This window comes from Rhizobium sp. BK456 (assembly GCF_014194045.1).
Classification (GTDB): Bacteria; Pseudomonadota; Alphaproteobacteria; order Rhizobiales; family Rhizobiaceae; genus Rhizobium; species Rhizobium redzepovicii.
Map to the genome: position 1 here is coordinate 111,070 of NZ_JACIAO010000003.1, position 57,671 is coordinate 168,740.

At 61.4% G+C, this 57,671-nt stretch carries 50 protein-coding genes and 1 pseudogene (2 of these 51 only partly in view); 24 read left to right on the top strand and 27 right to left on the bottom strand.

The features are described from left to right. Nucleotides 1-1,624, bottom strand: the 5' portion of a protein-coding gene (locus FHX03_RS10150; protein WP_183853509.1) for an alpha-amylase family glycosyl hydrolase. The gene continues 749 nt to the left of window position 1, outside the view; the window shows 1,624 of its 2,373 coding nt (coding positions 1-1,624); the start codon lies at nt 1,622-1,624; its stop codon lies beyond the left edge, outside the window. A gap of 333 nt (nt 1,625-1,957) precedes the next feature. On the opposite strand from FHX03_RS10150, the pseudogene FHX03_RS10155 reads away from it, so the two are divergent. Continuing rightward, a pseudogene (locus FHX03_RS10155) lies at nt 1,958-2,305 on the top strand (calcium-binding protein); the annotation flags it as partial. 127 nt (nt 2,306-2,432) lie between these two features. After that, complete coding sequence (locus tag FHX03_RS10160) at nt 2,433-2,735, top strand: hypothetical protein (RefSeq protein ID WP_183853511.1); 303 nt, start codon at nt 2,433-2,435, stop codon at nt 2,733-2,735. Here the strand turns inward: FHX03_RS10160 and FHX03_RS10165 are convergent. Continuing rightward, a complete protein-coding gene (locus FHX03_RS10165) occupies nt 2,732-4,834 on the bottom strand; it encodes an ATP-binding protein (RefSeq protein WP_097628895.1) in 2,103 nt (700 codons plus the stop codon). The two genes, FHX03_RS10160 and FHX03_RS10165, sit on opposite strands and share 4 nt — an antisense overlap. Next, nucleotides 4,831-5,571 carry a response regulator transcription factor gene (locus tag FHX03_RS10170; RefSeq protein WP_041683629.1) on the bottom strand — a complete coding sequence of 247 codons (741 nt, stop codon included), beginning with the start codon at nt 5,569-5,571 and terminating at the stop codon, nt 4,831-4,833. The genes FHX03_RS10165 and FHX03_RS10170 overlap by 4 nt, the downstream gene beginning before the upstream one ends. A gap of 235 nt (nt 5,572-5,806) precedes the next feature. Between FHX03_RS10170 and FHX03_RS10175 the strand changes: the two genes are divergently transcribed. From FHX03_RS10175 to FHX03_RS10220, 10 genes are all read left to right on the top strand, one after another. Beyond that, nucleotides 5,807-6,799, top strand: coding sequence for an ABC transporter substrate-binding protein (locus tag FHX03_RS10175; RefSeq protein WP_183853937.1), 993 nt, complete (start codon nt 5,807-5,809; stop codon nt 6,797-6,799). Nucleotides 6,800-6,916: 117 nt separating this feature from the next. After that, a complete protein-coding gene (locus FHX03_RS10180) occupies nt 6,917-7,942 on the top strand; it encodes an ABC transporter substrate-binding protein (protein ID WP_097628897.1) in 1,026 nt (341 codons plus the stop codon). A gap of 86 nt (nt 7,943-8,028) precedes the next feature. Continuing rightward, nucleotides 8,029-10,260, top strand: coding sequence for an ABC transporter permease (locus FHX03_RS10185; RefSeq protein ID WP_183853513.1), 2,232 nt, complete (start codon nt 8,029-8,031; stop codon nt 10,258-10,260). Then, nucleotides 10,257-11,318 (top strand): ABC transporter ATP-binding protein, encoded by a 1,062-nt coding sequence (locus tag FHX03_RS10190; RefSeq protein WP_183853515.1) that lies wholly within the window; start codon nt 10,257-10,259, stop codon nt 11,316-11,318. Before FHX03_RS10185 ends, FHX03_RS10190 begins: the two co-directional genes overlap by 4 nt. A gap of 31 nt (nt 11,319-11,349) precedes the next feature. After that, a complete protein-coding gene (locus FHX03_RS10195) occupies nt 11,350-12,171 on the top strand; it encodes an inositol monophosphatase family protein (protein ID WP_183853939.1) in 822 nt (273 codons plus the stop codon). Nucleotides 12,172-12,301: 130 nt separating this feature from the next. Further along, complete coding sequence (locus FHX03_RS10200) at nt 12,302-12,835, top strand: NUDIX hydrolase (RefSeq protein WP_183853940.1); 534 nt, start codon at nt 12,302-12,304, stop codon at nt 12,833-12,835. A gap of 59 nt (nt 12,836-12,894) precedes the next feature. Beyond that, complete coding sequence (locus tag FHX03_RS10205) at nt 12,895-13,401, top strand: winged helix-turn-helix transcriptional regulator (protein ID WP_183853517.1); 507 nt, start codon at nt 12,895-12,897, stop codon at nt 13,399-13,401. Nucleotides 13,402-13,414: 13 nt separating this feature from the next. After that, nucleotides 13,415-14,680 carry a beta-ketoacyl-ACP synthase II gene (gene fabF / locus FHX03_RS10210; RefSeq protein ID WP_183853519.1) on the top strand — a complete coding sequence of 422 codons (1,266 nt, stop codon included), beginning with the start codon at nt 13,415-13,417 and terminating at the stop codon, nt 14,678-14,680. 80 nt (nt 14,681-14,760) lie between these two features. Beyond that, a complete protein-coding gene (locus tag FHX03_RS10215; RefSeq protein ID WP_183853521.1) occupies nt 14,761-15,189 on the top strand; it encodes a DUF4864 domain-containing protein in 429 nt (142 codons plus the stop codon). A 106-nt stretch (nt 15,190-15,295) separates the two neighbouring features. Beyond that, complete coding sequence (locus FHX03_RS10220) at nt 15,296-16,378, top strand: acyltransferase family protein (protein ID WP_183853523.1); 1,083 nt, start codon at nt 15,296-15,298, stop codon at nt 16,376-16,378. A gap of 2 nt (nt 16,379-16,380) precedes the next feature. Here the strand turns inward: FHX03_RS10220 and tgt are convergent, their stop codons facing one another. The 5 genes from tgt to coaD all read right to left on the bottom strand — a co-directional run bounded on the left by tgt (nt 16,381) and on the right by coaD (nt 20,333). Next, entirely contained in the window at nt 16,381-17,511 is a 1,131-nt protein-coding gene (gene tgt, locus FHX03_RS10225; RefSeq protein WP_183853524.1) for a tRNA guanosine(34) transglycosylase Tgt, read from the bottom strand. Then, nucleotides 17,508-18,593, bottom strand: a complete 1,086-nt coding sequence (queA, locus tag FHX03_RS10230; RefSeq protein WP_097628906.1) for a tRNA preQ1(34) S-adenosylmethionine ribosyltransferase-isomerase QueA — start codon at nt 18,591-18,593, stop codon at nt 17,508-17,510. Before queA ends, tgt begins: the two co-directional genes overlap by 4 nt. A gap of 76 nt (nt 18,594-18,669) precedes the next feature. Continuing rightward, nucleotides 18,670-19,179 carry a peptidylprolyl isomerase gene (locus tag FHX03_RS10235; protein ID WP_003573154.1) on the bottom strand — a complete coding sequence of 170 codons (510 nt, stop codon included), beginning with the start codon at nt 19,177-19,179 and terminating at the stop codon, nt 18,670-18,672. Nucleotides 19,180-19,207: 28 nt separating this feature from the next. Then, nucleotides 19,208-19,780 (bottom strand): peptidylprolyl isomerase, encoded by a 573-nt coding sequence (locus FHX03_RS10240; RefSeq protein WP_183853526.1) that lies wholly within the window; start codon nt 19,778-19,780, stop codon nt 19,208-19,210. A 58-nt stretch (nt 19,781-19,838) separates the two neighbouring features. Continuing rightward, nucleotides 19,839-20,333, bottom strand: coding sequence for a pantetheine-phosphate adenylyltransferase (gene coaD, locus FHX03_RS10245; RefSeq protein WP_097628908.1), 495 nt, complete (start codon nt 20,331-20,333; stop codon nt 19,839-19,841). Between the two features lie 90 nt (nt 20,334-20,423). On the opposite strand from coaD, the gene FHX03_RS10250 reads away from it, so the two are divergent. Continuing rightward, nucleotides 20,424-20,702, top strand: coding sequence for a hypothetical protein (locus FHX03_RS10250; RefSeq protein WP_097628909.1), 279 nt, complete (start codon nt 20,424-20,426; stop codon nt 20,700-20,702). A 142-nt stretch (nt 20,703-20,844) separates the two neighbouring features. Then, nucleotides 20,845-21,000, top strand: coding sequence for a hypothetical protein (locus FHX03_RS10255; RefSeq protein WP_003539654.1), 156 nt, complete (start codon nt 20,845-20,847; stop codon nt 20,998-21,000). 335 nt (nt 21,001-21,335) lie between these two features. Here FHX03_RS10255 and gyrA read toward each other — a convergent pair whose 3' ends face one another. Then, nucleotides 21,336-24,158, bottom strand: coding sequence for a DNA gyrase subunit A (gyrA, locus tag FHX03_RS10260; RefSeq protein WP_183853528.1), 2,823 nt, complete (start codon nt 24,156-24,158; stop codon nt 21,336-21,338). Nucleotides 24,159-24,407: 249 nt separating this feature from the next. Here gyrA and FHX03_RS10265 point away from each other — a divergent pair, with 249 nt between their 5' ends. After that, nucleotides 24,408-25,055 carry a MarC family protein gene (locus FHX03_RS10265; RefSeq protein ID WP_097628911.1) on the top strand — a complete coding sequence of 216 codons (648 nt, stop codon included), beginning with the start codon at nt 24,408-24,410 and terminating at the stop codon, nt 25,053-25,055. 84 nt (nt 25,056-25,139) lie between these two features. Here FHX03_RS10265 and FHX03_RS10270 read toward each other — a convergent pair whose 3' ends face one another. Beyond that, nucleotides 25,140-25,646: a single-stranded DNA-binding protein gene (locus FHX03_RS10270; RefSeq protein WP_003586486.1), complete on the bottom strand. Its 507-nt coding sequence runs from the start codon at nt 25,644-25,646 to the stop codon at nt 25,140-25,142. 283 nt (nt 25,647-25,929) lie between these two features. Between FHX03_RS10270 and uvrA the strand changes: the two genes are divergently transcribed. From uvrA to FHX03_RS10285, 3 genes are read left to right on the top strand one after another with little or no spacing between them, the layout of a single operon-like run. After that, nucleotides 25,930-28,851 (top strand): excinuclease ABC subunit UvrA, encoded by a 2,922-nt coding sequence (uvrA, locus tag FHX03_RS10275; protein WP_097628912.1) that lies wholly within the window; start codon nt 25,930-25,932, stop codon nt 28,849-28,851. Then, nucleotides 28,848-29,309 (top strand): GNAT family N-acetyltransferase, encoded by a 462-nt coding sequence (locus FHX03_RS10280; RefSeq protein WP_183853530.1) that lies wholly within the window; start codon nt 28,848-28,850, stop codon nt 29,307-29,309. Before uvrA ends, FHX03_RS10280 begins: the two co-directional genes overlap by 4 nt. A 24-nt stretch (nt 29,310-29,333) precedes the next feature. Then, on the top strand, nt 29,334-30,140 hold the full coding sequence (locus FHX03_RS10285) for a DUF72 domain-containing protein (protein ID WP_183853531.1): 807 nt from the start codon (nt 29,334-29,336) through the stop codon (nt 30,138-30,140). Between the two features lie 38 nt (nt 30,141-30,178). Here FHX03_RS10285 and FHX03_RS10290 read toward each other — a convergent pair whose 3' ends face one another. Continuing rightward, complete coding sequence (locus tag FHX03_RS10290; protein ID WP_183853533.1) at nt 30,179-31,651, bottom strand: NAD(P)H-hydrate dehydratase; 1,473 nt, start codon at nt 31,649-31,651, stop codon at nt 30,179-30,181. Nucleotides 31,652-31,994: 343 nt separating this feature from the next. Here FHX03_RS10290 and FHX03_RS10295 point away from each other — a divergent pair, with 343 nt between their 5' ends. The 3 genes from FHX03_RS10295 to hspQ all read left to right on the top strand — a co-directional run bounded on the left by FHX03_RS10295 (nt 31,995) and on the right by hspQ (nt 34,310). Continuing rightward, a complete protein-coding gene (locus FHX03_RS10295; RefSeq protein ID WP_003539626.1) occupies nt 31,995-32,333 on the top strand; it encodes a P-II family nitrogen regulator in 339 nt (112 codons plus the stop codon). Between the two features lie 79 nt (nt 32,334-32,412). Further along, on the top strand, nt 32,413-33,822 hold the full coding sequence (glnA, locus tag FHX03_RS10300; RefSeq protein ID WP_183853535.1) for a type I glutamate--ammonia ligase: 1,410 nt from the start codon (nt 32,413-32,415) through the stop codon (nt 33,820-33,822). A 158-nt stretch (nt 33,823-33,980) separates the two neighbouring features. Then, the gene (gene hspQ / locus FHX03_RS10305; protein WP_003539613.1) at nt 33,981-34,310 is read left to right on the top strand and encodes a heat shock protein HspQ; all 330 of its coding nucleotides are present in this window, start codon (nt 33,981-33,983) and stop codon (nt 34,308-34,310) included. A gap of 114 nt (nt 34,311-34,424) precedes the next feature. Here the strand turns inward: hspQ and FHX03_RS10310 are convergent, their stop codons facing one another. Continuing rightward, on the bottom strand, nt 34,425-35,090 hold the full coding sequence (locus tag FHX03_RS10310; RefSeq protein WP_097628916.1) for an invasion associated locus B family protein: 666 nt from the start codon (nt 35,088-35,090) through the stop codon (nt 34,425-34,427). Between the two features lie 283 nt (nt 35,091-35,373). On the opposite strand from FHX03_RS10310, the gene FHX03_RS10315 reads away from it, so the two are divergent. Together FHX03_RS10315 and FHX03_RS10320 are read left to right on the top strand one after the other, a co-directional pair. Further along, on the top strand, nt 35,374-37,176 hold the full coding sequence (locus tag FHX03_RS10315) for an extracellular solute-binding protein (RefSeq protein WP_097628944.1): 1,803 nt from the start codon (nt 35,374-35,376) through the stop codon (nt 37,174-37,176). A 64-nt stretch (nt 37,177-37,240) separates the two neighbouring features. Then, on the top strand, nt 37,241-37,912 hold the full coding sequence (locus FHX03_RS10320; RefSeq protein ID WP_097628917.1) for a DsbA family oxidoreductase: 672 nt from the start codon (nt 37,241-37,243) through the stop codon (nt 37,910-37,912). A gap of 29 nt (nt 37,913-37,941) precedes the next feature. Here the strand turns inward: FHX03_RS10320 and FHX03_RS10325 are convergent, their stop codons facing one another. Genes FHX03_RS10325 through FHX03_RS10335 form a run of 3 tightly spaced genes read right to left on the bottom strand, consistent with a single transcriptional unit; the run spans nt 37,942 to nt 42,231 of the window. Then, on the bottom strand, nt 37,942-38,409 hold the full coding sequence (locus FHX03_RS10325; protein ID WP_097628918.1) for an OsmC family protein: 468 nt from the start codon (nt 38,407-38,409) through the stop codon (nt 37,942-37,944). A 16-nt stretch (nt 38,410-38,425) separates the two neighbouring features. After that, entirely contained in the window at nt 38,426-41,929 is a 3,504-nt protein-coding gene (gene mfd, locus FHX03_RS10330; RefSeq protein WP_183853537.1) for a transcription-repair coupling factor, read from the bottom strand. Further along, nucleotides 41,926-42,231, bottom strand: a complete 306-nt coding sequence (locus FHX03_RS10335; protein ID WP_049735505.1) for a succinate dehydrogenase assembly factor 2 — start codon at nt 42,229-42,231, stop codon at nt 41,926-41,928. The genes mfd and FHX03_RS10335 overlap by 4 nt, the downstream gene beginning before the upstream one ends. 92 nt (nt 42,232-42,323) lie before the next feature. On the opposite strand from FHX03_RS10335, the gene recG reads away from it, so the two are divergent. Then, nucleotides 42,324-44,429, top strand: coding sequence for an ATP-dependent DNA helicase RecG (gene recG, locus FHX03_RS10340; protein ID WP_183853539.1), 2,106 nt, complete (start codon nt 42,324-42,326; stop codon nt 44,427-44,429). Between the two features lie 80 nt (nt 44,430-44,509). On the opposite strand, the gene FHX03_RS10345 is transcribed toward recG, so the two are convergent. The 12 genes from FHX03_RS10345 to FHX03_RS10400 form a co-directional block, all read right to left on the bottom strand. Then, entirely contained in the window at nt 44,510-45,217 is a 708-nt protein-coding gene (locus FHX03_RS10345) for a DUF502 domain-containing protein (RefSeq protein WP_097628922.1), read from the bottom strand. A 134-nt stretch (nt 45,218-45,351) separates the two neighbouring features. Further along, entirely contained in the window at nt 45,352-47,178 is a 1,827-nt protein-coding gene (gene glmS, locus FHX03_RS10350; protein ID WP_183853541.1) for a glutamine--fructose-6-phosphate transaminase (isomerizing), read from the bottom strand. A gap of 110 nt (nt 47,179-47,288) precedes the next feature. After that, nucleotides 47,289-48,650 (bottom strand): bifunctional UDP-N-acetylglucosamine diphosphorylase/glucosamine-1-phosphate N-acetyltransferase GlmU, encoded by a 1,362-nt coding sequence (glmU, locus tag FHX03_RS10355; protein WP_183853543.1) that lies wholly within the window; start codon nt 48,648-48,650, stop codon nt 47,289-47,291. Nucleotides 48,651-48,815: 165 nt separating this feature from the next. Beyond that, the gene (locus FHX03_RS10360; RefSeq protein ID WP_097628925.1) at nt 48,816-49,601 is read right to left on the bottom strand and encodes a FadR/GntR family transcriptional regulator; all 786 of its coding nucleotides are present in this window, start codon (nt 49,599-49,601) and stop codon (nt 48,816-48,818) included. A 15-nt stretch (nt 49,602-49,616) separates the two neighbouring features. Beyond that, complete coding sequence (gene yjfF / locus FHX03_RS10365; RefSeq protein ID WP_097628926.1) at nt 49,617-50,585, bottom strand: galactofuranose ABC transporter, permease protein YjfF; 969 nt, start codon at nt 50,583-50,585, stop codon at nt 49,617-49,619. Beyond that, nucleotides 50,582-51,595 (bottom strand): ABC transporter permease, encoded by a 1,014-nt coding sequence (locus tag FHX03_RS10370; protein ID WP_183853545.1) that lies wholly within the window; start codon nt 51,593-51,595, stop codon nt 50,582-50,584. The genes yjfF and FHX03_RS10370 overlap by 4 nt, the downstream gene beginning before the upstream one ends. Next, nucleotides 51,592-53,115, bottom strand: a complete 1,524-nt coding sequence (gene ytfR, locus FHX03_RS10375; protein WP_183777703.1) for a galactofuranose ABC transporter, ATP-binding protein YtfR — start codon at nt 53,113-53,115, stop codon at nt 51,592-51,594. Before ytfR ends, FHX03_RS10370 begins: the two co-directional genes overlap by 4 nt. A 186-nt stretch (nt 53,116-53,301) precedes the next feature. After that, nucleotides 53,302-54,264: a galactofuranose ABC transporter, galactofuranose-binding protein YtfQ gene (gene ytfQ / locus FHX03_RS10380; protein ID WP_183853547.1), complete on the bottom strand. Its 963-nt coding sequence runs from the start codon at nt 54,262-54,264 to the stop codon at nt 53,302-53,304. Nucleotides 54,265-54,406: 142 nt separating this feature from the next. Then, nucleotides 54,407-55,483 carry a BMP family ABC transporter substrate-binding protein gene (locus FHX03_RS10385; protein WP_183853550.1) on the bottom strand — a complete coding sequence of 359 codons (1,077 nt, stop codon included), beginning with the start codon at nt 55,481-55,483 and terminating at the stop codon, nt 54,407-54,409. Nucleotides 55,484-55,536: 53 nt separating this feature from the next. Further along, nucleotides 55,537-56,457 (bottom strand): ABC transporter permease, encoded by a 921-nt coding sequence (locus tag FHX03_RS10390; protein WP_183853552.1) that lies wholly within the window; start codon nt 56,455-56,457, stop codon nt 55,537-55,539. Further along, nucleotides 56,454-57,536 carry an ABC transporter permease gene (locus tag FHX03_RS10395; RefSeq protein ID WP_183853554.1) on the bottom strand — a complete coding sequence of 361 codons (1,083 nt, stop codon included), beginning with the start codon at nt 57,534-57,536 and terminating at the stop codon, nt 56,454-56,456. The genes FHX03_RS10390 and FHX03_RS10395 overlap by 4 nt, the downstream gene beginning before the upstream one ends. A gap of 11 nt (nt 57,537-57,547) precedes the next feature. After that, nucleotides 57,548-57,671, bottom strand: the 3' portion of a protein-coding gene (locus FHX03_RS10400; protein ID WP_183853556.1) for an ABC transporter ATP-binding protein. Its footprint extends 1,445 nt past the window's final position; 124 of the gene's 1,569 nt are visible here — the last part of the coding sequence; the start codon falls outside the window, past its right edge; its stop codon occupies nt 57,548-57,550.

The following is a 57,671-nucleotide window of genomic DNA, read 5'->3' on the forward strand; positions in this document are numbered from 1 at the left end:
GGTTGTGATGAAAATCGCCGTACCAGGTGGCGTCGAAACCGAGCCCATCGCCGGTCAGGCTCGGCTCCGTCATTGCCGACCAGTCCGAATAATCCTCGGCTGTCAGGAAAAGTTGCGGCTTGATCAGCCGCATCGTGCGGGTCCACTGCTTCAGGAATTTGGCGCCGAAGGCGGCTGCCCGATCGGCGCGCCGGCCGTCGGCATGCAGCACTGGATATTGATGGATCGAACTGGTCTGATCGAGCCGGAAGCCATCGATATGGCAGACGGAGACGAGAAATGCCGCACTCGAGATGAAAAGCTGCCGAACCGCCTCCTCGTCGAAGGCAGGCGCCCATCCCGTGGAGATGTTGTCGATATAGCCGCCCGCGGGATTGGCGTAGTCGCCTGGGCGTCCCTCATACCAGTAGTAGATATTGCGGGTGGGATCGTTGGAATCATAGGCCCATTGCGCCCGCTCGCCATCCGGATCGAAGTGGTTGTAACAGACATCCAGAATGACGGCGATGCCCTGCTGGTGGCAGGCCTTGACGAATAACTTCAGCCGGTCGGTGCCGCCGGCGCCCTGATCGGCGGCAAAGAAATGCGAGGTGCCGTAACCCCAATTGGCCCGCGCCTCGAATTCGGCGATCGGCAACAGTTCGACGGCGTTGACGCCGAGCGCGGAAAGATGCGCAACGAAGGCGATCGCATCATCGAGCGTTCCCGGCGCGGGTTTGCCGAAACCGAGCGCGCCGACATGCAATTCATAGATCACCAGATCCTCGAGCCGGTCCGGAAGTTTGCGGCCGGCCACGAATTCGTCAGCCCAGAAAGCCTGCGCGGCAAGCTCCTGCCCGGACGGCAGCACCACCCGCTTCGGGTCGCAGACGACCGAGCAGCTCTGCGGTCCGTCCAAACCAGCCGGCGATCCATGATAAGGCGCACCATCCGGATCGAAATCTCCCGCCCCGATCTGCATCAGCGACCAGATGTCGGTCCGGTAGGCGAGCGATCCGTCGTCCTTGGTGATGCGATACATATAGGGCGTGCCGACCATGCCGTCGAAATCCGAAAGGCGGTGATCGTCGCCGGTTTCAACGGTCCAGAACCCGTCGACAGTCCTTCGCATGCTGATGGTCCCGAGCGCTCCGGTGCCGTCGTCGGCGACGTAGCCGATGGCGGGATCGGCGAGCACCAGCAAGACTTCCCGGGCGTTCGGCGCCCAGACCGAGAAACGAATGCGGTCGGCACCGTTGCGCCTTTCAATCCGGTTCGCCCCCAGACGGCCGATCCATGTCAGATAATAGATCTGCGGCTCCATGCCCGGCTGGAGTTCGAAGGAACATTCCCGACGCGACGAGGCCTCGTCGTCCAATTCGGCGGCGATAGCCCATAGATCCGCCACGCCCGGCCGGTCAAGCTCGATACCCCAGCGAAAATTCGTGCCGATCTCGCCATCGGGAAAGGAAACCCTGGCGACAAAGACATCATAGCCATCTTCGTCCTCGGAGCGCTGCATGGGAACCGATGTCCAGTCGGCCGAGGGGCGGCCGTGCCGGTCCCAACCGCCGCGGAGGCGGACATTGTCGAACGCCATCGACAGCAGACCGCTGCGAAACCGGAAATGAACATTGACGGTCATCGGAACCTCCAGATGCTTCGGATTTTCCCCGGCTCTGCTGATGCGGCCGTCTCACCCAGGCATGATCTGCCCCCCGACCGGAAAAATGCAAGCAAAGATTGACGGTCGCGTTACACAAATTGCGGCCCGATACGGGCCACATTCAAGACAACAAATCATGGTTAACAAGCGGCAATGCACGGCCCTCCGCGTGTATTAAAACGAATTGGCGACGGAAAATGGGGATATTTTCTCATGGCCGATTGCATTGCAAATCGGGAGAAAGCTATGGCCCAATCCGATAGAATAAACGATATTATTCGCTCCTTCGGAATTGATACTCATATCGACAGCAAAGCCGGTGAGGACAGGCTGACCGGCGGCAGCGGAGGCGATAACTTCGTCTTCGATGTGAAGCCCGACAATATGAGCGTCGAGAAGATCCGGGATTTCTTCTCCGCGGCTGAAGACAAGCTGCTGCTCGACCATTCGATTTTCGCCGCGCTCAGCCTGTCCGCATTTTCGGATGAGAATTTCGTTCACGGCAAGAAAGCGCTCGAGGCGGATGACAAGCTGATCTACGATCAGGCGAGCGGCGTTCTATCTTTTGACGCGGATGGGAGTGCCGCGGGCGCGGCAATGCATGTCGCGGAGCTCGACAATTCCGCTGAGCTTCACTTCAAAGATTTCCTGCTGATCTGACCGGGTCAGGCCCGTCGCTGTTCTGCGGCAGCTGCCACACCACACTGCGTTTCCAGGCTACTCTTGCCGGCATGACATTCCCGGCCACATTCCTCCGTTGACGCCACTTGCAGCACTGGAGAAGTTCTTGCCCTGGATCGCCTACATCGTCCATTTCATCGCCGCCGCCCTTTTGACCAACGGTATCCCGCATTTCGTCAACGGCGTCAGCGGCAGGCCGTTCCGCATCCCGTTCGCACCGCGGAGCCAACGTAGTTCGCCGACGGCGAATGTCGTCTGGGGCTGGGCGAATTTCCTCGTCGCCTTCCTGCTGTTTGCCAATATCGGGCCGCTCTATATCGGCACGCCGGGCGATACGATCTTCGTGGCGGCCGGCATGCTCGTCACCGGCATCCTGCTCGCCCGGATTTTCGGCGGCGATGTGAACTAGCGCAAACCTGTGGGGAAGCTCAGCTTGACGGTCGTTCCGTGCCCGGGAGAGGAATAGATGGATGCCTCTCCGCCGCTCTGACGGACGAAGCCATAAACCATGGCCAGGCCAAGCCCTGCTCCACCATCTCCGCCTCGTGTGGTGAAATAAGGCTCGAAAGCTTTGTCTACGACCTCTGGGCTCATGCCGATGCCGCTGTCGGTCACCGAGATCAGCAAGGTGTCTCCGTTTGCCGTTGCACCGATAATGATGACGCCTCCTGTCGGCATCGCTGCCGAAGCGTTGAGACAGAGGTTCAGAACGGACTGCTCCAAAAGGGCCGCGTCGAGCGATACGACCGGCAGGCCGGTATCCAGGTCCAGCTTGATATGGCACTTTGCGCCGACAGCGATCTCCAGGATATCGGCCATTCCGCGAAGGAGGCTGGCGACATCCACCGCGCTTGGATAGAACGGCTGCTGGCTGCCGATCGACAGCATGCTGCCGGCCAGCGAACGTCCTCTCTCGGCAGCCTTGCGAATCCGCGCAATGTTGCGTTTCTGCCGATCGTTGAAGCCGGTTTCACGCTCGAGAAGGCCGAGGCTGCCGGTGATGATGCCGATCATGTTGCCGACTTCGTGGCTCACCTGATGCGTCATGCGCATGATGCCGTCCAGTCGCTGAACCTTTGCCGCTTCCGCTTCCTGTCGATCCATCAGCGTGACGTCGCGTGCCAGAAGAACGATGCCGCCCTCCGGCTGTCGTGACATGGAGATCTCGATCACCCGCTGGTCGCCGGTGCGATGGCGGACGACTGCGCGTTCCGACAGAGTGCCGCGCTCCGGATCGGAGGGCAGCAGGGCGAGATCGATCTCCGGCACCGGCTCGACAAACCGGCGCAGCGGCAATTTGCGCGCGGAACCCGAATGGCCGAACAGTTCGATGATCCGCCTGTTCATGGTGATCGGTCGCCCGATCCTGTCGAAAAGCGCAATCCCCTCGTTCATATTGCGAAAGGTTGAACGGATGGTGCGAGCGGCGGCTTCTGCGGTGCGTCTCAAGCGAGACACGCGATCCACGCTGTCCTTGAAAGCTCGGAAGGCGTCCAGCAGACGCACAAGCTCGGTTTCATTTCCACGATAGGCTGGCGGACCCACTTCGTTTTCACCCTTGGCGAGCGCATTCATGCCATTCGACAGCGCCACGATGCCCCGTGATACGCGCATGACCGACCGGATGGAGAATATGGCCATGACGAGCACGAGCAGGAAAGCCAAGGCCACGGTGGCCAGGAGCCGGCTCAAGGCATCGGAGGTCGAAAGCAGATCGTCGTTCAGCTGGCGTGCAACTGCATCGCTTTGCGTCTCCGTTGCATGGGAGAGGTCGCGGGAGACGGCATGCAGCTTTGCGACCGCCGCCCGGATCGCGAACATATTCAAAAGGTATCGTGTTTGAGCTTCGAACACGCGCTCATACGGCTGCAGCTCGGCAGGCGAAATTCTCAAATCGGGCTCGGTTTTCCCCTGCGCGGCCGTCGTATCCGCCACGTATCGTCTGCGAAGTTCACCGAGCTGGAAAAGACTGTCGGAGGTGGAAGCCGCTTGCACGATTCCATTCACTTGACGGCGCAACTCGTGATCGACGATGCCTTTGCCGGTCGCCACCTCCCCCAGCGCCGCGGCAGCTTCAGCTTTGTGATTCTGTGCAGCGTCGGCATCCCTGGCAAGCACAAGCGTCTGTGTCCTGATAAGATCGAGAAGCTCAACCATCCTCGGACTCGCAAAGCCGCGGGCAGCCTGGTCTGCTCCGTGGGGCGCGGCCGTCTTCAGCAGGCTGTCGACCTGCAGCACGACAGCGCGGCTCTCGCTTGCCACCCGGTATGGCGAGGTCGAGTTCATCAGGAAGGGCGCGCTCGACACCAGATCGGAGACTTGCCGGGAAACGAGCGAGGCCTTGGCGAGGCTCGTGAAGGCCTGCAGGCCGTAAGCTGCCATCTCGTCACGGGCGCGCTGCAGCCCGTAGATCGCGATCGCCGACAGGCTGAACACCAGGAAGCAGATAAACGCAATCGCGAACGGCAAGCGAAAGGCAATCGACGACAGAAAGGAGCGGCTGATCACGCGGACGGCTCGCCGTCGCCGGTGTGCAGGACATAGCCCTTTCCGCGTCGTGTCTTGATATGGCGCGGGAGGTCGGGATTGCGTTCGATTTTCCGCCGGAGCCGCAGAACCAGAACGTCGACGTTGCGGTCGATGTAGCGATCGCTTTCCGAGCCAAGCCGATCGAGGATCTGCGCCCGGCTCACCGGCTGATTGGGGGTCTGCGCAAGGATTTCAAGCAGGGCGAATTCGGCCGTCGTCAGCGTTTTGCTGCGGTCGGCGAGGCAGACGGCTTGCCGGCCCATCAGGTCGATGGCCCAATCGCCAAGCAGCAGAGAGGGACGTTCGTGCTCCCGCTCACTCTCCTTTTCCTGTTTCAGTGAGGGCACGGTTCGCCGTAAGACAGCTTTGATGCGGGCCGTCAGTTCGATCGGTTCGAACGGCTTGACGACATAGTCATCCGCAGCAGTTTCCAGGCCGAGAACACGATCGGCGGCACTGCCGGCTGCCGTCACCATGACGATACCGATATTGGCCTCCGACCGCAGTTTTTGGGCGAAAGCCCGGCCGGATGTCCGCGGCAGGTTATGGTCGACCAGCACCAGATGCATCTGCTCTCGTGCCAGAATATCGGTCGCCTCCTCGGCGGATCCCGCGCAGGTCGGAATCCACCCCTCGGCCTCGACGAGATCGGAGATAAGTTCCGCCATATCCGGATCGTCCTCGACGATCAGAATTCGAACCTTCTGATTCAGCACCGCTTGATCCTCCCGGCGCCATCATAGGCATGCCGCCGCCAATGTTCAAAGACACTCTGATGATGGGGTTTGTCACATTTGTAATGAATGTAACGTCGCTCCGCCCGGCGATGAAAAATCGGTAACCATTCTTCGATTGCGGTGACGCGAAGATCTGACATGCTGCCTGTGGAGATTGGAACGGGAGGTTCCAAGGGAGGCTTGCGTGAGAATATTGACCGCTTTTGCTGCGGGCATGGCTTTCTGGCTGTGCGGCGCAAACCACGGCATGAGCGAGGCGCGATTGAACGTCCTGTGCGGCGTCGACGAAGCCTGGTGCATGACCATGGAAAAAGCGTTCGAAACCCGCGCGGGTATCGATATCTCGATGGTTCGCAAGAGCACCGGCGACATACTCGATCAGATCCGTACCGAAAAATCAAATCCGACTGTGGATGTCTGGTGGGGTGGAACCGGTGATGCCCATCTGCAGGCTGCCTCAGAGGATCTGCTCGATCGATACCAGCCCGACCATGAACATGATATGCTGCCTTGGGCGCAGAACTTTTTTGCTATGTCCGGCTCACGGTCGGCCGCCATATATGCGGGGGCTTTGGGTTTCGCCTACAATTCCGATCTCCTCGCAGCGCTGAAGCTTCCGGCCCCGACCTGCTGGCAGGACCTGACGAAAGAGGCCTATCGCGGCCATATCCAGTCCGGCAATCCGAATTCCTCCGGAACCGCTTTCACAATGCTGGCCACACTCGTGCAGCTCCTCGGCGAAGAGGAGGCGTTCCGGTACATGGCCGCGCTCAACCGCAATATCGTCGAGTATACCCGGTCCGGCGCGGCGCCGGTAAAGGCTGCCGCCCGGGGCGAAATCCTGATCGGCATCTCCTTCATGCATGACGCGGTCACCCTGAAGGAAGCAGGCGCCCCCCTTGTCATCGTCGCCCCCTGCGAAGGGACGGGTTACGAGATTGGTGCGGTCAGCATCGTCAAGGGCAGCCGCAATGCCAGAGCCGCCCAAGCCTTCGTCGATTTCGCCCTCAGTCCCGAAGGCCAGGCGACAGGAGCCGCCGCCGGCCAGAACCAGGTTCCGTCGAACGCCAAAGCGGCTTTGCCGCCGGCCGCCCCCGACATCACCATGATCAAGATGGTGGATTATGACTTTGCAACATTCGGCTTGTCCGACGAGCGAAGTCGGCTGTTGACCCGTTTCGACACCGAGATTTCTCCGACCCAATAGGCCGGCATCCGACCGCCATCCGACATTTGGCACACGGTGCGATCGACGCGCCGCGACGGGCAGCGCGTGTGCCGCTGACCCAACACCCTCTCAGACGCAAGCAACAGGAGGATACCCATGCGACTGACAGTTCTTTCCACGCTTCTCTTTGCCGGAACGGCGCTGGCTGCCGGTTCGGTCCAGGCCGCTGGCGAGCTCAACCTCATCTGCTCGGCCGATGTCGTCATCTGCGAACAGATGCAGGGCGACTTTGAAAAGGCTCACGACATTAAGGTGAATATGGTGCGCCTGTCCTCGGGCGAGACCTATGCCAAGATACGCGCCGAGGCTCGCAATCCGAAGACCGACATCTGGTGGGCTGGCACGGGTGATCCGCATGTTCAGGCAGCATCGGAAAACCTGACACTGGAGTACAAGTCGCCGATGCTCGACCAGCTGCAGGATTGGGCCAAAAAGCAGGCGGAGAGCACCGGCTTCAAGACGGTCGGCGTCTATGCCGGTGCGCTCGGCTGGGGTTACAACACCGAGATCTTCAAGACCAAGGGTTATAAAGAACCCCGTTGCTGGGCCGATCTCCTGGCGCCGGAATTGAAGGGCGAAATCCAGATCGCCAATCCGAACTCGTCGGGCACGGCCTATACAGCTCTCGCTTCACTGGTGCAGATCATGGGCGAAGACCAGGCCATCGACTATCTGAAAAAGCTGAACGCCAACGTCTCGCAATACACCAAGTCCGGATCGGCTCCGGTCAAGGCTGCGGCGCGGGGCGAAACGGCGCTTGGTATCGTGTTCATGCATGATGCCGTCGCCCAGACCGCCGAAGGCTTTCCGGTCAAGTCGGTCGCGCCATGCGAGGGCACCGGCTATGAAATCGGCTCCATGTCGATCATCAAAGGCGCCCGCAATCTCGACAATGCCAAGGTCTGGTACGACTGGGCGCTGCAGCCCGAAGTTCAGTCGCGCATGAAGGATGCCAAGTCCTTCCAGCTGCCGTCGAACAAATCGGCGGAGGTGCCGAAGGAAGCGCCGAAGTTCGAAGACATCAAGCTGATCGACTACGACTTCAAGACCTATGGCGATCCGGCAAAGCGCAAGGCCCTGCTTGAGCGCTGGGACCGGGAAGTCGGCGCCATTGCCAACTGAAGATCGATGAATGACGTGGCATCCCGGACGAATCCGGGATGCCGCTCCATTCTCCCATTTCATCAACGTGAAATAAGAGGTATGCCATGAGACGTGGCAATCGCCGATTGGACATCGTCCTTGGCCTGGGAGCGGCTGCCCTGATCCTGGTCCCGTGGTATCGCATCGAGGGCGGCTTCTTCGGATTCAAATGGCTGTCTGTATTCCCGTTCTCCGCCGATACGGCGCCAGGCCTGCTACAAATCCTGCAGCATGGAAGAAGTTGGCTTGCCGGCGTTGTCCTGCTCTTTCTGCTCGGCTGTTTGGCGCGTCTGGTGGGCAATCCGATGCGGCGCGGAACCCTGCTCGCCTGGATCGGCGCCGTCGGCCTCGTCTTCCTGTCTCTGCAGGGACTGGCAATCGGCTTTTCCGGCTGGACCTGGGCAATCAGTGAAAACCTGTTCGGCATGTTGTCCGAAGGACAGCCTTCGATGGGTGCCGGCGCGGTCCTCCTGGCGCTCGTCTTCGTTCTCCTCTTTGCCTTCGGACTGGCCGAACGCGGAGTGATGAAGGGAGACGCCTTCATCGTCGGCTCGATTTCCATCCTTGCATTCCTGGTCACCGTCTTCGTTTTCTACCCGATCGGCAGCATGTTCATCGCTTCGGTGCAGGATTTCGATGGTTCCTTCAATCCGGATGGTCTTATACGCAACATCCAGGACCCCGGCATTTGGAGCCTGGCCTGCATAGCGGGCGAAGAACGTTGCGGTGTTGCCTGGCGCACACTCCTTCTCGCCCTCATGACAGCTTCCTGCTCGACCCTGCTCGGCCTCGGCTTTGCGCTGGTGGCGACGCGCACGCGTTTTCCTTTCAAAAAGGGATTGCGCCTGCTGACGGTGCTGCCGATCATCACGCCGCCCTTCGTCATTGGCCTGGCGCTGACGCTGCTGTTCGGCCGCGCCGGCGTTATCACCGAGACCTTGTCGAGCCTGTTGGGTATCGAGCCAGGCCGCTGGCTCTATGGGCTCACCGGCATCTGGATCGCCCAGGTGCTCTCCTTTACGCCGATCGCCTTCCTCGTTCTTATCGGCGTCGTCGAAGGCGTCAGCCCCTCGATGGAGGAGGCATCGCAGACCCTGCGTGCCGGTCGTTGGCGAACGTTCTGGCGCGTCTCCCTGCCACTGATGAAGCCCGGTCTCGCCAACGCCTTCCTGATCGGCTTCATCGAGAGCATGGCCGATTTCGGCAATCCGCTCGTGCTCGGCGGCACGCATGGCGTACTTTCGACGGAAATCTTCTTTGCCGTCGTCGGATCGCAGAACGATCCGTCGCGCGCGGCCGTTCTTGCCATCGTGCTCCTCTGCTTCACTCTCTCGGCATTCCTTGCCCAGCGTCTCTGGCTATCGGGCAAAAGCTTCGCCACGGTCACCGGCAAGGGCGACAGCGGCGCTCATATCGCATTGCCGCGGGGCCTTTTCATTGCCGTGCATGCGGTGGTCGTTCCGTGGATGATTTTCACCGTCATCGTTTATGGAATGATCCTGATCGGCGGCTTCGTGAAAACCTGGGGCCTCGACAACTCGCTGACGCTCGACCATTACGCTCGCGCCTTCTCGATCGGTTTCGACAATGGCGCAATCGCGTGGACCGGCGTGGCGTGGAACTCCTTCTGGACGACGATGGAAATCGCGCTCGTCTCCGCGCCCCTGACCGCTGCGGTGGGCCTGCTCACGGCTTATATCATCGTACGGCAGAAATTCGTCGGGCGGAACGTCTTCGAATTCGCGCTGATGATGAGCTTCGCCATCCCCGGAACGGTTATCGGCGTCAGCTACATCATGGCTTTCAACCTGCCTCCGATCGAGATGACCGGCTCGGCGCTGATCCTCATCCTCTGCTTCGTCTTCCGCAATATGCCGGTCGGCGTACGCGGCGGGATCGCGGCGATGAGCCAGCTCGACAAGAGCCTGGACGAGGCTTCGCTGACTTTGCGTGCGGACAGTTTCCGGACGATCCGCAAGGTGATCCTGCCGCTGCTGCGGCCAGCCATCACCGCTGCCCTGGTCTACTCTTTCGTTCGCGCCATAACCTCGATCAGCGCTGTCATCTTCCTCGTCAGCGCGGAATACAACATGGCCACGTCCTATATCGTCGGCCTCGTCGAGAATGGGGAGTACGGCGTGGCGATCGCCTATTCATCCATGCTGATCGTGGTGATGAGCATTGTCATCGCCGGCTTCCAGCTCGTCGTCGGCGAGCGCTGCCTACGCCGCGAAAATCGCGTCGTCGGCACCAGCTCAGCTCCCTCTGTTCCTCTCGGTCAGGAGAAAACCGCATGATCACCGTCAAACCCGGTTCCGTCACCTTCCAGAATGTCCGCAAGTCTTTCGGTGCATTCACGGCCATTCCGGACCTTTCCCTCTCCATCGAGGCGGGCACACTGGTGACCTTGCTCGGCCCATCCGGCTGCGGCAAAACCACCACGCTGCGTATGCTGGCCGGGCTCGAGCATCCGACATCCGGGCGTATTCTGATCGGCGGCGCCGACGTTACCATGCTGCCCGCCAATGAGCGCGATGTCTCGATGGTGTTTCAGTCCTATGCCCTGTTTCCGCATATGACTTCGCTCGATAATGTCGCTTACGGTCTGCAGTCGTCGGGCCTCGGCAAGAAGGAAGCGCGGGAAAAGGCGGAGGAAGGATTAAAGCTCGTCGGCCTCGCGGGCATGGGCCATCGCCTGCCGGCCGAGCTTTCCGGGGGCCAGCAGCAACGCGTCGCAGTTGCCCGCGCGCTCGTGCTCGAGCCGCAGGTGCTGCTGCTCGACGAACCGCTCTCCAACCTCGATGCACGCCTGCGCCGCCGGGTGCGCACGGAAATCCGCGAACTGCAGCAACGGCTCGGCTTCACCGCCGTTTATGTCACCCATGACCAGGATGAGGCTCTGGCGGTGTCCGACCGCATCATCGTCATGAAGGATGGTGAGATTGCCCAGTCCGGGACGCCGCGTGAGCTCTATGAAGCGCCGGCATCGTCCTTCATCGCCGATTTCATGGGCGAGGCCAATGTCATTCCCTGCGAGGTGATCGGCCTCGAAGGGACGGAGGCGCTTATCCGCGTGGCCGGCGTGGATTATCGTTTGCCAAGCCGCAGCGCAAAGCTCGGCATGGCAAAACTCGCCGTCAGGCCCGGATCGATCTCCATAGCGGCAGCCGGCCACGAGGGTCTGGCGGGACGCGTGCTCCATAGTGCCTATCTTGGCGGACATGTCGAATATGAGATCGAAACTGATGTCGGAACGCTTTTTATCATCGACCATGCCGTTGAAAGAAACCTGTCGCCTGCGAGCGATGTCACACTCGGGTTCGAGAACCGCGGCATTGCGCTGATCAATGCCTGAAATTTTTGAAATGCGAATAAAGGATAGCAACATGACTATGCATGACACCGACCTGGAACGGCGCTTCGCCCTGGCCAAATCCCTTGCTGAGGAGGCTGGCGCTTTGGCGCTCGATTATTTCAACAAGCGAGAGACTCTTGTGATCGAGACAAAGCGCGATCTTCAGGACGTCGTGTCGATCGCGGATCGGAACGTCGAGACCTTTCTGCGCGAGCGGGTTGCAAAAGCAATTCCCGAGGACGGTTTCCTCGGCGAGGAGTTTGGCCATCAAGCGGGACGTTCCGGCTATACCTGGGTTGTCGATCCGATCGACGGCACGGCGCCCTTCGTCAATGGCATGCCCACCTGGTGCGTTTCGGTCGCTGTCCTCTACCAAGGCGTCCCGATCGTCGGCGTGATCCAAGCGCCTTGCGCGAATGAGCTTTATGCCGCAGCCCTTGGCCTCGGCGCGAGCTTGAATGGCGAGACGCTTTTGCTCGATCCCTCCCGCACGATACAGAACGCCATGACGGGCATTGGCTGCAATACGCACGTCGCTCCGGAGGTTGTCGGCTCCATCATAACTGCGTTGCTCGCCAGCGGCGGCACGTTTATTCGGAACGGCTCCGGAGCGCTGATGCTTGCCTATGTGGCTGCAGGGCGTCTCGTCGGCTATTATGAACCTCACATGCGGGCTTGGGACTGCATGGCGGGTTATTGCCTTGTGAAAGAAGCCGGCGGCCGGTACCTGCCCTTCCCGACCGAGGGCGAAGATTTGTTCAAGGGGCATCCCGTCCTGGCCAGCAATGTTTCCGCATATCCGGAATTGTTGGCGATTCACAATCTGCGCGACGGTAATAGAACCGCACTATAAAGCAGGCTGCGTGGCGGCGAGCGCACGGCTGACAACGGCGGATGGTTGCGCCTACAACTGATTATCATAATCTGCCATGAACACGCTCAGGCGGGTGAAGAATCAGCAAATTCAACAATCCCCAATTGCCATGAAGACTCCGAAAAAACGCAGCAAGCCTCGACCAGACAAGTCTCAGCCATTGCTGCGGCAGCTCGCCGCCGTTCCTGCCAAGCTGTTTTCGGGGGCATTCCGCCAACAATACGGCGCGATTTGCTTCCGCTACGCCAATGACGGAGCGGGAATCGAAATCCTCGTGATCACATCGCGCGAGAGCGCGCGCTGGGTCATTCCGAAAGGGTGGCCGATGAAAGGGAAGAAGCCGTTTGAAGCGGCAGCGATCGAAGCCTGGGAGGAAGCAGGCGTGCGCGGGACGGTGAGGAAGAAACCGGTCGGCCGCTACACCTATCTGAAGGACCTCGACGATGGCGACGTAGCTCCCTGCATCGTCGATTTGTTTCAGGTTGAAGTCGTCGAGATCACCAACGACTTCAAGGAGCAAGGCCAGCGCATTTTGGAATGGGTCAGCCCCGATGAAGCGGCACGACGCGTTCGCGAGATCGAACTCAAGTCGCTGCTCGTCGAATTTGAAGTTCGCCCGCGCAGGAAGCGCGATCCTCGCTGACAGCTGTCACCTCCATTAGTTACTTGCATGATGATAGTCACTGCTATAGTGACATCCCTATGCAACGGACGAGCTTCAGCCAATTCAAATGCCCGGCAGCGCGCGCGCTCGACAGCGTCGGCGACTGGTGGAGCATCCTCATCCTGCGCGATGCCTTTCAGGGGCTGTCGCGCTTCGACGATTTCCAGAAGAGCCTCGGGGTGGCGCCGAACATCCTGACGCGGCGGCTGAAACACCTGACGGATCAGGGGCTGTTCGAACGGCGGCTCTATCATCAGCGCCCTGCCCGCTACGAATATCGGCTGACAGACAAGGGCCTCGATTTCTTTCCGGTGCTGATGACGCTGTTTTCCTGGGGAAGCCGGCACATTCCCGAAGAAGATCTTGCCTTTCTGCTCGGCGACGCCGCCTCCGGAAAAGAGCGCGAGGCGGTGCTGGTCGACGCACGGACCGGCGAAGAAGTGACTCCCGAAAACACCAGCCTGCTTGCAGGCCCCGCAGCCGACGACGCGGTGCACGAGCGGATCGCCCGCATGCGCGCCTGGTATCTCGGCATCGACGCATAGAGAGGAAAATATAATGGATCGCATCGTTGTCACCGGCATGGGACTTGTCTCGCCGCTCGGCACAGGCGTCGAGCTCGCCTGGAGGCGCCTTCTTGACGGCAGGTCGGGGCTGAGGCTGCTTTCGGACGATATCGTCGGCGAGCTGCCGGCCAAGGTCGGCGGCATCGTTCCTGATACCACAGAGGATGCGGAGGCCGGTTTCGATCCCGACCGTTACATCACGCCCAAGGACCAAAAGAAGATGGACCGCTTCATCCAGTTCGCCATGGCGGCGGCGGAGGAAGCGGTGAAGCAGGCCGGATGGATGCCAACCGACGAAGGCGCGCGCGAACGCACGGCAACGATCATCGCCTCGGGCGTCGGCGGCTTTCCTGCCATCGCCGAGGCAGTCCGGATCGGTGAGGCGCGCGGCGTGCGGCGACTGTCTCCCTTCACCGTGCCCTCCTTCCTCGTCAACCTCGCCGCCGGCCAGGTCAGCATCCGCTACGGCTTCAAGGGCCCGCTCGGCGCGCCGGTGACGGCGTGCGCGGCCAGCGTCCAGGCGATCGGCGATGCGGCGCGGCTGATCCGTTCCGGCGAAGCGGATGTGGCGATCTGCGGCGGCGCCGAAGCCTGCATCGACAAGGTGAGCCTTGGCGGTTTTGCCGCGGCGCGTGCCCTTTCCACCGGCTTCAACGAAACGCCGGAGCTGGCGTCGCGGCCCTTCGACACGTTGCGCGACGGCTTCGTCATGGGCGAAGGCGCCGGCATCCTGGTGATCGAAACGCTGAAGCATGCACTTGCTCGCGGCGCGACGCCGCTTGCCGAACTCGTCGGCTACGGCACGGCAGCGGACGCCTACCACATGACCTCAGGTCCCGAAGACGGCGACGGCGCGCGCCGGGCGATCGAAGCAGCGCTCCGGCAGGCGAAGATCCCGGCGTCCGAGGTCAAGCATCTGAACGCGCATGCGACCTCGACACCGGTCGGCGACAAAGGCGAGATCGCGGCGATCGCCACGGTCTTCGGCCGGGATGGCGGCATTGCCGTCAGCGCGACGAAATCGGCGACCGGCCATCTGCTGGGTGCTGCCGGCGGGCTGGAGGCGATCTTCACCATCCTGGCGCTACGCGATCAGATCGCGCCGCCGACCCGCAACCTGGATCACGCCGATGCCGTCGCCGATGGGATCGATATCGTCGGCAAGATGGCGCGGCCGCTGACGATGGACTACGCCATCACCAACGGTTTCGGCTTCGGCGGAGTCAATGCCAGCGCCCTCTTCCGCCGCTGGTCGTAAAGTCCGCTTTTCTTAAGTAAAAAATCGCCTACACTTCTGCTCTATCGGGGATCATTCTCCGATAGAGCGGGAGATTCCCCATGCGCGCCTTCTTCGCAGTTGTCATTCTGTGTGCCGCGTCCCTCTTCTCCACAGTCTCGGCTCGCGCCGAAGACCCCATCGACACGACGCGGACGATGATCGAAGAACAGATCAAAGCCTTCCTCAAGGACGACGCCGAAACCGCCTATTCCTTCGCCGCTCCTGGCATCAGGGCGATGTATCCCGACAAGAACCTTTTCTTCGCCATGGTGAAGAAGAGCTACGAGCCGGTCTATCATCCCGGCAACTACGCCTTCGGCCGCAGCCGCTCGATCGACAACGGCGCGCTGATCTATCACGAGGTGCTGATCTCCGGCCGCGACGGCAAGGATTGGACGGCGATCTACCAGATCACCCGCCAGCCGGACGGCAGCTACAGGATCAACGGCGTGCAGATCATGCCGGATGCCGACAGCAAGGGCATCTGACGCGCTATTCTTGGCTGGATGAAACAATGCCCAGCCCCTGGATCCGTTCCACTAACTATTTTGAAATCGTGCTGGAGTAAAAATCCGCCAGCGGAGGATTGGCAGGTTGAAGACTGGCAAGCGATTTTTCACGGCTCTTGAGGCATTGCGAGGAATCGCGGCTATCATGGTCATGTTGTTGCATACCGCTGGCACGCTTGGTCCGATCCGGGCGAATATAAGTTACCTTGCCGTCGACTTCTTCTTTCTTTTGAGCGGTGTGGTTCTGGCAAATTCATACGAAAAGCAACTGGCAACGGAACAGATTTCGCCTGCCAGATTTTTGCTGCAGCGGATCATTCGGCTTTATCCTGTTTACCTGCTTTCTCTTCCTGTTGGCCTTGTCAGCTATTCAATTCAATTCGGCTTCGATTACCTTACCCTGGCCGGCCTTCTGCTGCGGGCGATTCTATTCATTCCAAACGCAGGCACGGGCGGCGCCTTTCCGTTAAACGGGCCGAGTTGGTCGCTCTTCTTCGAACTCTGGGCTGGAGTGCTGTTCTCCATTCTTCTGGTGCGACTTTCGTCCAGAATCTTGCTCGCCATCGCCCTCGGGACAGCGGGTATCACCTTGTACGGAGCCCTTGGAGGCAATTTCGACATTGGCCATCAGGCGGGCTACTTCGGATTTGGCTTCTCGAGAATTTTGTTCTCGTTCTCGCTCGGGATCTGCCTTTACAGGTTGTACGAGGTTCGGCTGCCGAATGCATTCAATAGAGGCAACACCATCGGCATTTTCCTCTGTGGTTGCCTGATTGTGATCACGAATATACCCGCGAGCACATTCTACGGTTTTCCCTATTTTGATCTTTTCATGTGCTTGGTGATTTTCCCAGCCATTGTCTGGATCGCAATGCGCACGAGGCAGACCGGCCTTGTCGAGCTGGTATTCCGCTGGCTGGGGATAGTTTCCTATCCGATTTATATCCTGCATGCGCCTATCTTCGAGTTACTGCATTTACTGCGGCAAAGAGGCTTTGACCTCCCGGCCTCCCCTGCGGCCGGTATGGTCGTCGTGATAGCGATTTTCATTGTGGCCAGCGTCGTCGCCATTCGCTTCGACGAGCCGGTGCGCAAAAAGCTCAGAATGATGGTTGCACCAAGTCCGGTGTCCAAGGTTACCTCGGAAAGCCAGGCGGGGGTGACGTAGCCTTACACCGGTTCGAGGTCGCCTCTCGCCCATTCCTCCATCGTCTCCGCCATGAAATCGGCGAAGCGGCCTTCGGCGATTGCCTTGCGGATGCCCTGCATCAGTTCCTGGTAGTAGGCCAGATTGTGCCAGGAGAGCAGCATGCCGCCGAGTGCTTCGTTGGAGCGGACGAGATGGTGCAGATAGGCGCGTGAATAATCGCGCGAGGCCGGGCAGTTCGACTGGTCGTCAAGCGGGCGCATGTCCTCGGCATGGCGGGCATTGCGGATATTGACCTTGCCGCGGCGGGTAAAGGCCAGGCCGTGGCGGCCGGAACGGGTCGGCATGACGCAGTCGAACATGTCGATGCCGCGGGCGACCGATTTCAGCATATCGTCAGGCGTGCCGACGCCCATGAGGTAGCGCGGCTTTTCCAGCGGCAGCACCGGCAGCGTCGTTTCCAGCATCTGCAGCATGACGTCCTGCGGTTCGCCGACAGCAAGGCCGCCGACCGCATAACCCTTGAGGTCGAGCTGACTCAGCGCCTCTGCCGAGCGGATACGCAGCGCCGGGATGTCGCCGCCCTGGACGATGCCGAACATCGCTTTTCCAGGCTGCTCGCCGAAAGCGACCCGGCAGCGCTCGGCCCAGCGCAGCGACATTTCCATGGCGCGCTCGATCTCCTTCGGCTCGGCCGGCAGCGCCACGCATTCGTCGAGCTGCATCTGGATATCGGAGCCGAGCAGCCCCTGGATCTCGATGGAGCGCTCCGGCGACATATGGTGCAGACTACCGTCGACATGCGACTTGAAGGTGACGCCCTGCTCGTCGAGCTTGCGCAGGCCGGAGAGCGACATGACCTGAAAACCGCCGGAATCCGTCAGGATCGGGTGTTCCCAGCGGATCAGCTTGTGCAGGCCGCCGAGGCGGGCGACGCGCTCGGCACTGGGGCGCAGCATCAGATGATAGGTATTGCCGAGGATGATGTCGGCGCCGGTCTCGCGCACCTGGTCGAGATACATCGCCTTGACGGTGCCGACGGTGCCCACCGGCATGAAGGCCGGCGTGCGGATGGTGCCGCGCGGCATGGAAATTTCGCCGAGGCGCGCGCCGGCATCAGTCTTCTTCAACGTAAATTGGAAGTTTTCTGTCATTTGTCTTTCCGGAAAAGAAGGCTCGCGTCTCCGTAGGAGTAGAAGCGGTAGCCTGTCGAAATGGCGTGTTCATAGGCCGCATGCATGGTTTCGAAGCCTGAAAAGGCCGAGACCAGCATGAACAGTGTCGAGCGCGGCAGGTGGAAATTGGTCATCAGCATGTCCACAGCCTTGAAGCGATAGCCGGGCGTGATAAAGATGCCGGTGGCGCCGCTCCAGCCGCGGATCTCGCCGCTTTCTTCCGCAGCACTTTCGATCAGCCGCAGCGAGGTCGTGCCGACGCAGACGATGCGCCCGCCCCTTGCCTTGACGGCATTCAGTTGCGCGGCAGTCTCAGGGCTGACAGTGCCGCTTTCAAGGTGCATCTTGTGATCGACGGTGTCGTCAGCCTTCACGGGCAGGAAGGTGCCGGCGCCGACATGCAGCGTGACGAAATGGCGTTCGATGCCGGCTCTGTCGAGCGCTTCGAACAGCGCAGGCGTGAAATGCAGGCCGGCGGTGGGGGCCGCGACGGCGCCCTCCTCGCGGGCGTAGATCGTCTGGTAGTCAGCGCGGTCCCGCTCGTCATCGGGGCGCTTGGCGGCGATATAGGGCGGTAGCGGAATATGGCCGACGGCGGCGATTGCCTCGTCGAGCGCCGGGCCTGCGAGATCGAAGGCGAGCGTCACTTCGCCGGCCTCGCCCTTTTCCTCGACGGTGGCATCGAGCGCGCCAAGAAAGCAGCTTTCGCCGCTATGACCGAAGGCGATGCGGTCGCCCTCCTTGATGCGCTTGCCGGGTTTTGCAAAGGCCTTCCAGCGGCTGGGGCCGATGCGCATATGCAGCGTTGCCGACACCTGCTGGCCGCCCGCACCCTCGCGATGGCGGATGCCTTCCAGCTGGGCGGGAATGACCTTGGTGTCATTGAAGACCAGCGCATCGCCCGGCCGCAGAAAGGACGGCAGATCGCCGACCCGATGATCGGAGAGCACGGTTTCAGCATGGGGGTTGACGACGAGCAGACGGGCGCTGTCGCGGGGCTCGGCGGGCCGCAACGCGATGCGTTCATCCGGCAGATCGAAATCGAAAAGGTCTACGCGCATAACGGCACTTTCAGACAAAGCGAAACCCGCCCCCACGCGGTTAACGCGCAAGAGCGGGTTTCAGCAGAAATCACAATCAGACGTCGGCGGCAACCCGCATCGACACGATCGAGTCCGGATCGGAAACCGGCTCGCCGCGCTTGATCTTGTCGACGTTGTCCATGCCTTCGATGACCTGGCCCCAGACGGAATACTGCTTGTTCAGCCAGGGCGCGTCGGTGAAGCAGATGAAGAACTGCGAATTGGCGGAGTTCGGGTTCTGCGAACGGGCCATCGAGCAGGTGCCGCGCGTATGGGTGGTCGCGGAGAATTCAGCCTTCAGATCCGGCTTGGAGGAGCCGCCCATGCCGGCGCGGCCGGGATTGAAGGTTTCCGAGCCCTTCTTGCCGAATTCGACATCGCCCGTCTGCGCCATGAAATCCTGGATGACGCGGTGGAAAACGACGCCGTCATAGGCCTTTTCGCGGGCGAGTTCCTTGATGCGGGCGACATGCTCCGGGGCGACCTGCGGCAGAAGCTGAATGACAACCTTGCCCTTGGTGGTTTCCAGAATGATGGTGTTTTCGGGATCCTTGATCTCGGCCATTGTCTTCTCCTCTTGTTTCTCTCGTAACTTACTTCTTGCCCAGGGTGACCTTGATCATCCGGTCGGGACTTTTGACTTCGCCGTTCTGGCCTTCGCCGCGCTTGATCTTGTCGACATTTTCCATGCCGGACACGACCTTGCCGACAACGGTGTACTGGCCGTTGAGGAAGGAGCCGTCGGCGAACATGATGAAGAACTGCGAATTGGCGGAATTCGGATCCTGCGAGCGGGCCATGCCGACCGTGCCGCGCACGAACGGGGTCTTGGAGAACTCAGCCGGAATATCCGGCATGTCGGAGGAGCCGGTGCCGGCGAGGCTGGCATCGAAACCCTTTTCCATATTGCCGTATTTGACGTCGCCGGTCTGGGCCATGAAGCCGTCGATGACGCGGTGGAAGGCGACGTTGTCGTATTCACCCTTCTTGGCCAGCGCCTCGATCTGGGCGACATGCTTCGGCGCTACCTCAGGCATCAGCTGGATGACGACGGGGCCGTTCTTCAACTGGATGGTGAGATAATGATCGGTCGACTGGGCGAAGGCGTCCCCCGCGAAGGAGGCGAGATACAACACGCCGGCAAATGCGAGATAAAAGAGTTTCATATGGGCTCCGTTGCGGCGGGTTTCGCCTGGTCTTTGCGCTTGCCAGACTTCGTATTTATCAGTCTGGGCGCTTGGATGAGAGGGCTTGCAAGACGGCGGCCGGCACGAAGGCGCTGACATCGCCGCCCATGGCGGCGATCTGGCGGACCAATGTGGCCGTAATGGGCCGCGAGGCCGTTCCCGCCGGCAAAAAGATGGTCTGGATATCGGGCGCCATCGTCCTGTTCATGCCGGCCATCTGCATTTCGTAATCAAGATCGGTGCCGTCGCGGAGACCGCGGATCAAAAGCGTGGCGCCATGGGCGCGGGCGGCGTCGACGACCAGATTGTCGAAAGCGACGACGTCGATGTCGCCGGTCTTGCCGGGCAGCGCTTCCGCCAGCGAAAGGCGGATCAGCTCGGCTCTCTCTTCGAAGGAAAAGAGCGGCGCTTTGCCGGGGTGGATACCGATCGCGACGATCACCTTTTCGGCGACGTTCAGTGCCTGGACCAGAACATCCACATGCCCATTGGTGATCGGGTCGAAAGACCCGGGATAAAAAGCTGTCGTCATCTGGCCCGACCGTTGGTTTGACGCCTTTTGTCACGGATGCCGGCTTGCCGCAAGTGATTTGGCCAATCATCCCGGACGGTTGAACGGTGGATGAACGGCCCGTTCAAGGCGGTTTCAGACAGGATCTGCTTAACTCAGATCATCAACGCAGCTGATGCCATTCCGGCGTCCGGCGCCTCCCGAAAGACCAATTCCATGCTGATCGTGCTTGTTGCACTTGCCGTCGTTTCCTCGCTTGCCGCCGAGATAGCCTATGGCTATTTCGCCGATCGCTACGAAGTGAGCTGGGTGCGGCCGGAGCTTGCCGAGCATGCCGCGATCGTGCGGGCCCAGGGCCGGCTGCGCGCAAAAAACGACGTTCGAATCTGAACGCCAGATGAACGAGACATTCAAGGAGGCTTCAGATCCGCATTGGTAAACACCCCGTCAACATCCGGCGGAACCATTTTAAAACGGATGCGTTCATTCAACCGATACATAGATGCGATTATCGCGGCAGGAAGGACTAAAGATGCCCGGCAAGATTACGATGATTAACGTGCTCTGGATGGTAATGGTCACGGGCATGCTGACCGCAACTGTCGCTCTCTATGATCAGAAGGTTGATACGTCCAAGGTTTATGGTCCCTATGCTTCGGCCCGGACGGCCGTACTGGGCCAGTACTGAGGGGCGAGAACGCAACTCCCCAGGAAAGGAATGCCTATGTTCACGATCTTGACAGTGCTCACCGCCCTTATCAGCGTCATGTTCATAGTGTCTGTAGCCTCGACAATATCTGCGCTTCGGCGCGAAGGTGAAGAGGTAAAGGCGCTGAACGAAAAACATAGCGCATTCTGACATTCCTCTTATCCCAACTCCTTCCCCACCTTGAGCGGCACCCCTTCCGCTGCCAAGGCCATTCAAAGCCGGATGCACCCAGCGTCCGGCTTTTTCTTTGGGCCGGTAAGGACGAGCGCGGGTTAAAAAGAAGAGGGCGGCCCGAAGCCGCCCTTTTTACTTGATCAGTCCTCAGCCGGCCCGGCCGGGTCACCATCGGCAGTCGGCGCCTCGCCGGCAGCCGCTTCCTCGGTGGTGGCGGCGCCTTCGGCGACCTCGACAGCCTCCTCCGTCTCATCCTCCTCCGGCTCGCTGATGCGTTCGACAGAGACGACCTTCTCGTCCTTGGCCGTCGAGAAGATGGTGACGCCCTTGGTGGCACGGCTTGCGATGCGGATGCCGCCGACCGGCACGCGGATCAGCTGGCCGCCATCGGAAACCAGCATGATCTGGTCGCCATCATCGACGGGGAAGGCCGCGACCAGTTCACCGATCTCGCCTGTCTTCGACGTGTCGGTGGCGCGGATGCCCTTGCCGCCGCGGCCGGAGATGCGGAAATCGTAGGACGACGAACGCTTGCCGAAGCCCTTTTCGGAGACGGTGAGCACGAATTGCTCGAGCTGCTTCAGCTCCTCATAACGCTCGTCGGAGAGCTGTCCCTCTTCGGTGACTTCCTCGCCGACCAGCGCGATCTCCTCGGCCTCACCTGTCGTCAGGCGGCGGTCGTTGGCGGCGCGCTTCAGATAGGCGGCGCGCTCCCACGGCTCGGCGTTGACATGGCGGACGATGGTCATCGAGATGATGCGGTCGCCGCCGGCAAGGCTGATGCCGCGCACGCCGATCGAATTGCGGCCGGCAAAGACGCGGACGTCGTCGACCGAGAAGCGGATGCACTGGCCGAGCGCCGTCGTCAGCAGCACGTCGTCATTTTCCGTGCAGGTCTCGACGGAGAGGATTTCGTCGCCCTCCTCCTCGAGCTTCATGGCGATCTTGCCGTTGCGGTTGACCTGGACGAAGTCCGACAGCTTGTTACGGCGAACCGTACCGCGCGTCGTCGAGAACATGACGTCGAGATTGTCCCAGCTCTCCTCGTCCTCGGGCAAGGGTAGAATGGTGGTGATGCGCTCGCCGGGGGCGAGCGGCAGCATGTTGATCAGTGCCTTGCCGCGCGAGGTCGGCGTGCCGATCGGCAGGCGCCAGACCTTTTCCTTGTAGACGATGCCGCGCGAGGAGAAGAACAGGACCGGAGTGTGGGTGTTGACCACGAATAGCCGGCTAACGAAATCCTCGTCGCGAGTGGTCATACCGGAGCGGCCCTTGCCGCCGCGGCGCTGGGCGCGATAGGTGGTCAGCGGCACGCGCTTGATATAGCCGAGATGCGAGACGGTGACGACCATGTCCTCGCGGGCAATCAGATCCTCGTCGTCCATTTCGAGGCCGCCATCGACGATCTCGGTGCGGCGCGGCGTGCCGAATTCGTCACGCACGGCAGTGAGCTCATCCTTGACGATGCTCTGGATGCGGACGCGCGAGGAGAGAATATCGAGGTAATCCTTGATTTCCTCGCCGATCTTGTTGAGTTCGTCGCCGATTTCGTCGCGGCCAAGGGCCGTCAGACGGGCAAGGCGCAGTTCGAGGATGGCGCGGGCCTGCTCTTCGGACAGGTTGTAGGTCAGGTCCTCGTTGATGCGATGGCGCGGATCGTCGATCAGACGGATCAGGCTTTCGACATCTTCGGCCGGCCAACGGCGGGTCATCAGTTCTTCGCGGGCCGACTGCGGATCGGGCGCCTGACGGATGACGCGGATGACTTCATCGATATTGGCGACGGCAATGGCGAGACCGACCAACACATGGGCGCGATCTCGCGCCTTGCGCAGCAGAAATTTCGTTCTCCGGCTAACGACTTCCTCGCGGAAGGAGACGAAGGCGCGCAGCATGTCGAGCAGGGTCAGCTGCTCAGGCTTGCCGCCGTTCAGCGCCACCATGTTGCAGCCGAAGGACGTCTGCAGCGGCGTATAGCGATAAAGCTGGTTGAGGATGACCTCGGCATTGGCGTCGCGCTTCAATTCGACGACGACGCGATACCCCTGACGGTCGGATTCGTCGCGCAGGTCGGAGATGCCTTCGATGCGCTTGTCGCGCACCAGCTCGGCCATCTTCTCGATCATCGTCGCCTTGTTCACCTGGTAGGGGATCTCGGTGATGATGATCTGCTCGCGGTCGCCGCGCATCGGCTCGATGGCCGCGACACCACGCATGATGACCGAACCGCGGCCGGTCTCATAGGCCGAGCGAATGCCGGCACGGCCGAGGATCTTCGCACCCGTCGGGAAGTCGGGGCCGGGAATGATCTGCATCAGGTCCGGCAGTTCGATAGCCGGATCGTTGATCAGCGCGATACAGCCGTCGATGACTTCCGACAGGTTATGCGGCGGAATATTGGTCGCCATGCCGACGGCGATGCCGCCGGCGCCGTTGACGAGCAGGTTCGGGAACTTGGCGGGCACCACGACCGGCTCGGAAAGCGTGCCGTCGTAGTTGTCGCGGAAATCGACGGTTTCCTTGTCGAGATCGTCGAGCAGCGAATGGGCTGCCTTTTCGAGGCGGCATTCGGTGTAACGTTCAGCCGCCGGCGGATCACCGTCGACCGAGCCGAAATTGCCCTGGCCATCGATCAGCGGCAGACGCAGCGACCAGGGCTGGGCCATGCGGGCCAGCGCATCGTAGATCGCCGAATTGCCATGCGGATGGTATTTACCCATCACGTCACCGGTGACGCGGGCGCATTTGACGTATTTCTTGTTCCAGTCGATGCCGAGCTCAGACATGCCGTAAAGGATGCGCCGGTGCACGGGCTTCAGGCCGTCGCGCACGTCGGGCAGCGCGCGGCTGACGATGACGCTCATGGCGTAATCGAGATACGACCGCTGCATTTCCTCCATGATGGAAATGGGCTCGATGCCTGGCGGGAGCTTCCCGCCGCCGGGGGGTGTTTGCTCAGTCAAAACAGATCACGATCTCTTCTAGAATCACTTGAAGATTTATAGCGGAAAGCCTGTTCCCGCGCCAATTTCACGGGGCGTTTTGAACAGGCTTTTGCGGCTTAAAGAGGGTAAAACATGCAAGTAGCGCGGCCGCACCGGACAAATCCGCCGCGGGCCGCCGCGGGATATTTGCCAAATCGGAATCGCCGCTTCACAATCACAAAAACCACGCATAAAAACCATGCGGCTATATGGGGTTTTCGAGGGACGATGGCAAGCGCCGACCAATTGATCAACGCCTTCACGACGCTCATCGTCACCATCGATCCGCCGGGGCTCGCACCGATCTTCCTGGGGCTGACGACCGGCATGAGCCGCGCCCAGCGCACGCAGGTGGCGCTGCGCGGCTCGACCATCGCCTTCATCATCCTTGCCGTCTTCGCGCTGTTCGGCGCGAGCGTGCTCGGCGTGCTCGGGATCTCGATCGGCGCCTTCCGCATCGCCGGCGGGCTGCTGCTCTTCTGGATCGCCTTCGAGATGGTGTTCGAGCGGCGGCAGGAGCGCAAGGAGAAGGCCACCGAAGCTGCCGTCACCAAGGATCATATCGAAAATATCGCCGTTTTTCCCCTCGCCTTGCCGCTGATCGCCGGCCCGGGCGCGATCTCGGCGACGATCCTGCTTGCCGGCACGCTGCCGACCTCCGTCGAAAAAGCCCAGTTCATCGCCGTCATCGCCGCCAATCTGCTGCTGACCTTCCTCATGCTGCTGATTGCCGAAAGGCTCGACCGCTTCCTCGGCGTCACCGGCCGGGCGATCCTGACGCGGCTCCTCGGCGTCATCCTCGCCGCCCTAGCGGTGCAATTCGTCGTCGACGGCGCAAAGGCGGCGCTCAATCTGATCAGCGCGACACCGCACTGAACGGTGCAAACCAAAGAAAAAAAGCATGACGCCATCAAAGGCATCATGCTCTCGGATAGTCTACAGAGCCGGGAAAGCGGTTGATCAGAACGGGATGTCGTCGTCGAGATCGCGCGAGAAATTACCGCCGCCACCGCCGCGGCTCGGCGATGAAGAGGGAGCCGGGGCGCCGTAGTCATCGCCATAATCATTGTTGCTGCTGCCTCGGCCGCCGCCGGAGCTTGCACCGCCGCCTTCGCCGCGGCCGTCGAGCATGGTCAGGGTCGAACCGAAGCCCTGCAGCACCACTTCCGTCGAGTAGCGGTCCTGGCCCTGCTGGTCCTGCCATTTGCGGGTCTGCAGCTGGCCTTCGATATAGAGCTTGGCGCCCTTCTTCACATATTGCTCGACGACCTTGCAAAGGCCTTCGTTGAAGACGACGACCGTGTGCCATTCGGTCTTTTCACGGCGCTCGCCGGAATTGCGGTCACGCCAGGTCTCCGAGGTCGCGATACGGAGATTGGCGATCGGCCGGCCATCCTGCGTGCGGCGGATTTCGGGGTCCGCACCGACGTTTCCAATCAGAATTACCTTGTTTACGCTACCAGCCATGCTTTTCACCCTGCCTGCCGCCCTGCCCGGCGGCGTTTCAATCGATCGGCGCACCTTAAACCATCACGGACCGCCGATGCGCATGGGCGGCATTTAATCCACATGTTTATCCATCAGAACGCCGCATGCATCCATCAGGAATTTTGTTCTTTATTTGTTCTAGTTTATCCTTATGATCGTGTCAACAGAATCGAAAACCTTCGGTGTTGCGGACATTCAGCCTCGACTCGCCGGTCGGCATCACTAAATAAGGGCTGTTATCCCAAAGGACCAAGCTGAGACGATGAGCGAACTGAAGACGATCTCCATCCGCGGCGCGCGCGAGCACAATCTCAAGGGCATCGATCTCGATCTGCCGCGCAACAAGCTGATCGTCATGACCGGGCTTTCGGGCTCCGGCAAGTCCTCGCTTGCCTTCGACACGATCTATGCCGAGGGCCAGCGCCGTTATGTCGAGAGCCTGTCGGCCTATGCCCGGCAGTTCCTCGAAATGATGCAGAAGCCCGACGTCGACCAGATCGACGGGCTGTCGCCGGCGATCTCGATCGAGCAGAAGACCACCTCGCGCAACCCGCGCTCGACGGTCGGCACCGTCACCGAGATTTACGACTATATGCGCCTTCTCTTTGCCCGCGTCGGCGTTCCCTATTCGCCGGCGACCGGCCTGCCGATCGAGAGCCAGACCGTCAGCCAGATGGTCGACCGCATCCTCGATTTCGGTGAGGGCACCCGTCTTTATATTCTTGCGCCGCTCGTGCGCGGGCGCAAGGGCGAATACAAGAAGGAACTGGCGGAGCTGATGAAGAAGGGCTTCCAGCGCGTCAAGGTCGACGGGCAGTTCTACGAGATCGCTGAGGCGCCGGTACTCGACAAGAAATATAAGCACGACATCGACGTGGTGGTCGACCGTATCGTCGTGCGTTCGGATGTCTCCGCCCGCCTGGCCGACAGCCTGGAGACCTGCCTGAAGCTCGCTGACGGGCTGGCAGTTGCCGAATTTGCCGACAAGCCGCTGCCGCCGGAAGAGACCTCGGCCGGCGGCTCGGCCAACAAGTCGCTGAACGAGACGCATGAGCGCGTGCTGTTTTCGGAGAAATTTGCCTGCCCGGTTTCCGGCTTCACCATTCCCGAGATCGAGCCCAGGCTGTTCTCGTTCAACAATCCCTTCGGCGCCTGCCCGACCTGCGACGGCCTCGGCGCCCAGCAGAAGATCGATCCGGATCTGATCGTGCCCGAGCCCGAACGGACGCTGCGTGACGGCGCGATCGCCCCTTGGGCCAAGTCGACCTCACCCTATTACAACCAGACGCTGGAGGCGCTCGGCAAACATTACGGCTTCAAGCTCGGCACCCGCTGGAACGATCTTTCCGACGAGGCCAAAGACGTCATTCTCAACGGCACTGAGGACAAGATCGAATTCCATTATGCCGATGGCGCCCGCTCCTATACGACGCAGAAGAATTTCGAGGGCATCATCACCAATCTCGAGCGCCGCTGGAAGGAGACCGATTCCGCCTGGGCGCGCGAAGACATCGAGCGCTTCATGTCGGCGGCCCCCTGCCCGTCCTGCAACGGCTTCCGCCTGAAGCCAGAGGCCCTGGCGGTGAAGATCGACACGCTGCATATCGGCGAAGTGACCGGTATGTCGATCCGCGTCGCCCGCGACTGGTTCGAGACACTGCCGGCAAGCTTCAACGCCAAGCAGAACGAAATCGCCGTGCGCATCCTCAAGGAAATCCGCGACCGGCTGCGCTTCCTCAACGATGTCGGCCTGGAATATCTGAGCCTGTCGCGCAATTCCGGCACGCTGTCGGGCGGCGAAAGCCAGCGTATCCGGTTGGCCTCGCAGATCGGCTCGGGGCTGACGGGTGTCCTCTACGTGCTCGACGAGCCGTCGATCGGCCTGCATCAGCGCGACAATGCCCGGCTGCTCGACACGCTGAAGCACCTGCGCGACATCGGCAACACCGTCATCGTCGTCGAACATGACGAGGACGCGATCATGACGGCCGACGACGTCGTCGATATCGGCCCGGCCGCCGGCATTCACGGCGGCCAGGTCATCGCCCACGGCACGCCGCAGGACATCATGGATAATCCGAAGTCGCTGACCGGCAAATATCTGTCCGGCGAACTCGGCGTTCCCGTACCCCACGAGCGCCGCAAGCAGAAAAAGGGCCGCGAGATCAAGGTAGTCGGGGCGCGCGGCAACAATCTGAAGAACGTCACGGCGGCAATCCCGCTCGGGGTGTTCACGGCAGTGACCGGGGTTTCCGGCGGCGGCAAATCCACCTTCCTGATCGAGACGCTCTATAAATCGGCAGCACGCCGCGTCATGGGCGCACGCGAAAACCCCGCCGACCACGACCGCATCGACGGCTTCGAGCATATCGACAAGGTGATCGATATCGATCAGTCGCCGATCGGCCGCACGCCGCGCTCGAACCCGGCGACCTATACCGGCGCCTTCACGCCGATCCGCGACTGGTTCGCCGGCCTGCCGGAAGCAAAAGCACGCGGCTACCAGCCGGGCCGCTTCTCCTTCAACGTCAAGGGCGGACGCTGCGAGGCCTGCCAGGGCGACGGCGTCATCAAGATCGAAATGCACTTCCTGCCCGATGTCTACGTCACCTGCGACGTCTGCCACGGAAAACGATACAATCGCGAGACGCTCGACGTCACTTTCAAGCAGAAGTCGATCGCCGACGTACTCGACATGACGGTAGAGGAAGGCGTCGATTTCTTCGCGGCGGTGCCGGCAGTGCGCGACAAGCTGCAGGCGCTGAAGGATGTCGGCCTCGGTTACATCAAGGTCGGCCAGCAGGCGAACACGCTTTCCGGCGGCGAGGCGCAACGCGTCAAGCTCGCTAAGGAATTGTCGAAGCGCTCGACGGGACGCACGCTCTACATTCTAGACGAACCGACGACCGGCCTGCATTTCCACGACGTCGCCAAGCTGCTCGAAATGCTGCACGAACTGGTCAACCAGGGCAATTCTGTTGTGGTAATCGAGCACAATCTCGAGGTGATCAAGACGGCCGACTGGGTGCTCGATTTCGGCCCCGAGGGCGGCGATGGCGGCGGCGAGATCGTGGCTTTCGGCACGCCCGAGGCGATCGTCAAGGAAAAGCGCTCCTACACCGGGCAGTTCCTCAAGGAATTGCTGGAACGGCGGCCGGCGAAGAAGGCGGTTGCGGCGGAATGACGATGAGGCCGGCGTCGCCCGATGATCTGGAAAGGGTCGCGACGCTGACGGCAGCCGCCTATCGGCCGTATACCGAGCTCTTCGGCGCTCCGCCGATCCCGGTGACGGAAGACTATACGCCGCGAATCGAACGCGGCGAGGTCTGGCTGCGCGAGGTCGGCGGCGAAACGGCCGGCCTGGTGGTCGTCGAGCGGCATTCGGATCACCTCTTGCTGTTCAGCATCGCGGTGTCACCGACCTTTCAGGGTGGCGGGCATGGGTTGGCGATACTCCATTGGCTAGAAGCCAAAGCGCGCGAATGGGCGCAGCCGCAGATCCGGCTTTATACGAATGCGCTCATGGAGCGGAATATCGCGCTTTATAGCGCCTTCGGGTTTCAGGAAACGGGTCGCCGGCCGAACCCTTCTCGGCCAGGATGGACCCTCGTTGACATGGCGAAACAGATCAACGCAGCCTGAGCGGCTGCGAATGGGGAGGACGACATGACGAAATCCGGCACTATCCGCACCGGCATCGGCGGCTGGACCTTCGAGCCCTGGCGCGGGCATTTCTTTCCCGATGACCTGAAACAGAAGGACGAGTTGAACTATGCCAGCCGCCAGCTGAATGTCATCGAGGTCAACGGCACCTATTACAGCACCCAGAAGCCGGCGGTCTTTGCCAAATGGGCAGCCGACGTGCCCGACGGTTTCATCTTTTCACTGAAGGCGACCCGGTTCGTCACCAATCGGCGAGTGCTGGCCGAAGCCGGTGAATCGATGCAACGCTTCCTGTCATCCGGAATCAGCGAGCTTGGCGATCATCTCGGACCGCTGCTCTGGCAGTTCGCGCCGACGAAGAAATTCGATCCGGACGATTTCGAGGCCTTCCTGAAGCTGCTGCCGGAAAAGCAGGATGGGCTGGCGCTTCGCCACGTGGTCGAGGTACGCCATGATTCCTTCAAGGTGCCGGAGTTCGTGGCGCTGCTTGCCAAATACGGCGTGGCGCCTGTCTGCGCCGAACATTTCGAATATCCGATGATCGCCGACGTCACGGCCGATTTCGTCTATGCCAGGCTGCAGAAAGGATCGGACGATATTGCAACCTGCTACCCCGACAAGGACCTGAAGGCCTGGGCGGACCGGCTCGAGACCTGGGCCGAAGGCAAGGTTCCTGACGATCTGCCGCTGATCGACGGGGATCGCAAGGTCAAGGCCGAGCCGCGCGACGTTTTCGCCTTCATGATCCATGAGGGCAAGGTCAATGCGCCGCATGGAGCGATGGCCCTGCAGAAACTGCTGGCGAAGTAAGCCAGCCCGGAGCTCGGAGTGGCTATGCGCCGACCGGGCTAAAGTGGCAAGACGTGAGCCGCGAGGTCTTCCGCCGTCAGCCCCTTGCCGGCACGGTGGGCGGCCTCTCCATGCAGCCAGACGCCGGCGGCCGCGGCCTCGAAGGCCGGCAGGCCCTGGGCGAGCAATCCGCCGATGATGCCGGCGAGCACGTCGCCGGAGCCGGCGGTGGCAAGCCAGGCAGGTGCATTGGTATTGATCAGCGCGCGGCCGTCCGGCGCGGCGATGACGGTATCGGCGCCTTTATAGACGATCGCGGCGTTGGCGCGGCGGGCTGCGGCTAAGGCCTTGTCCACCTTCCCCAGCGCATCGTCGCCGCCGATATCGGGAAAGAGCCGCGAAAATTCGCCCTCATGCGGCGTCAGCACCAGGCGCGGCTCACCGCCGAAAAGTTCGAAAAGCTGTTGCGGATCGTCCTTGAACGAGGAGATGCCGTCGGCATCAAGCACCAGCCGGCGTTCGGCGAGCGCCGAGACGAAGGCGCGCGCCCTGGCGCCGATGCCGAAACCAGGGCCGAGAACGAAGGTCTGCAGCCGCTTGTCGGTGAGCCAGCCTTCGAGATCGGCCGCATCATCGATCGCATGCAGCATGACGGCGGTGAGATGCGCAGCATTGGCGGCTATCGCCGCATGAGGGGCCGCGATCGTCACCAAGCCGGCCCCCGCCTTCAGGCCCGAGATCGCCGACATGCGCGCGGCGCCCGTCTTATCGGCCTCGCCTGAGAAGACGACCAGATGGCCGCGCTTGTATTTGTGGGTTTCCAGCTGCTCGGTGGGCAGCACACCCTTCCAGGCATCCGGCCTGTTCTCGGCGATGACGCCGCTCGCCTCGGCCCTAATGATGCGGGCGGGAATGCCGATGTCGAAGACCTCCAACTCACCGCACAGCTCCCTGCCCGGCATCAGCAGATGGCCGGGTTTGCGGGTCATGAAGGTGATGGTGTTGCTGGCCCGGAAGGCGGCTCCCAGCACCCGGCCGGTACGGCCGTCCAGGCCGGAGGGCAGGTCGATGGCAAGCACGGGGAGACCGGCCTCGGCAATCCGCTCGATCACAGTGCGGGCATCGGCCGGCACCTCTCGGCTAAGCCCCGCACCGAACAGGCCGTCTATAACGACGTCGCCGCTTTTGGGACTATAGAGGTGGAGCGGTTCGCCCCGCAACGCGCATCCGGCTTTCGCGCGGGCCGCATCGCCCTTCAGCCTGGAGGGATCACCAAGATGGAAGAGCGCCATTGGAGCCCCGCCCTCCTGCAGATGTCGTGCGGCGACATAGGCGTCGCCACCATTGTTGCCCGGCCCGCAGAGCACGACGAAGCGCAAGGCTCCGGGATGAAGGCGCAGGGCTGCAGCCGCAACCGCCGCACCTGCCCTTTCCATCAGGCCAAAAGAATCGATACCGGATGCGGCTGCAGCGGTGTCGACGGCGGCCATCTCGGCAGGAGTGAGAAGAAGGTCGGACAGTTGGTGGCTCATCGGCCTATTCAATCGAAAAACGCCTAAAAAACAACCGCCTGAAATGATAAAGAAAGGAACCAATTTTGTGCATTTGCCTATCTTTTCATCTTGCACGGACGCACTTGCAGGACTCCTTAAACATGAGTTTTTTCGGATTTTCGATATGATTTTGATCGAAGGGTGGAGTTTCGCGACTGTTTTGTCACCAAATCGACATCAGACTCTCGGCAAATGCGGCGGTTTCGGCAAAATCCGTGGATTTTTTTAACAAGACGGATTTCAAACTGGCACGATATCTGCATCATATCCGGCGAGCGGGAAAATTCCTGCCATAACGGGAGAAGCGGAGAGACATTTTCTCATGAAAAAGATCGAAGCGATCATTAAGCCTTTCAAGCTGGACGAAGTGAAGGAAGCTCTTCAGGAAGTCGGCCTGCAAGGTATCACGGTCACGGAAGCCAAGGGCTTCGGCCGTCAGAAGGGTCACACGGAACTTTACCGCGGAGCAGAATACGTCGTCGATTTCCTGCCGAAGGTGAAAGTCGAAGTGGTGCTGGCCGATGAGAACGCGGAAGCCGTCATCGACGCGATCCGCAAGGCGGCGCAGACAGGCCGCATCGGCGACGGAAAAATCTTCGTCTCCAACGTCGAAGAGGTTATCCGTATCCGCACCGGCGAGACCGGCATCGACGCCATCTGACCCACTTTGCCAAGCGCGCAAAGTTCGATACGGTCAGCGCAGCCATGTATTGTCATCGTAAATCGGAGGAAGGTATTTAATGGCGACCGCAAGCGAAATTCTGAAGCAGATCAAGGAGAACGACGTAAAGTTCGTCGATCTGCGCTTCACCGACCCGAAGGGCAAGCTGCAGCATGTGACGATGGACGTTGTCTGCGTCGACGAGGACATGTTCGCTGACGGCGTGATGTTCGACGGCTCCTCGATCGGCGGCTGGAAGGCCATCAACGAGTCTGACATGGTGCTGATGCCCGATACCGAGACGGTGCATATGGACCCGTTCTTCGCTCAGTCGACCATGGTCATCGTCTGCGATATTCTCGATCCGGTATCCGGCGAAGCTTATAACCGCGATCCGCGCGGCACCGCCAAGAAGGCCGAAGCCTATCTCAAGGCATCGGGCATCGGCGATACGATCTTCGTCGGCCCGGAGGCCGAATTCTTCGTCTTCGACGACGTCAAATATAAGGCCGATCCTTACAATACCGGCTTCAAGCTCGATTCGACCGAACTTCCGTCGAATGACGACACCGATTACGAAACCGGCAACCTCGGCCATCGCCCGCGCGTCAAGGGCGGCTATTTCCCGGTTCCGCCTGTTGACAGCGCCCAGGACATGCGTTCGGAAATGCTGACCGTTCTATCCGAAATGGGCGTCGTCGTCGAAAAGCATCACCATGAAGTCGCCGCCGCCCAGCACGAACTCGGTATCAAGTTCGACACGCTGGTGCGCAACGCCGACAAGATGCAGATCTACAAATACGTCGTGCACCAGGTGGCCAATGCCTATGGTAAGACGGCGACCTTCATGCCGAAGCCGATCTTCGGCGACAACGGCTCGGGCATGCACGTGCACCAGTCGATCTGGAAGGGCGGCAAGCCGACCTTTGCCGGCGACGAATATGCCGGTCTTTCCGAGAGCTGCCTCTACTACATCGGCGGCATCATCAAGCATGCCAAGGCGATCAACGCCTTCACCAATCCGTCGACGAACTCCTACAAGCGTCTCGTCCCGGGCTATGAGGCACCGGTTCTGCTTGCCTATTCGGCCCGCAACCGCTCAGCCTCCTGCCGCATTCCGTTCGGCACCAACCCGAAGGCCAAGCGCGTCGAAGTCCGTTTCCCGGATCCGACCGCCAACCCCTATCTCGCCTTCGCCGCCATGCTGATGGCCGGCCTCGACGGCATCAAGAACAAGATCCATCCCGGCAAGGCCATGGACAAGGATCTCTACGACCTGCCGCCGAAGGAATTGAAGAAGATTCCGACCGTCTGCGGCTCGTTGCGTGAAGCCCTCGAAAGTCTCGACAAGGACCGCAAGTTCCTGACGGCCGGCGGCGTGTTCGACGACGACCAGATCGATGCCTTCGTCGAACTGAAGATGGCAGAGGTGATGCGTTTCGAAATGACGCCGCATCCTGTCGAATACGACATGTACTATTCGGCCTGATCGGCCTGAACACGGAAAGCCCCGGACTGCCGGGGCTTTCCCCTCCCAGGGTCATGGACGCCAGCTGGAGGATATGACGTTCATGTGACGCGCTTGCGCAAAAATCTTGATTTGCGCGGCACCAATCACCAGATTTGGTGATGAAAGGAAGTCGTACCATGAAAGAAAGAGTAGCAAAGTTCAGTATCGGCGAAGTGGTCCGGCACAAGGTTTTCCCGTTTCGCGGCGTCATCTTCGACGTTGATCCGGAGTTCGCGAATACGGAGGAATGGTGGAATTCCATTCCGGCCGAGGTGCGCCCGAGCAGAGACCAGCCCTTCTATCACCTGCTCGCCGAAAATGACGAAAGCGAATATGTCGCTTATGTCTCCGAGCAGAACCTGATGAACGACGAAAGCGGCACGCCGCTTCGCAACCCACAGATCTACCAGATTTTCGATCAGGCCCCGTCAGGGCAGTTCAAACCCAAGATGAGCTTCGCCCACTAAATCAAAGGCGCCGATCAAACAACAAGGCCTCGCCTCTCCCAGCGAGGCCTTTTCTTTTGACACAAAAAAACCCGGCACGAAGCCGGGTTTCTATTCGATATGGCGGCGGCAGGATTACTGCGCCTTGGCAGCCTTCTGGGCGTCTTCCAGCTTCTTGCGGGCCTCCTCGGCCTTCTTCTGCATGCCTTCCTGCAAGCTGCGCTGGCTTTCAGCGAGCTTCGATTCGGAAACCGGTTCGCCGTCATAAGCGCCGGTGAAGCCTTCGAGCGAAATCTTGATCGGGTTCGGGGCGCGGCGGAAGTTGATTGACGTGAAGATCACGTCGCTGCCCTTCTTGAGGCTGGCGATCATCGCGTCGGTCAGCGGAATTTCAGCCGTGCACTTATCCGGGAGGCAGACGGCGTAGTCGAGCTTCTGGCCCTTGCCGCCGTCGATCTGCATGATGATGCCCGGGGGGATCAGGCGTGCCGTGGGAACAGACACCTGCAGGAGCTTACGGTTGATCTTGCCGGAGACCGAGATCAGGCCAACGGCCGTGACAAGCTGGCCGCCATTGGCGAGAATCAAGTTCTGGACAACACAGATGTCGTTGTCTTCCTGCTTGCTGCAGGTCTTGTACCAGCCGAGCTTGGGCGCGCCGGCGGCCTGCGCCTGGCCCTCGGCCGGAGCCTGTGCCGCAGCATCCTGTGCGAAGGAGGAGATCGGAGCCGAAGCGGCGCCGAACATCACTGCCAGAACGGACAGCGCTGCCCGCATTTTCTTTTCAGACTTGAACATCATAACGAATTCCGTCTCCTGATATCCGTTCGAGACAGCGACTTGCCGCCCCAACCTCGGGTCGTTCGGCACCCACCTCTTAAAAAAATAAGGCAAATGCATGACCCCGAAACTTCGGGTTCACCTGTTACATCGCAGCGTTCAAGATATCCAGCTTTTCTTTGGCCATTTGAGGAGCATTTCGTCGCGATACCAAAGAAATCGCCGCTTCGTGTTGGAATCGCTCGACCCCATGATAATCTCCGCGGTGAATCATGCCCGTTTTCGTGGCCGCAAGGATTGCCGAATGCTCCGGATCGTCGTCCCCTTCGTCCTCTCGCTGCTGTGCGGCGCTGTTGCCGCCGAGCCGCTGCATGGCATCGCGATGCATGGCGAACCGGCCTTGCCGGCTGATTACAAACACTTCCCTTACGTCAATCCCGACGTGAAGAAGGGCGGCAAGATCACCTATGGCGTCGTCGGCACGTTCGACAGCCTTAACCCGTTCATCCTGAAAAGCATGCGCACGACGGCGCGTGGCATGTGGGATCCGGAATATGGCAATCTCGTCTACGAATCGCTGATGCAGCGCTCCAGGGACGAGCCTTTCACGCTCTACGGCCTGCTGGCCGAGACTGTGGAATGGGACGAGGACAGGAGTTTCATCCAGTTCAACCTCAATCCGAAGGCGAAATGGGCCGATGGCCAGCCGGTGACGCCTGAGGACGTGATGTTCACCTTTGAACTGATGCGCGACAAGGGCCGCGTGCCCTTCGCCAACCGCCTCAACGTCGTCGCCAAGATGGAAAAGGTCGGCGAAAACAGCGTGCGATTCACCTTCAATGACAAGGCCGACCGCGAGACGCCACTGATTTTCGGTCTTTTCCCGGTGCTGCCGAAACATGCGATCGATCCGGAAACCTTCGACCGTTCGTCGCTGACACCGCCGGTGGGCTCCGGTCCCTACAAGGTGAAGACGGTCAAACCAGGTGAGAGCATCACCTATGAGCGCGACCCGAATTACTGGGGCAAGGACATTCCCTCCAAGGTCGGCACCGACAATTACGATCAGATCACCGTCCAGTATTTCCTGCAGGACACGACGCTGTTCGAGGCCTTCAAGAAGGGCGATGTCGACGTCTATCCCGACGGCAATCCCGGCCATTGGGCCAACGCCTATAATTTCCCCGCGGTCACTTCTGGCGCCGTCGTCAAGGACGTATTCACGCCGAAACTTCCGAGCGGCATGCTCGGCTTCGTGTTCAACACGCGCCGGCAGATATTTGCCGATCCCAAGGTGCGCGAGGGCCTGTCGCTGGTGTTCGATTTCGAATGGGCAAACAAGAATCTTTATTCCGGCGCCTATAAACGCACGCAGAGTTTCTGGCAGAATTCCGAGCTTTCGAGTTTCGGCGTTTCCGCCAATGCGGCCGAGCTCGCGCTGCTCGGACCGATCAAGGACAAAATCGCACCCGCGATCCTCGATGGCACCTACAAGCTGCCGGTCACCGACGGTTCCGGCCGCGACCGCGATGTGCTGAAGCAAGCCGTCGGGTTGTTGAAACAGGGCGGTTATACGATCCAGGGCGGCAAAATGCTGGATGCCTCCGGCCGCCAGCTCGCCTTCGAGATCATGACGCAGAATGCCGATCAGGAGAAACTCGCCATCGCCTATCAGCGTTCGCTGCAGACAATCGGCATCGCCGCTTCGATCCGCACCGTCGACGATTCGCAGTATCAGAGCCGAACGAACAGTTTCGACTACGATATGATCATGAAGTCCTACACCTCGTCGCTGTCGCCCGGAAACGAACAGCTCGGCCGCTGGTCTTCGGCTGCGCGCACGCGCGAGGGTACGGACAGCTTTGCCGGCGCCAATGATCCCGACATCGACACGCTGATCGACCACCTGCTCAGGGCGCGCTCGGCTGAGGATTTCACCGCGGCGGTGCGCTCCTACGATCGGCTGCTACTTTCCGGCCACTACGTGCTGCCGCTCTACCATATCGACCAGCAATGGGTGGCCCATAGCAAGCGCATCGGCCGTCCCGACAGCGTGCCGCTCAATGGCTATCAGCTGCCTGTATGGTGGGATACAAGCGCGCAGTAGATGCAGCCGAACCACCCGGCCTTTATGTCTCCCTTCGGAGACGCACAAAATAAGGAAAATCATCATGGAGCGTATCACCATCGACGTCGTCTCGGATGTCGTCTGCCCCTGGTGCTATCTCGGCAAGGCGCGGCTGGAACTCGCCATCGCCGAGGTGCAGGACGAAATCGGCGTCGACATCAACTGGCGGCCGTATCGGCTCAATCCCGACTATCCCAAAGAGGGCGTCGACCAAAAGAAGGCGCTGGCTGAGAAGCTTGGCGGCGAGGAGCGCGTGGCGCAGGCACACAAGATGCTGACCGATTTGGGCCGCGAGGTCGGAATCGCCTTCGATTTCGAGGCGATCAATATCGGCCCGAACACGCTCGATGCGCATCGGCTGATCCACTGGGCGATGATCGAAGGACGCGAGAAGCAGGACAAGGTGGTTGACGCCCTGTTCAAGGCGAATTTCGAGGATGGCCGCAATGTCGGCGACCACGCGGTGCTGCTCGACATCGCGGAAAAGGCCGGCCTCGACCGCTCGGTCATCGCCTCGCTGCTTGCCTCCGATGCCGATCGCGATTTGATCGTCGCCGAGATCAAGGCGGCGCAGGAGATGGGCGTCAACGGCGTGCCGTTCTTCATCTTCGACCAGCAATATGCCGTCAGCGGCGCGCAGACACCCGATGTGCTGGCGAATGCGCTGCGCGATATCGCCAAGGCAAAGGCCGAGGCGCGATCGGGACTCAACTGACCGGCGGCATGGCCTGAAATGGTCCCGCTTTACCCCAGAACCGGAACGCAACGCACCTCAGTCGTCACCGAATTGGCGATGAAACATTCATCGTGGGCGTGATGGTGCAGGTTTTCGAGTTCGCTTAACGAGGGCTGTCTCTCGCCGCTGAAGACGACATGCGGCTTCAACGTCACCACGGTCATGGCAAGGCGGCCTTCGCCATTCTTTTCCATGACGCCCTCGGCGGCGTCGGTGTAGCTGTCGACGCAGAAGCGCCGTTTTGCGGCGATCGACAGGAACCAGAGCATGTGGCAGCTGGAGAGCGAGGCGACGAACGCCTCCTCCGGATCGACGGCGTCCTCGGCCGAATAAGGCAGCGGAACGACGTGGGCCGACGAGGATGCACGCAGCTCAATGCCGCCGTCGAAGGTCCAGCGATGGGCACGGCTGTAGCGATTGTCGGTGAAGGTCTCGCCGTTGCGCTGCCAGGCGATCGTCGCGCCGTATGTCGCCATCTCAGTCTCCCTTTGTTTATTTCGCCATCTCGGCCAGCTGCGTCATGATAACAGCAGCGCCCTGCAAGCGCTTTTCCGGGGTCGGCAGGTCGCGAGTCAGGAACAGGCTGTGGTCGGGGCGGATCTTCGCCATGGCGCCCTGCTTGCCGATATAGCCGACAAGGTTGGCCGGGTTGGGGAATTCCTTGTTGCGGAACTGCACGACGACGCCCTTCGGGCCGGCATCGAGCTTTTCGACATTGGCGGTGCGGCAGAGGGACTTGATGTAAACGATCTTCAGGAGATGCTGGACCTCGATCGGCATCGGGCCGAAACGGTCGATCATCTCGGCGCCGAAGCCGTCGATTTCCTTGAGTTCGGTGATTTCGCCGAGGCGGCGGTAAAGCGCCATGCGCAGATGCAGGTCGGGGACGTAGCCCTCAGGGATCATCACGGTCGTGCCGACGGAGATTTGCGGCGACCAGCCGGTGTCGTGGATCTCGTCGACACCCTTGACCTCGGCGACCGCCTCTTCCAGCATCTGCTGGTAGAGTTCGAAGCCGACCTCCTTGATGTGGCCGGACTGCTCCTCGCCGAGCAGGTTGCCGGCGCCGCGGATATCGAGATCGTGGCTGGCGAGCTGGAAACCAGCACCGAGTGTATCCAACGACTGCAGCACTTTCAGCCGCCGGTCTGCCGTCGCCGTCAGCACCTTATTCACAGGCAGGGTAAAGAGCGCGAAAGCGCGCACCTTCGAGCGGCCGACGCGGCCGCGCAGCTGATAGAGCTGGGCAAGACCGAACATATCGGCACGGTGGACGATCAGCGTGTTGGCTGTCGGCACGTCGAGGCCGGATTCGACGATGGTTGTGGACAACAGCACGTCGTAGCGGCCTTCATAGAAGGCGTTCATGATGTCTTCGAGTTCGCCGGCCGGCATTTGGCCGTGGGCGACGGCGACCTTCAGCTCCGGCACGTCGGACTGCAGGAAGGCATGCACATCGGCGAGATCGGCCAGCCGCGGGCAGACATAGAAGCTCTGGCCGCCGCGATAGTGCTCGCGCATCAGCGTCTCGCGGATGACCAGGCTGTCGAAGGGCGAGATGAAGGTGCGCACCGCCATGCGGTCGACCGGCGGTGTGGTGATCAGCGACAATTCGCGCACCCCGGTCATGGCCAGCTGCAGTGTGCGCGGGATCGGCGTCGCCGACAGTGTCAGCACATGCACGTCGCTCTTCAGCTCCTTCAGCCGCTCCTTGTGCTTGACGCCGAAATGCTGCTCCTCATCGATGACGAGCAGGCCGAGATTGGCGAATTTGATGCCGGCGCCGAGCAGCGCATGCGTGCCGACGACGATATCGGTCTTGCCTTCGGCGACTTCCTTCTTGGTCAGCGCCAGCTCCTTGGCACCAACCAGGCGTGAGGCCTGCTGGATGCGCACCGGCAGGCCGCGGAACCGCTCGGAAAAGGTCTTGAAATGCTGGCGGGAGAGTAGTGTCGTCGGCACGACGATGGCAACCTGGACGCCGTTCATCGCGGCGACGAAGGCGGCGCGCAACGCCACTTCCGTCTTGCCGAAGCCGACGTCGCCGCAGACGAGACGGTCCATCGGCCGGCCGGCGCCGAGATCGGAGCGGACGGCGTCGATGGCGTTGTCCTGGTCCTCGGTCTCATCATAGGGGAAGCGGGCGGCAAATTCGTCGTAGAGGCCGTCCGGCGTCGTCAGAACAGGCGCGTGGCGCGTCAGCCGCTCGGCGGCGATGCGGATCAGCGCATCGGCCATGTCGAGCAGGCGCTTCTTCAGCTTGGCCTTGCGCATCTGCCAGGCGCCGCCGCCGAGCTTGTCGAGCTGCGCCTCGGTACCCTCGCCACCGTATCGCGAGAGAAGATCGATGTTTTCGACCGGCAGGAAGAGTTTCGCCTCGTCGGCATATTGCAGTTCGAGGCAGGCATGCGGCGCGCCCGCGGCCTCGATGGTCTTCAGCCCGATGAAGCGGCCGATACCGTGTTCGGCGTGGACGACGATCGAGCCCTCGTCGAGGCCGGCAACCTCGGCGATGAAATCGGCGGCGCGCTTGCGGCGCTTGGAGCGCCGCACCATGCGGTCGCCGAGAATATCCTGCTCGCCGATGACGACGAGATCGCCCGCCTCGAATCCGGATTCGAGATTGAGCACCGCGGCGGCCGCCTCGCCTTTCGCCAGCGAACCGAGATCCTTCAGCGCCTCGATCGGCTTGACCTTTTCCAGGCCGTGTTCGTTCAGCACCTGCAGCAGGCGCTCCAGCGAGCCTTCAGTCCAGGCGGTGACCAGCACCTTCGCGCCGGCAGCGCGGCGGTCGGCAATATGTTTGACGACGACGTCGAAAATGTTGATGCGCTCGGCATCGCCGCCGCCTTCGGCATTCGAGCGAGCCCAGCGCTGGCCTTGGCGGGCCTCGATATTGACGACGCGGCGCGCCTCGCCTTCGATTTCGTTGAAGGGGCTGATGCGGATCGCGCCGAGCGCGTCGAGGGTTTTGGCGAAAAGCTTGCTGTCGAGATAAAGCTGGCCCGGCGTCACCGGCTTGTACGGCGTGCCCTGCGCCATCTGGCCCTTGGCCGGCTGAGCGGAATTCAGCCGGGCGTCGTAATAATCGAAAACCAGCTTGGAGCGCTCCTCGGCTGCCTCACGCACCGTGTTGTCAGTGACGACACGGAAGCCGCTGAGATAATCGAAGACGGTATCGAGCTTCTCGTAGAAGAGCGGCAGCCAGTGCTCCATGCCCGGATAACGGCGGCCTTCGGAGACGGCGAGATAGAGCGCGTCGTCTCGCGTCGTCGCGCCGAAAGCCGAGAGATAATTCTTGCGAAAGCGGCTGATCGTATCCGGCGTCAGCGTCACCTCGCTCATCGGATTGAGATCGAGGGAGCGCACCTGGCCGGTCGTGCGCTGGCTGGCCGGATCGAAGCTGCGGATCGATTCCAGCGTATCGCCGAAGAAATCGAGGCGGACCGGTTCTTCAGAACCCGGCACGAAGACGTCGAGAATGCCGCCGCGCACGGCATATTCGCCGACCTCGCGAACGGTTGCGACGCGGTCGAAGCCGTTGCGCTCCAGGCGCCCGGCAAGATCGTCCATGCGCAACTGATTGCCGGGACGGGCCGAAAAGCTCAGACTTTCGATCACATCCTGGGGCGCCACCTTCTGCAGCATGGCATTGGCGGTGACGAGCACGATCGCCGCATGCGGCTTCTTCCGATGGGCGATGAGGCCACCGAGTGCGGCAAGCCGGCGGGCCGAGGTATCGGCGCTCGGCGAAACGCGGTCATAGGGCAGACAGTCCCAAGCCGGCAGGGTGAGAACCGGAATATCGGGGGCGACGAAGCCCAGCATCTGCTCGAGATCGGCCATGCGGTGGCCGTCTGATATGACATAGGCAACCGGCTCTCCCGCCCGGGCGAGTTCGGCCAGCAGCAGCGGTTCGAGGCCGACAGGCACATTGCCGATCGTCAGCGGCTCGGCAATGGCCGCAAGCTTCTTGGCATCAAAACTAGGGATCATTCCGGCGTCCTGAGGGGCTTGTCGAAATCGGGCGTATAGGCGGCAAGGCGGGCAAAGATCGGTGTCTGGAAACGCTCGGGAACAGGCCATGTTCCCATGATCCAGCGGACTAGGTCATTGTCTTCCTCAGCCATGATCGTCTCGAACTCGTCGAGCTCGGCTTCCGAAAGCGTCGCGATCTCGGCTTCGGCGAACTGGCCGAAGACCAGATCCATCTCGCGGATGCCGCGATGCCAGCAGCGGAAAAGGATCCGGCGGCGGCGCGGGTCGAGACCGGCACTCGTGAGCGTGACACCTGTCATGGCATTACCTTCCTGTTGATGCGCCTCTATAGACCCTGGAAAGCGGCTTGTCAGCCTTGCCAAGGCCGCATTGTTCATCGCATTTTGGCCGCATGCGCCCCGCCATTCTCGATCCTTTGTTTTCTCCCATTTCGGGCCTTCCTGGCGTCGGCCCGAAGATCGCCGAGCTGCTGATCAAGCTGCTCGGGCGCGAGACGGCGGAGGATTGTCGGGTCATCGACCTCCTCTTCCATGCGCCCTTTTCGCTGATCGACCGGCGCAATCAGCCGGGGATCGCCCGCGCGCCGCAGGGCGCGATCGTCACGATCACCGCCCGCGTCGATCGCCACCAGGTGCCGCAGCGTGGCAAGAGCAATGTGCCCTACCGGGTCTTTCTGCATGACGAGACCGGCGAATTGACGCTGGTCTTCTTCCGCGGCCAGGCAGCCTGGCTGGAAAAACAGCTGCCTGTCGATGCCGAGGTGACGGTCAGCGGCAAGGTCGACTGGTTCAACGGCCGCGCCTCGATGGTGCATCCGGACTACATCGTCAGGGCTGACGAGGCGGAGAACCTGCCGCTGGTCGAGCCGATCTATCCGCTCACGGCAGGGCTCTCGCCGAAGACATTGCGCAAGATCATCGATGCCGCCCTGCCGCGTTTTCCCGAGCTGCCGGAATGGATCGACCCGGCGCTGGCGCAGAAGCAAGGCCTGCCGTCGATCCGCGACAGTTTCCACATGCTGCACGAGCCGCGCGACCCCGCCGATATCGATCCGCAGGCCCCCGCACGACGGCGGCTTGCTTATGACGAGTTTCTCGCCGGCCAGCTGTCGCTGAGCCTGGTGCGCCAGAGGCTGCGCAAGGTGGCGGGCCAGCCGGTGCAGGCGACGGGCAAAGTCAGCGCCAAGATCCTGAAGTCCCTGCCCTTCTCGCTCACATCTAGCCAGAACGTGGCGATCGCCGAGGTTTTGAAGGACATGGCAGGCGCCGAGCGCATGCTGCGGCTGCTGCAAGGTGATGTCGGTTCCGGCAAGACGCTGGTGGCGCTGATGGCGATGGCGGCGGTGATCGAAAGCGGCGGCCAGGCCGTGCTGATGGCGCCGACCGAAATTCTGGCGCGGCAGCACCACGCGACGATCTCGAAATTCGCTGCCTCCGCCGGCCTCGGCATCGAGGTCCTGACCGGCCGCACCAAGGGGCGCGAACGGGAGGAGATCCTCGAACGCATTGCCTCGGGCGCCGCACAGATCGTCATCGGCACGCATGCGCTGTTCCAGGACAGCGTCGCTTACGCCAAGCTGATGCTGGCCGTCGTCGACGAGCAGCACCGTTTCGGCGTGCATCAGCGCTTGAGATTGACTGCCAAGGGCATCTCGCCGCACATGCTGGTGATGACGGCGACACCGATCCCGCGCACGCTGGTGCTTGCCGCTTTCGGTGACATGGACGTCTCCAAGCTCACTGAGAAGCCGGCCGGCCGCAAGCCGATCCAGACGATCACCGTGCCGATGGAAAGGACAGGCGAAATCGTCGGGCGGCTACAGGGTGCCCTTGCCGAGGGCAAGAAAGCCTACTGGATCTGCCCGCTGGTCGAGGAATCCCAGGAGCTCGACCTGATGTCGGCCGAGGAGCGGCATGCAACACTTGTTGCCACGCTCGGCCCCGATATCGGCCTCATCCATGGCCGGATGAGCGGGCCGGAAAAAGATTCGGCGATGATGGCGTTCAAGAACGGCGAGACCCGGCTTCTGGTCGCCACCACCGTCGTCGAGGTCGGCGTCGACGTGCCGGATGCGACGATCATGGTGATCGAACATGCCGAACGCTTCGGCCTGGCGCAATTGCACCAGTTGCGCGGCCGCGTGGGGCGCGGCGACGAGGCTTCGACCTGCATCCTGCTCTACAAGGGCCCGCTCGGCGAAACCGGCCATGCCAGGCTTTCGATCATGCGCGAGACCGAAGACGGTTTTCGCATCGCCGAGGAAGACTTGAAATTGCGCGGTGAAGGCGAGCTGCTCGGCACGCGCCAGTCCGGCACGCCGGGCTTCCGCATCGCCAGCCTCGAGGCGCATGCCGACCTCCTGGAAATCGCCCGCAAGGATGCCGCCTATCTGATCGAGCGCGATCCGGAGCTCACCGGCGACAGAGGAACGGCGATCCGCACCCTGCTCTATCTCTTCCGTCGCGACGAGGCGATCCGGTTCTTGAGAGCTGGATAAAGCGCGCCGCGGCGCACTTTAATCTTCCTTCCATGCATGTCGTTATCCCAAAACCGCCAAACACTTTTGGGCGACATGCATCAATCCGCCTTGGAAACCGCTACGGGCTTCGGCCGCGGCAGATGCTTCTGCTTCGGTTCGGAAGGCTTGTGCTCGGGGGCGACGAGTCCGCCCGAGATCAGGAACTTGGCGGCGTCTTCCGGGCTCATGTCGAGAAGGACGATCTTTTCGCGGGGCACGAAGACCAGGAAACCCGCCGTCGGCACCGGCGTCGGCGGCAGGAAGACGGCGACCATATCCTGACCCATGTCGTTGAACTTCGACGCGATCTCGCCCTTGGCGTCGGTGGCGATGAAGACCAGCGCCCAGAGGCCGGGACTGGGATATTCGATGAGGCCGACCTTCTTGAAGGAGTTCGCCTGTTCCTTCAGCACGGTTTCGAAAATCTGCTTCACGCTTCTGTAGACGGTGCGCACCAGCGGCATGCGCTGAACGACCGATTCGCCGAAACGAACGATGCTCTGTCCGATGAGGTTCTTGCCGAGGAAGCCGACAACGGTGATCAGCACGACGGCGGTCAGCAGGCCGAATCCGGGAATGGCGAAATTGAGGTAGCTTTCCGGATTCCAGCGCGCCGGAATATAGGGCCTTACCCAGCTATCGGACCAGTGGATGAAGGTCCAGGTCAGCCAGATGGTAATCGCGATCGGCGCGCAGATAATCAGGCCTGCGAGAAAATTATTCCTCAGCCGGGTCGCGACCGGCATTCTGGGGGTGTTGTCGGTCATCTCTCCTGATGAACTCCATCTCGGTCCTGGACAGGCCGGAACGCCGGCCCTTCCCCCTTGTCCGCCTGGTAAAACTGCCAGAATTCGGGGCGTCGCACAATATGTTTCGGCGCGAAGATCAGGTCGTTGCGGGCTTATTCCACGGTCACGGATTTCGCCAGATTGCGCGGCTGATCGACATCCGTGCCCATGAAGACGGCGGTGTGATAGGCGAGCAGCTGGATCGGCAGCGAGAAGATCATCGGTGCGATGATTTCGTCGACCACAGGCAGGGTGATCGTCGCCATGGTCGGCAGTTTCGAGGCGCTCGCACCGGCCTCGTCGGTGATGAAGATGATGCGGCCGCCGCGGGCTGCGACTTCCTGCATGTTCGAGATGGTCTTTTCGAAGAAGCGATCGTAAGGGGCGATGACGATGACAGGCATGTTCTCATCGATCAGCGCGATCGGCCCGTGCTTCAATTCGCCGGCGGCATAGCCTTCGGCATGGATATAGGAAATTTCCTTGAGCTTCAGCGCGCCTTCCATGGCGAGCGGAAAGCTGGTGCCTCGGCCGAGATAAAGCACGTCCTTGCATTTCGACAATTCGCGCGACAGGCTTTCCATCTGCGGCTGGATGAGGTTCAGCACCCGGCTCATGATGCGCGGCATTTCGGCGAGATGGCGCACCAGCGCCCTCTCCTCATCGGCGCTCACGGTGCCGCGCGCCTTGCCGGCGCCGATCGCCAGCGACGCCAACACGGCCAGTTGGCAGGTGAAGGCCTTGGTCGAGGCGACGCCGATTTCGGGGCCGGCCATGATCGGGAAGACGGCGTCGGATTCGCGGGCGATCGTCGATTCGCGGACATTGACGACGGCGCCGATCTTCAGGCCGTTGTCGCGGCAATAGCGCAGCGATGCCAGCGTATCGGCGGTCTCGCCGGACTGGGAGATGAAGAGCGCTGCCTGCGAGGGCGACAGCGGCATTTCGCGATAGCGGAATTCGGAGGCGACGTCGATCTCGACAGGCAGGCGGGCATAACGCTCGAACCAGTATTTGCCGACGAGACCGGCGAGATAGGCAGTGCCGCAGGCCGAGATCGCCAAGCCGGTCGCCGCCTTGAAATCGATCGCAGCGGCATTGGCGCCGATCGTGTTCTCGGCGAAATCGACGTAATGGCTGAGCGCATGGGAGATCACCTCCGGTTGCTCGTAGATTTCCTTTTCCATGAAATGGCGGTGGTTGCCCTTGTCGACGACATAGGCGGTCGCCTGCGAGATCTGGCGAGAGCGCTTGACCGGCTTTCCGGCGAAGTCGATAACGGCGACGCTGTCGCGTGTGATGACGGCGCAGTCGCCGTCGACCAAATAGGTGATGTCGTTGGTAAAGGGCGAGAGCGCAATCGCATCCGAACCGAGGAACATCTCGCCGCGGCCATAACCGACGGCAAGCGGCGGGCCGGAACGGGCGGCCATGATCGTACCAGGATCGGCCTTGAGCATGACGGCGAGAGCATAGGCGCCGGTCAGCCGGTTCAGCATCTGCAGCATGGCGGCGCGCGGCTCCAGGCCCTCGCGCAGGTATTTCGCCATCAGCTGGGCGACGACCTCGGTGTCGGTCTGCGTTTCGAAGACCGCGCCTTCGGCGGTCAGTTCGTCGCGCAGTTCGGAGAAATTCTCGATGATGCCGTTATGGACAACGGCGACACCTTCGACAAAATGCGGATGGGCATTGGTTTCATTGGGAACGCCGTGCGTTGCCCACCGCGTGTGGGCAATGCCGACCAGGCCTGGCAGCGGTTCGGCGTCGAGGCGCTTTTCCAGATTGAACAGCTTGCCCTCGGCGCGGCGGCGATCCATCACCCCCTCATGGATGGTGGCGACACCGGCGGAATCATAACCGCGATATTCGAGACGCTTCAGCGCATCGACCAGTCGCCCGGCAACAGGCTGAGTTCCGACGATCCCCACAATTCCGCACATGCAATATCCCCACAAGGCTCCGACAATCGAGGCCAGTCCTAACGATTCCCGCTTAGTTATCAATCACCTCGGCGGTCACTTTCAATTTCCGCCGGTTACGCAAAGCGGCTTCAGGCTTTAGCCTTCTTCGCGGCCTTGATGGCGAGCGCGCGCTCGCGCAGCAGTGTGGCCCGACCGGGCTTGATCTCCTGCCGGGCACGGCCGAGCGCCAGCGCATCGGCCGGGACGTCGGCGGTGATGACGCTGCCGGAGGCGATATAGGCGCCGTCGCCGATCGTCACCGGGGCGACCAGCGAGGAGTTGGAACCAATGAAGGCGTTTTCACCGATCACCGTCTCGGCCTTGTTGACGCCGTCATAATTGCAGGTGATCGTACCGGCGCCGATATTGCTGCCGGCGCCGATAACGGCGTCGCCGATATAGGTAAGATGGTTGACCTTGGCGCCGTCGCCGATCCGGCCGTTCTTGACCTCACAGAAATTGCCGACCTTCGAACCATTGGCGAGATCGGCACCTGGCCGCAACCGCGCGAAGGGGCCGACGGTCGCGCCTTGGCTGACATGGGCGCCTTCTATATGCGAGAAGGCATGGATGACGGCGCCGCCGTCGATCACAGCGCCGGGGCCGAAGACCACGTTCGGCTCGATCAGCGCATCCTGGCCGATGACGGTGTCGTAGGACAGAAAGACCGTTTCCGGCGCGATCATGGTGACGCCTGCCAGCATCATCTGGTGGCGGCGGCGCTCTTGCCAGAACCGCTCGATGACGGCAAGCTCAGCCCGGGTGTTGCAGCCGGTCATCTCGATCTCAGGGGCGTCGACGGCGGTGACGCGGCCGCCGAGCGAGCGGGCGATTTCGACGAGATCGGTCAGATAGAATTCACCCTTGGCATTGGCATTGCCGATGCGCGAGAGCAGATCGAGCGCCTTGCGGCCGTTGATCGCCATCAGCCCGCTGTTGCACCAGGTCACCGTGCGCTCAGCATCGGTCGCGTCCTTTTCCTCGCGGATGGCGATGAGTTCGCCGTCCTTGACGAGCAGGCGGCCGTAGCCTGTGGGGCGATCGGTGTGGAATCCGATGACGACGATATCGCTGCCTTCGGCAAGGCCCTGGCGGGCGGCCTTCAACGGCCCGTCGGTCTGCAGCGGCACGTCGCCATAGGTGACGAGAATATCGTCATAGCCCTTGGCGATCGATTCGCGCGCCGCCAGCACCGCATGGCCGGTGCCGAGGCGCTCCTTCTGCAGGCAGGATTCAATGCCGACGCCGCCAATGTGTGCTGCCTTTGCCACTTCCTCGGCATCGCGGCCGACGACGAGTGCAGCGGAGGAAATGCCGGCGGAGGCGACCGCCTCGACCACATGGGCGATCATCGGCCGTCCGGCGACCGGATGCAGCACCTTCGATTTCGAGGATTTCATCCGCGTGCTGTCACCGGCGGCAAGGATGACGGCAAGACAAGTACGTTCCATGATCTGCTCCGCGAATCCGCGCCATGAGGCGGCTTTGTTGCCTCATACTGCATAATTCCTGAAATCGGAATCGATTTTCGGGAAGTGCGCTTTGTGGATCGAAAGTCTTGCGGCGTGCTTTGCGCCCGGAAAAAGACGCGGGACGCGCGGAACAGAGCAGAGCCTTTACAGGTGTGAGATATCGGCTGAAATCGGCACGATGACTGTCTCCGAACCGCGGGCGGCGAACGCCTCGTGCACATGATGGCGGCCGTCCAGGATGACGAGTTCCATGGCGCGGCGCGCAGCAAGGCTGTCGCCGGAAACGATCGCGTCAACGATACGCATATGGGTGTCGGCGATATTGGCGAAGCCGTTTTCGGATGGCGGCGTGCTCATGCGGAACATGCCGACGAGGGCCGCTTCGATGAGGCTGCCCAAGGTGCGCATGAAGGGATTGTGCGAGGCCTCGGCGAGCGCCAGGTGAAAGTTAAGGTCGGCGAGCGCGAGGCTGTCGGCGGTATGGCCGCTCGCCGCCATCTCGAGCGCCAGCGCGCGCAGCGTCTCGATATCCTCGGCATTCGCCCGTTCGGCAACGAGACCGGCGGCGAAGGGTTCGATGGCGAGACGAATATCGTAGAGCTGCAGCAGAAACTCTTCCGTCACGCCGTTATCGAAGTGCCAGGCGATGATCTCGCTGTCGAACATGTTCCAGAAGTTCTTTTCGGTCACACGCGTGCCGACCCGCGCCTTGGCGACGACCATGCCCTTGGCGGCAAGCGTCTTCATCGTCTCGCGCAAGACGGTACGGGACACCTTGAAGCGCTGCGCCAGCTCGGTGTCGCCAGGCAGGATGGTGCCGACGGGATAGGTGCCGGCGACGATTTCCTTGCCGAGTTCGTCGACCACCTGTGCGTGGCTCGTCCGGGTTCTGCGCCCCGTCTTACGGGTCTCGTCCAATTTGTTGCGCAAGCGATCCCTCTCCCCTCAGGCGTACCTCTTGTTCAGACTGGAAACGAACAGGATGGCTTTCTGCATCAGGATGAATGCAAACAGCAAAAGCCCAATCAGAATCTTGGTCCACCAGCTCGACAGAGTGCCGTCGAAGGTGATGTAGGTCTGAATGAGCCCCTGGATCAGGATACCGATGAAGGTTCCCGCCACGAATCCCGCTCCTCCGGTCAGCAGCGTCCCCCCAATGACGACCGCCGCGATGGCATCGAGTTCGACACCGACTGCTGCAAGAGAATATCCGGCAGAGGTGTACAGCGAAAAAACGATCCCGGAAAGGCCTGCTAGAAAGCCCGACAGCGCATAAATCTGGATTGTCGTGCGTCCCACAGGCACGCCCATCAACCGGGCCGTCTGCGGGCCGCCGCCGAGCGCATAGACATTGGTGCCGAAGCGGGTGCGCTGGGCGATGAAAATGCCGACGGCAAAGACCAGAAGCATGATGGCGCCGATCAGCGTCAGCCGGCCGCCGCCGGGCAGGCGCCAATAGAGGCTCGTCAGCGTCGAATAATATTCGTGGTCGATCGGGATGCTGTCGATCGAGAGCACGAAGGCCATGCCGCGCGCCAGGAACATGCCGGCGAGCGTGACGATGAAGGCCGGCATTTCGAGATAGTGGATGATTGCGCCCATGACCGCGCCAAAGGCGGTGGTGATGACCAGCACCAGCGCGAAGGCCAGCAGCGGATGGATCGAGGTCTTCTGCAGGATCACCGCGAGGAAGACGCCGGTGAAGGCGATGATCGATCCGATCGACAGATCGATGCCGCCGGAGATGATGACGAAGGTCATGCCGACGGCGGCGATGCCGAGGAAGGCGTTGTCGGTCAGAAGATTGCCGATGACGCGGGTCGACAGCATGTTCGGATATTGCAGCGTGCAACCGGCATAAGCGAGCACGAAGATGACGATGGTCGCCAGCAGCGGCAGGTATTTGGAGTTCATTTCGACTGCTCCCTTCCGCCCTGCCGGCGGCTGGCGAAGATGGCGAGCGACTGCACCGCCGGCGACTGGATGACGAGGATGACGATAATGATGACGGCCTTGATGATCAGGTTGAATTCGGGCGGGAAGCCGGAGGACAGGATGCCGGTATTCACCGCCTGGATGATCATCGCGCCGATCAGCGATCCGAGGATGCTGAAGCGCCCGCCGAGCAGCGAATTGCCACCGACGACGACGGCGAGGATGGCGTCGAGTTCCAGCCAGAGGCCGGCATTGTTGGCATCGGCCCCCTTGATGTCGGCGGCGACGATGATGCCGGCGATCGAGGCGCAGAGACCGCTCAGCATGTAGACGGCCATCAGCAGGACCGGCGTCTGGATGCCGGAGAGCGTGCTGGCGCGGCGATTGATGCCGACGGCCTCGATCAGCATGCCGAGCGCCGTGCGGCGGACGAGCAGGATGACGAGCAAAGCGACGAGCAGCCAGATGACCACAGGCATCGGCAGGAGCGCCAAGGAACCGCTACCGAAGAAGGTCAGCCCGTCATCGTTGAAGGTGAGGATCGCGCCTTCGGTGATGAGCTGGGCGATGCCGCGGCCGGCGACCATCAGCACCAGCGTAGCGATGATCGGCTGGATATTGAGGACCGCCACCAGGAAACCATTCCAGACGCCGCAGGCAATGCCGATCGCCAGCGTCAGGACAATGGTGTAGGCCACTGAATTTCCGGTGACAATTGACAAGGCGGCGACGGCGCCGCAGATGGCGATGACGGCGCCGACGGACAGGTCAATGCCCTTGGTGGCAATGACCAGCGTCATGCCGATCGCCAGCAACGCCACCGGCGCGCCGCGATTGAGCACATCGATCAGGCTGCCGTAAAGCCGGTCGTTCTGAACAACCACATTAAAAAACTGCGGCGACGTGATGAAATTCAACAAAAGAATGACAACGAGCGCGATCAATTGCGGCGCCAGGCGATAAGCCAGCGCCTTCAGCGAGGACCTCATGCATCCTCCTTCTTATGTTCGGCGGCGGCAATGGCTTCGACAATGCCCGCCGCGGTGATACGTTCGCCGGTGAGTTCGGCGATATGCTGCCTGTCGCGAAGGACAATGACACGTGAACTATAGGCGACAAGCTCTTCAAGTTCCGAGGAAATCACGATCAGCGACATGCCTTCGGCGCAGAGTTGCTCAATGAGCTTGATGATCTCGGCATGGGCGCCGACATCGATGCCGCGGGTCGGCTCGTCGAGGATCAGAAACTTCGGATTGGTCGCCAGCCAGCGGGCCAGGATCGCCTTCTGCTGATTGCCGCCGGAGAGGAGCCGGATCGGCTTTTCGCGATCGGTGGTGCGGATATCGAGCGCCTTGATGTAGCGGTCGGCAAGCGCATTCTGCTCGGCGCGCGACAGCGGCCGGGTCCAGCCGCGGCGCGCCTGCAGCGCCAAGGCAATGTTCTCCCGGATCGACAGGTCGCCGATGATGCCATCGGTCTTGCGGTCCTCGGGGCAGAAGCCGAAACCTTTTTCGATGGCCGATCGCGGGCTGGAAAGCGTCACCGGCTGCCCGTCGATCGTGGCGCTGCCGCTGTCGGCATGCTCGATGCCGAAGAGAAGCTCGGCGGTTTCCGTGCGGCCGGAGCCGAGCAGACCGGCAACACCGACCACCTCGCCGGCGCGCACATCAAGATCGAAGGGCTTGACCTTGCCGCGTTTGCCGTAGCCGGCAAAACGATAGCGGACCTCGCCGGCCGCAAGGCTGTGCTCCCGTACCGTCTCCTCGACATGCGCCAATTCACGGCCGAGCATCATGGCGATCAGGCCCTGGCGCGGCAGATCGGCGACGTCGCGGGTGCCGACGAGCTTGCCGTTGCGCAGCACGGTGATCCGGTCGCTGATCGCATAGACCTGTTCGAGAAAATGGGTGATGAAGACGATGCCCAGACCGCGCTTCTTCAGGTCCTCGATGATGCGAAAGAGCAGCGCCACTTCCTGGTTGTCGAGGCTGGCGGTGGGCTCATCCAGGATCAGCACCTTGCCGGAAAGATCAACGGCGCGGGCGATGGCGACCACCTGCTGGACGGCGACGGAGAAGCGGCCAAGCTCGGCGGTGACGTCGATATCGATGCCGTAGCCGGTGAGCAGATCGCGCGCCTTGCGGTTCATCGCGCGCACGTCGGTCATGCCGAAACGCCTTGGCTGGCGTCCGAGAAAGAGATTTTCGGCGACGCTCAGATTGGCCAGCAGGTTGACCTCCTGGTAAACCGTGCCGATGCCGAGCTTCTGGGCGGCGAGCGTATTAGCCGGATTGATTTCCTGGCCGTCGAGGGTCAGGCTGCCCTCGTCACGATGATAAGCGCCGGTGATGCATTTGATCAGTGTCGATTTGCCGGCACCGTTCTCGCCCAGCAGCGCGTGCACCTCGCCCTTGCGCAGCGTGAAATCGACCTTGTCCAACGCCACTGCGCCGGGAAAGAATTTCGATATTCCGGAAGCCGCGAGAACGTTCTCGAAATCGTGAATCATAAGGGTCTGTTTTCCTGATATTGACGGCAAAAGCCGCGCCGCGGCCGGACATGACGTCCCAAGGAGGCAAGGCAGTTCCGCACCGGTCCATGATGGGCCGGTGCGGTTCTACAGCGCTTGAATGCTGCATCATTCTACCCTCAAATCGATCCCGATTTGAGGATTATGCAGCGGCGTCAAATCAGATCAGTAGCCCTGACCCTTCTTCTCTTCGTAGACCTTCATCGGCTCGTCGGCGGGCGTGTAGAGCTTGGATTCGGTCTGGATCCACTTCGGCGGAGCCTTCTTGTCCTTCAGGTAGGCATCGAGCGCATCGAAGGCCGGACCTGCCATATTAGGCGTCAGCTCGACCGTGGCATTGGACTCGCCTTCGGACATGGCCTTGAAGATATCCGGCACGGCGTCGATCGAGACGACGAGGATATCCTTGCCGGGCTTCAGGCCGGCTTCCTTGATCGCCTGGATGGCGCCGACGGCCATGTCGTCGTTATGGGCGTAGAGAGCGCAGATGTCCTTGCCGCCATTTTCGGCCTTCAGGAAGCTTTCCATGACTTCCTTGCCCTTGGTGCGGGTGAAGTCACCGGTCTGGCTGCGAACGATCTTGAGGTTGTCGTGGTCGGCGAGAGCTTCTTCGAAGCCCTTCTTGCGGGCGATGGCCGGCGACGAACCGGTCGTGCCCTGCAGCTCGACGACGTTGCACTTCTTGTCGCCGACGGTCTTGACCAGGAAGTCGCCGGCGACCTTGCCTTCGTGGACCAGGTCCGAAGTGACAGCCGTCAGGTAGAGATCATCAGGAGCCTTGATGGTGCGGTCGAGCAGGATGACCGGAATCTTGGCTTCCTTGGCTTCCTTCAGAACGTCATCCCAGCCGGTTTCGACGACCGGAGCAATGAGAATGGCATCGACGCCCTGAGCAATGAAGGAGCGCAGAGCCTTGATCTGATTTTCCTGCTTCTGCTGTGCATCGGCAAACTTCAGATCGATGCCGCGCTTCTTGGCCTGCTCCTTGGTTACGGTCGTTTCAGCCGCGCGCCAGCCCGATTCCGAGCCGATCTGCGAGAAGCCGACGGTCAATCCGCCGGCCGAAGCCGAACCAAACATGCAGGCAGCAAGAATCGTGGCACTCAAAAGTGCAGTCTTCAATTTCATGATTTCCTCCCAAGCCGCGTCTCGCGGCGCACGGTCAAAAAATCATATAGTATTACTTTTGTAAATCGGAATCTTTGCATGCAGCGCAGCAAAAAAGAGCGCCCACAAGGGGCGCCCTTCGCACGTGCGAATTGAAGACTGCTTATTGCGCCGGTAGCTTGTCGTCGACGCCTTCGACATAGAAATTCATGCCGAGCAGCGTGCCGTCATCGGCCTTCTCGCCGGCCTTCAGCCAGGGCGTGCCGTCCTGCTTGTTGATCGGGCCGGTGAAGGGATGCAGCTCACCCGACTTGATCTTGGCTTCGGTTTCCTCGGCCATCTTCTTCACGTCGTCAGGCATGTTGGTATAGGGCGCCATCTTCAGGATTCCGTCCTTCAGGCCGTCCCAGCTCTGCTCGGACTTCCAGGTGCCGTCCAGAAGCGCGTGGACGCGCTTGGAGTAGTAGGTGCCCCAGGTATCGACGATCGCCGTCAGCTGCGCCTTGGGGCCTGCCGCGATCATGTCGGATGCCTGACCGAAGGCGTGGATGCCGCGTTCTTCGGCAACCTGCATCGGCGCGGTCGTATCCGTGTGCTGGGTCAGCACGTCGACGCCCTGGTCGACCATCGCCTTGGCGGCATCGGCTTCCTTGCCGGGGTCGAACCAGGTGTTGACCCAGATGACCTTCAGCTTGAAGCTCGGATCGACCGACTTGGCGCCCTGCTCGAAGGAGTTGATGCCCATCACCACTTCCGGAATCGGGAAGGAGGCGATGTAGGCGGCGCCGTGATTCTTCGAGGTCTTAGCGGCGATCTGGCCGAGGATATAGCGGCCTTCATAGAAGCGCGAATTGTAGGTGGCGAGATTGGGGCCGGATTTGTACCCGGTGCCGTGCTCGAACTTGACGTCGGGGAACTTGGCGGCAACCTTGACCGTCGCATCCATGAAGCCGAAGGACGTCGTGAAGATCAGCTTGCAGCCGGAACGGGCAAGACGCTCGATGGCGCGCTCGGCATCCGGGCCTTCCGGCACGTTTTCGAGGTAAGGCGTGTCGATCTTGTCGCCGAATTCGGCCTGGACCTGCTGGCGGCCGAGATCATGCGCCTGAGAATAACCGCCATCAGTGTGCGAACCGACATAGACGAAGCAGACCTTCGTCTTATCAGCAGCCTGAGCGGCCGACGAGATGCCGATCACGGCGGCAGCCGAGGCGGCGAGTGCGAATGCGTATTTCTTCATGGTAACCCCTGTTGGTTTGAAGTTATTTGCGGAAACCCGTCTTTGTCTTTGCCTTATCGCTCCGGCACGAAGGCTTTTCCGAGCGAGGCGGGCGTATTGATCAACGTCGTGCGCCGATTATGAGAAATGATGATAAGAACCACAATAGTCGCGGCATAGGGCAGCATCGAGAGAAACTGCGAGGGAATGCCGAGACCGAAGGCCTGCGCGTGCAGTTGAAGGATGGTGACCGCGCCGAAGAGATAACCGCCGGCAAAGACCCGCCACGGCCGCCAGGAGGCAAAGACCACCAGCGCCAGCGTGATCCAGCCGCGTCCGGCCGACATGTTCTCCGCCCATTGCGGGGTGTAGACGAGCGACAGCTGGGCGCCGGCAAGACCGGCGCAGGCGCCGCCGAACATCACCGCCAGATAGCGCGTGCGGATAACCTGAATGCCGAGCGCATGGGCCGAAGCGTGACTGTCGCCGATCGCCCTCAGCTTCAGCCCGGCCCGGCTGCGGAACAGGAACCAGCTGACGCCGACCACAAGCGCAATCGACAGGTAGAAGATCAGATCTTGCCGGAAGAGAACATGGCCGATGACCGGGATGTCGGAGAGGAGCGGAATAACGATCTCACCCAGACGAATGCCGGGCATGCTGACATAGGCTTCGCCGAGCATGCCCGATACGCCGAGGCCGAGAAGGGTAAGCGCCAGTCCCGTTGCCACCTGGTTTGCCACCAGCGTCAGCGTCAGGAAAGCGAAGAGAAGCGAGAAAATCGCGCCTGCGGCAATGCCGCAGACCATGCCGACATAGGGCGAGCCCGACATTTGCGCTCCGGCAAATGCGGCGACCGCGCCCATGATCATCATGCCTTCGACGCCGAGATTGAGCACGCCGGAGCGCTCGGTGACGAGTTCGCCCAGCGCTGCGATGACGAGCGGCGTCGAGGCGGTGATGACGGTCAGCAGAATTGCTTCGAAGATGCTCATGCCGCGCCCCTGACCCGCGACCAGACGATGCGGATTTTGTAATAGATCAGCGTATCGCAGGAGAGCACGAAGAAGAGCAGCAGCCCCTGGAAGACGCGGGTGACCTTGTCGGAAACGCCGAGCGACAGCTGTGCGGCCTCGCCGCCGAGATAGGTCAATGCCAGCACCAGGCCCGATGCGATGATGCCGAGCGGATTGAGGCGTCCCAAGAAGGCGACGATAATGGCGGTGAAGCCGTAGCCCGGCGAGATCGCCGGCTGCAAGTGGCCGATCGAGCCGGAGACCTCGGCTATCCCCGCGAGGCCGGCAAGGGCGCCGGAGAAGAGGAAGCTGAACCAGATCATTTTCTTCGACGAGAAACCGGCAAACCGCCCTGCCCGTTCCGACTGGCCGAGCACGACGATCTCGAAGCCTTTCAGCGTGTAGCGCAGCATGAACCAGGCGCCGACGGCCGCAATGAGGGCGAAGATGAAGGCCCAATGGGCCCGGCCCGACTCTTCCCAGATCGCCGGCAGCACCGCCTCAGGCGCGAAATCGCGCGAGACCGGAAAGTTGAAGCCCTTCGGATCGCGCCAGGCGCCACGGATCAGCCAGTCGAGGAAGAGCTGGGCGATATAGACCAGCATCAGCGACGTCAGGATTTCGTTGGTGTTGAAATGCGCCTTCAACAGCGCCGGAATGGCGGCGAAAAGCGCACCGCCGAGCGCTCCCAGGATGAGCATCAGCGGCAGGACAAGCGGCGAGTGCCAGTCGTAGAAGACGATCGGCAGATAGGAGCCGGTGATGGCGCCGATGGTGAACTGGCCTTCGGCGCCGATATTCCAGTTGTTCGAGCGATAGCAGACCGCCAAGCCGACGGCGATCAGGATCAACGGTGCCGCCTTGATCGCCAGTTCGTGCAGAGACCAGACCTCGAGCAGCGGCTCGACGAAGAAGGCGTCTAGCGCCTCCACAGGGTCCTTGCCGAGCATGGCAAACATGATGGCGCCGAACACCAGTGTCAGCACAAGGGCCAGCAGCGGCGAGACGAAGGTATAGAGCTTCGAGACGTCGGGGCGTTTTTCGAGTTCAATGCGCATGGGCTGCCTCTTCAATGCGCATGCGGCGCCTCTGGGGCACCACCGCTCTGGTGCAGGCCGCCCATCAGCAGGCCGATCTTTTCGCGTGTCAGTTCGCCAGCCGGGAACGGGCTGGAAAGGCGTCCCTCGGAGATG

Excerpts from the sequence above, each read along its gene's own strand:
- FHX03_RS10175 (WP_183853937.1), top strand. The coding sequence starts at position 5,807 with ATGGCTTTCTGGCTGTGCGGCGCAAACCACGGCATGAGCGAGGCGCGA.
- FHX03_RS10390 (WP_183853552.1), bottom strand. The coding sequence starts at position 56,457 with ATGAGCATCTTCGAAGCAATTCTGCTGACCGTCATCACCGCCTCGACG.
- FHX03_RS10235 (WP_003573154.1), bottom strand. The coding sequence starts at position 19,179 with ATGGCCGAGATCAAGGATCCCGAAAACACCATCATTCTGGAAACCACC.
- recG (WP_183853539.1), top strand. The coding sequence starts at position 42,324 with ATGCGCCCCGCCATTCTCGATCCTTTGTTTTCTCCCATTTCGGGCCTT.
- FHX03_RS10250 (WP_097628909.1), top strand. The coding sequence starts at position 20,424 with ATGAACGGCCCGTTCAAGGCGGTTTCAGACAGGATCTGCTTAACTCAG.
- FHX03_RS10190 (WP_183853515.1), top strand. The coding sequence starts at position 10,257 with ATGATCACCGTCAAACCCGGTTCCGTCACCTTCCAGAATGTCCGCAAG.
- glmS (WP_183853541.1), bottom strand. The coding sequence starts at position 47,178 with ATGTGCGGAATTGTGGGGATCGTCGGAACTCAGCCTGTTGCCGGGCGA.
- hspQ (WP_003539613.1), top strand. The coding sequence starts at position 33,981 with ATGAAAGAAAGAGTAGCAAAGTTCAGTATCGGCGAAGTGGTCCGGCAC.
- FHX03_RS10265 (WP_097628911.1), top strand. The coding sequence starts at position 24,408 with ATGGCAAGCGCCGACCAATTGATCAACGCCTTCACGACGCTCATCGTC.
- yjfF (WP_097628926.1), bottom strand. The coding sequence starts at position 50,585 with ATGAACTCCAAATACCTGCCGCTGCTGGCGACCATCGTCATCTTCGTG.
- glnA (WP_183853535.1), top strand. The coding sequence starts at position 32,413 with ATGGCGACCGCAAGCGAAATTCTGAAGCAGATCAAGGAGAACGACGTA.
- FHX03_RS10320 (WP_097628917.1), top strand. The coding sequence starts at position 37,241 with ATGGAGCGTATCACCATCGACGTCGTCTCGGATGTCGTCTGCCCCTGG.
- FHX03_RS10290 (WP_183853533.1), bottom strand. The coding sequence starts at position 31,651 with ATGAGCCACCAACTGTCCGACCTTCTTCTCACTCCTGCCGAGATGGCC.
- FHX03_RS10280 (WP_183853530.1), top strand. The coding sequence starts at position 28,848 with ATGACGATGAGGCCGGCGTCGCCCGATGATCTGGAAAGGGTCGCGACG.
- tgt (WP_183853524.1), bottom strand. The coding sequence starts at position 17,511 with ATGACAGAAAACTTCCAATTTACGTTGAAGAAGACTGATGCCGGCGCG.
- FHX03_RS10285 (WP_183853531.1), top strand. The coding sequence starts at position 29,334 with ATGACGAAATCCGGCACTATCCGCACCGGCATCGGCGGCTGGACCTTC.
- FHX03_RS10185 (WP_183853513.1), top strand. The coding sequence starts at position 8,029 with ATGAGACGTGGCAATCGCCGATTGGACATCGTCCTTGGCCTGGGAGCG.
- FHX03_RS10255 (WP_003539654.1), top strand. The coding sequence starts at position 20,845 with ATGCCCGGCAAGATTACGATGATTAACGTGCTCTGGATGGTAATGGTC.
- FHX03_RS10315 (WP_097628944.1), top strand. The coding sequence starts at position 35,374 with ATGCTCCGGATCGTCGTCCCCTTCGTCCTCTCGCTGCTGTGCGGCGCT.
- FHX03_RS10385 (WP_183853550.1), bottom strand. The coding sequence starts at position 55,483 with ATGAAGAAATACGCATTCGCACTCGCCGCCTCGGCTGCCGCCGTGATC.
- coaD (WP_097628908.1), bottom strand. The coding sequence starts at position 20,333 with ATGACGACAGCTTTTTATCCCGGGTCTTTCGACCCGATCACCAATGGG.
- FHX03_RS10240 (WP_183853526.1), bottom strand. The coding sequence starts at position 19,780 with ATGAAACTCTTTTATCTCGCATTTGCCGGCGTGTTGTATCTCGCCTCC.
- FHX03_RS10295 (WP_003539626.1), top strand. The coding sequence starts at position 31,995 with ATGAAAAAGATCGAAGCGATCATTAAGCCTTTCAAGCTGGACGAAGTG.
- FHX03_RS10270 (WP_003586486.1), bottom strand. The coding sequence starts at position 25,646 with ATGGCTGGTAGCGTAAACAAGGTAATTCTGATTGGAAACGTCGGTGCG.
- mfd (WP_183853537.1), bottom strand. The coding sequence starts at position 41,929 with ATGATCCCTAGTTTTGATGCCAAGAAGCTTGCGGCCATTGCCGAGCCG.
- glmU (WP_183853543.1), bottom strand. The coding sequence starts at position 48,650 with ATGGAACGTACTTGTCTTGCCGTCATCCTTGCCGCCGGTGACAGCACG.
- FHX03_RS10205 (WP_183853517.1), top strand. The coding sequence starts at position 12,895 with ATGCAACGGACGAGCTTCAGCCAATTCAAATGCCCGGCAGCGCGCGCG.
- FHX03_RS10215 (WP_183853521.1), top strand. The coding sequence starts at position 14,761 with ATGCGCGCCTTCTTCGCAGTTGTCATTCTGTGTGCCGCGTCCCTCTTC.
- fabF (WP_183853519.1), top strand. The coding sequence starts at position 13,415 with ATGGATCGCATCGTTGTCACCGGCATGGGACTTGTCTCGCCGCTCGGC.
- queA (WP_097628906.1), bottom strand. The coding sequence starts at position 18,593 with ATGCGCGTAGACCTTTTCGATTTCGATCTGCCGGATGAACGCATCGCG.
- FHX03_RS10180 (WP_097628897.1), top strand. The coding sequence starts at position 6,917 with ATGCGACTGACAGTTCTTTCCACGCTTCTCTTTGCCGGAACGGCGCTG.
- ytfQ (WP_183853547.1), bottom strand. The coding sequence starts at position 54,264 with ATGAAATTGAAGACTGCACTTTTGAGTGCCACGATTCTTGCTGCCTGC.
- FHX03_RS10345 (WP_097628922.1), bottom strand. The coding sequence starts at position 45,217 with ATGACCGACAACACCCCCAGAATGCCGGTCGCGACCCGGCTGAGGAAT.
- FHX03_RS10200 (WP_183853940.1), top strand. The coding sequence starts at position 12,302 with ATGAAGACTCCGAAAAAACGCAGCAAGCCTCGACCAGACAAGTCTCAG.
- FHX03_RS10310 (WP_097628916.1), bottom strand. The coding sequence starts at position 35,090 with ATGATGTTCAAGTCTGAAAAGAAAATGCGGGCAGCGCTGTCCGTTCTG.
- uvrA (WP_097628912.1), top strand. The coding sequence starts at position 25,930 with ATGAGCGAACTGAAGACGATCTCCATCCGCGGCGCGCGCGAGCACAAT.
- FHX03_RS10325 (WP_097628918.1), bottom strand. The coding sequence starts at position 38,409 with ATGGCGACATACGGCGCGACGATCGCCTGGCAGCGCAACGGCGAGACC.
- FHX03_RS10395 (WP_183853554.1), bottom strand. The coding sequence starts at position 57,536 with ATGCGCATTGAACTCGAAAAACGCCCCGACGTCTCGAAGCTCTATACC.
- FHX03_RS10195 (WP_183853939.1), top strand. The coding sequence starts at position 11,350 with ATGACTATGCATGACACCGACCTGGAACGGCGCTTCGCCCTGGCCAAA.
- FHX03_RS10370 (WP_183853545.1), bottom strand. The coding sequence starts at position 51,595 with ATGAGGTCCTCGCTGAAGGCGCTGGCTTATCGCCTGGCGCCGCAATTG.
- FHX03_RS10335 (WP_049735505.1), bottom strand. The coding sequence starts at position 42,231 with ATGACAGGTGTCACGCTCACGAGTGCCGGTCTCGACCCGCGCCGCCGC.
- ytfR (WP_183777703.1), bottom strand. The coding sequence starts at position 53,115 with ATGATTCACGATTTCGAGAACGTTCTCGCGGCTTCCGGAATATCGAAA.